The 57,671-nt window shown below is 66.7% G+C and carries 50 protein-coding genes and 1 tRNA gene (2 of these 51 only partly in view); 19 read left to right on the plus strand and 32 right to left on the minus strand.

Features of this window, described 5'->3' with window-relative positions; translation table 11 throughout:
• Window positions 1–918, minus strand: the start of a protein-coding gene (gene rne, locus AWR35_RS02220) for a ribonuclease E (RefSeq protein WP_066185028.1). It extends 1,833 nt beyond the left edge of the window; only the first 918 of its 2,751 coding nucleotides appear in the window; its start codon is at window positions 916–918; its stop codon lies beyond the left edge, outside the window.
• Window positions 919–1,520: 602 nt separating this feature from the next.
• Between rne and AWR35_RS02225 the strand changes: the two genes are divergently transcribed.
• The 5 genes from AWR35_RS02225 to clpA all read left to right on the plus strand — a co-directional run bounded on the left by AWR35_RS02225 (window position 1,521) and on the right by clpA (window position 7,512).
• The gene (locus AWR35_RS02225) at window positions 1,521–2,507 is read left to right on the plus strand and encodes an RluA family pseudouridine synthase (protein ID WP_058574331.1); all 987 of its coding nucleotides are present in this window, start codon (window positions 1,521–1,523) and stop codon (window positions 2,505–2,507) included.
• An 80-nt stretch (window positions 2,508–2,587) separates the two neighbouring features.
• Window positions 2,588–3,307, plus strand: a complete 720-nt coding sequence (locus tag AWR35_RS02230) for an HAD-IA family hydrolase (RefSeq protein ID WP_197408106.1) — start codon at window positions 2,588–2,590, stop codon at window positions 3,305–3,307.
• A gap of 70 nt (window positions 3,308–3,377) precedes the next feature.
• Window positions 3,378–4,436: a S49 family peptidase gene (locus tag AWR35_RS02235; RefSeq protein ID WP_058574332.1), complete on the plus strand. Its 1,059-nt coding sequence runs from the start codon at window positions 3,378–3,380 to the stop codon at window positions 4,434–4,436.
• A gap of 301 nt (window positions 4,437–4,737) precedes the next feature.
• A complete protein-coding gene (clpS, locus tag AWR35_RS02240) occupies window positions 4,738–5,106 on the plus strand; it encodes an ATP-dependent Clp protease adapter ClpS (protein WP_082663852.1) in 369 nt (122 codons plus the stop codon).
• Window positions 5,107–5,220: 114 nt separating this feature from the next.
• A complete protein-coding gene (gene clpA / locus AWR35_RS02245; protein ID WP_058574333.1) occupies window positions 5,221–7,512 on the plus strand; it encodes an ATP-dependent Clp protease ATP-binding subunit ClpA in 2,292 nt (763 codons plus the stop codon).
• 194 nt (window positions 7,513–7,706) lie between these two features.
• Here the strand turns inward: clpA and infA are convergent, their stop codons facing one another.
• On the minus strand, window positions 7,707–7,925 hold the full coding sequence (gene infA / locus AWR35_RS02250; RefSeq protein WP_058574334.1) for a translation initiation factor IF-1: 219 nt from the start codon (window positions 7,923–7,925) through the stop codon (window positions 7,707–7,709).
• Between the two features lie 157 nt (window positions 7,926–8,082).
• On the opposite strand from infA, the gene AWR35_RS02255 reads away from it, so the two are divergent.
• Window positions 8,083–8,664, plus strand: a complete 582-nt coding sequence (locus tag AWR35_RS02255; RefSeq protein WP_058574335.1) for a nitroreductase — start codon at window positions 8,083–8,085, stop codon at window positions 8,662–8,664.
• Between the two features lie 103 nt (window positions 8,665–8,767).
• The gene (locus AWR35_RS02260) at window positions 8,768–10,480 is read left to right on the plus strand and encodes a glutamine--tRNA ligase/YqeY domain fusion protein (protein ID WP_058574336.1); all 1,713 of its coding nucleotides are present in this window, start codon (window positions 8,768–8,770) and stop codon (window positions 10,478–10,480) included.
• A 103-nt stretch (window positions 10,481–10,583) separates the two neighbouring features.
• Here the strand turns inward: AWR35_RS02260 and AWR35_RS02265 are convergent, their stop codons facing one another.
• On the minus strand, window positions 10,584–10,928 hold the full coding sequence (locus tag AWR35_RS02265; RefSeq protein WP_058574337.1) for a high-potential iron-sulfur protein: 345 nt from the start codon (window positions 10,926–10,928) through the stop codon (window positions 10,584–10,586).
• 132 nt (window positions 10,929–11,060) lie between these two features.
• A complete protein-coding gene (locus tag AWR35_RS02270) occupies window positions 11,061–11,387 on the minus strand; it encodes a DUF2007 domain-containing protein (protein WP_066185029.1) in 327 nt (108 codons plus the stop codon).
• 113 nt (window positions 11,388–11,500) lie between these two features.
• Between AWR35_RS02270 and purM the strand changes: the two genes are divergently transcribed.
• Together purM and purN are read left to right on the plus strand one after the other, a co-directional pair.
• Complete coding sequence (gene purM / locus AWR35_RS02275) at window positions 11,501–12,538, plus strand: phosphoribosylformylglycinamidine cyclo-ligase (RefSeq protein WP_058574338.1); 1,038 nt, start codon at window positions 11,501–11,503, stop codon at window positions 12,536–12,538.
• Window positions 12,538–13,215, plus strand: coding sequence for a phosphoribosylglycinamide formyltransferase (gene purN / locus AWR35_RS02280; protein ID WP_058574339.1), 678 nt, complete (start codon window positions 12,538–12,540; stop codon window positions 13,213–13,215). Before purM ends, purN begins: the two co-directional genes overlap by 1 nt.
• Window positions 13,216–13,238: 23 nt before the next feature.
• Here the strand turns inward: purN and AWR35_RS02285 are convergent, their stop codons facing one another.
• The 11 genes from AWR35_RS02285 to AWR35_RS02335 all read right to left on the minus strand — a co-directional run bounded on the left by AWR35_RS02285 (window position 13,239) and on the right by AWR35_RS02335 (window position 27,694).
• The gene (locus AWR35_RS02285; RefSeq protein ID WP_058574340.1) at window positions 13,239–13,640 is read right to left on the minus strand and encodes a hypothetical protein; all 402 of its coding nucleotides are present in this window, start codon (window positions 13,638–13,640) and stop codon (window positions 13,239–13,241) included.
• 107 nt (window positions 13,641–13,747) lie between these two features.
• On the minus strand, window positions 13,748–13,984 hold the full coding sequence (locus AWR35_RS02290) for a DUF465 domain-containing protein (protein WP_058574341.1): 237 nt from the start codon (window positions 13,982–13,984) through the stop codon (window positions 13,748–13,750).
• A 126-nt stretch (window positions 13,985–14,110) separates the two neighbouring features.
• Window positions 14,111–15,457, minus strand: a complete 1,347-nt coding sequence (locus AWR35_RS02295) for an outer membrane protein transport protein (protein ID WP_058574342.1) — start codon at window positions 15,455–15,457, stop codon at window positions 14,111–14,113.
• A gap of 117 nt (window positions 15,458–15,574) precedes the next feature.
• On the minus strand, window positions 15,575–17,413 hold the full coding sequence (locus AWR35_RS02300; protein WP_058574343.1) for a long-chain fatty acid--CoA ligase: 1,839 nt from the start codon (window positions 17,411–17,413) through the stop codon (window positions 15,575–15,577).
• A 662-nt stretch (window positions 17,414–18,075) separates the two neighbouring features.
• Window positions 18,076–21,603 carry a DNA polymerase III subunit alpha gene (gene dnaE, locus AWR35_RS02305; RefSeq protein ID WP_058574344.1) on the minus strand — a complete coding sequence of 1,176 codons (3,528 nt, stop codon included), beginning with the start codon at window positions 21,601–21,603 and terminating at the stop codon, window positions 18,076–18,078.
• The gene (locus AWR35_RS02310) at window positions 21,600–22,436 is read right to left on the minus strand and encodes a ferritin-like domain-containing protein (RefSeq protein ID WP_066185030.1); all 837 of its coding nucleotides are present in this window, start codon (window positions 22,434–22,436) and stop codon (window positions 21,600–21,602) included. Before AWR35_RS02310 ends, dnaE begins: the two co-directional genes overlap by 4 nt.
• The gene (locus tag AWR35_RS02315; protein ID WP_058574345.1) at window positions 22,433–22,819 is read right to left on the minus strand and encodes a LysR family transcriptional regulator; all 387 of its coding nucleotides are present in this window, start codon (window positions 22,817–22,819) and stop codon (window positions 22,433–22,435) included. Before AWR35_RS02315 ends, AWR35_RS02310 begins: the two co-directional genes overlap by 4 nt.
• A gap of 150 nt (window positions 22,820–22,969) precedes the next feature.
• Window positions 22,970–24,043, minus strand: a complete 1,074-nt coding sequence (locus tag AWR35_RS02320; RefSeq protein WP_058574346.1) for an ABC transporter permease — start codon at window positions 24,041–24,043, stop codon at window positions 22,970–22,972.
• Window positions 24,044–24,053: 10 nt separating this feature from the next.
• On the minus strand, window positions 24,054–25,112 hold the full coding sequence (gene yejB / locus AWR35_RS02325; RefSeq protein ID WP_058574347.1) for a microcin C ABC transporter permease YejB: 1,059 nt from the start codon (window positions 25,110–25,112) through the stop codon (window positions 24,054–24,056).
• Window positions 25,113–25,739 carry a hypothetical protein gene (locus AWR35_RS02330; protein WP_058574348.1) on the minus strand — a complete coding sequence of 209 codons (627 nt, stop codon included), beginning with the start codon at window positions 25,737–25,739 and terminating at the stop codon, window positions 25,113–25,115.
• Window positions 25,736–27,694 carry an extracellular solute-binding protein gene (locus AWR35_RS02335; RefSeq protein ID WP_082663853.1) on the minus strand — a complete coding sequence of 653 codons (1,959 nt, stop codon included), beginning with the start codon at window positions 27,692–27,694 and terminating at the stop codon, window positions 25,736–25,738. The genes AWR35_RS02330 and AWR35_RS02335 overlap by 4 nt, the downstream gene beginning before the upstream one ends.
• A 110-nt stretch (window positions 27,695–27,804) precedes the next feature.
• Here AWR35_RS02335 and AWR35_RS02340 point away from each other — a divergent pair, with 110 nt between their 5' ends.
• Window positions 27,805–28,596: an enoyl-ACP reductase gene (locus tag AWR35_RS02340; protein ID WP_058574349.1), complete on the plus strand. Its 792-nt coding sequence runs from the start codon at window positions 27,805–27,807 to the stop codon at window positions 28,594–28,596.
• 196 nt (window positions 28,597–28,792) lie between these two features.
• A complete protein-coding gene (locus tag AWR35_RS02345; RefSeq protein ID WP_058574350.1) occupies window positions 28,793–29,479 on the plus strand; it encodes a DUF4395 domain-containing protein in 687 nt (228 codons plus the stop codon).
• A 75-nt stretch (window positions 29,480–29,554) separates the two neighbouring features.
• Here the strand turns inward: AWR35_RS02345 and AWR35_RS02350 are convergent, their stop codons facing one another.
• The 10 genes from AWR35_RS02350 to typA all read right to left on the minus strand — a co-directional run bounded on the left by AWR35_RS02350 (window position 29,555) and on the right by typA (window position 43,338).
• Entirely contained in the window at window positions 29,555–30,862 is a 1,308-nt protein-coding gene (locus tag AWR35_RS02350) for a dicarboxylate/amino acid:cation symporter (RefSeq protein ID WP_058574351.1), read from the minus strand.
• A gap of 52 nt (window positions 30,863–30,914) precedes the next feature.
• Complete coding sequence (locus AWR35_RS02355; protein ID WP_058574352.1) at window positions 30,915–32,843, minus strand: SurA N-terminal domain-containing protein; 1,929 nt, start codon at window positions 32,841–32,843, stop codon at window positions 30,915–30,917.
• A 238-nt stretch (window positions 32,844–33,081) separates the two neighbouring features.
• Window positions 33,082–33,354, minus strand: coding sequence for an HU family DNA-binding protein (locus tag AWR35_RS02360; RefSeq protein ID WP_058574353.1), 273 nt, complete (start codon window positions 33,352–33,354; stop codon window positions 33,082–33,084).
• Window positions 33,355–33,695: 341 nt separating this feature from the next.
• On the minus strand, window positions 33,696–36,131 hold the full coding sequence (lon, locus tag AWR35_RS02365) for an endopeptidase La (RefSeq protein ID WP_058574354.1): 2,436 nt from the start codon (window positions 36,129–36,131) through the stop codon (window positions 33,696–33,698).
• Window positions 36,132–36,361: 230 nt separating this feature from the next.
• Window positions 36,362–37,678, minus strand: a complete 1,317-nt coding sequence (gene clpX, locus AWR35_RS02370; protein WP_058574355.1) for an ATP-dependent Clp protease ATP-binding subunit ClpX — start codon at window positions 37,676–37,678, stop codon at window positions 36,362–36,364.
• Window positions 37,679–37,797: 119 nt separating this feature from the next.
• A complete protein-coding gene (clpP, locus tag AWR35_RS02375) occupies window positions 37,798–38,436 on the minus strand; it encodes an ATP-dependent Clp endopeptidase proteolytic subunit ClpP (protein ID WP_197408107.1) in 639 nt (212 codons plus the stop codon).
• 77 nt (window positions 38,437–38,513) lie between these two features.
• Complete coding sequence (gene tig / locus AWR35_RS02380) at window positions 38,514–39,806, minus strand: trigger factor (RefSeq protein WP_058574356.1); 1,293 nt, start codon at window positions 39,804–39,806, stop codon at window positions 38,514–38,516.
• 80 nt (window positions 39,807–39,886) lie between these two features.
• Window positions 39,887–39,971, minus strand: a tRNA-Leu gene (locus AWR35_RS02385).
• 121 nt (window positions 39,972–40,092) lie between these two features.
• Window positions 40,093–41,448, minus strand: a complete 1,356-nt coding sequence (gene ffh, locus AWR35_RS02390; protein WP_058574357.1) for a signal recognition particle protein — start codon at window positions 41,446–41,448, stop codon at window positions 40,093–40,095.
• 57 nt (window positions 41,449–41,505) lie between these two features.
• Complete coding sequence (gene typA, locus AWR35_RS02395; protein WP_058574358.1) at window positions 41,506–43,338, minus strand: translational GTPase TypA; 1,833 nt, start codon at window positions 43,336–43,338, stop codon at window positions 41,506–41,508.
• Between the two features lie 268 nt (window positions 43,339–43,606).
• Here typA and dapF point away from each other — a divergent pair, with 268 nt between their 5' ends.
• The 8 genes from dapF (at window position 43,607) to mltF (ending at window position 50,993) form a co-directional block, all read left to right on the plus strand.
• Entirely contained in the window at window positions 43,607–44,491 is an 885-nt protein-coding gene (dapF, locus tag AWR35_RS02400; RefSeq protein ID WP_058574359.1) for a diaminopimelate epimerase, read from the plus strand.
• 124 nt (window positions 44,492–44,615) lie between these two features.
• Window positions 44,616–45,317 carry a DUF484 family protein gene (locus tag AWR35_RS02405; protein WP_058574360.1) on the plus strand — a complete coding sequence of 234 codons (702 nt, stop codon included), beginning with the start codon at window positions 44,616–44,618 and terminating at the stop codon, window positions 45,315–45,317.
• A gap of 7 nt (window positions 45,318–45,324) precedes the next feature.
• Complete coding sequence (locus tag AWR35_RS02410) at window positions 45,325–46,308, plus strand: tyrosine recombinase XerC (RefSeq protein ID WP_058574361.1); 984 nt, start codon at window positions 45,325–45,327, stop codon at window positions 46,306–46,308.
• A 119-nt stretch (window positions 46,309–46,427) separates the two neighbouring features.
• Window positions 46,428–46,976 (plus strand): ATP-dependent protease subunit HslV, encoded by a 549-nt coding sequence (gene hslV / locus AWR35_RS02415; RefSeq protein WP_058574362.1) that lies wholly within the window; start codon window positions 46,428–46,430, stop codon window positions 46,974–46,976.
• Window positions 46,973–48,307: an ATP-dependent protease ATPase subunit HslU gene (gene hslU, locus AWR35_RS02420; RefSeq protein ID WP_282096947.1), complete on the plus strand. Its 1,335-nt coding sequence runs from the start codon at window positions 46,973–46,975 to the stop codon at window positions 48,305–48,307. The genes hslV and hslU overlap by 4 nt, the downstream gene beginning before the upstream one ends.
• A 13-nt stretch (window positions 48,308–48,320) precedes the next feature.
• Complete coding sequence (locus AWR35_RS02425) at window positions 48,321–48,749, plus strand: DUF971 domain-containing protein (RefSeq protein WP_058574364.1); 429 nt, start codon at window positions 48,321–48,323, stop codon at window positions 48,747–48,749.
• A gap of 34 nt (window positions 48,750–48,783) precedes the next feature.
• Complete coding sequence (gene ubiE / locus AWR35_RS02430) at window positions 48,784–49,527, plus strand: bifunctional demethylmenaquinone methyltransferase/2-methoxy-6-polyprenyl-1,4-benzoquinol methylase UbiE (protein ID WP_058574365.1); 744 nt, start codon at window positions 48,784–48,786, stop codon at window positions 49,525–49,527.
• Window positions 49,524–50,993, plus strand: coding sequence for a membrane-bound lytic murein transglycosylase MltF (gene mltF, locus AWR35_RS02435; protein ID WP_058574366.1), 1,470 nt, complete (start codon window positions 49,524–49,526; stop codon window positions 50,991–50,993). The genes ubiE and mltF overlap by 4 nt, the downstream gene beginning before the upstream one ends.
• A 98-nt stretch (window positions 50,994–51,091) precedes the next feature.
• Here mltF and pyrF read toward each other — a convergent pair whose 3' ends face one another.
• The 7 genes from pyrF to hisC form a co-directional block, all read right to left on the minus strand.
• On the minus strand, window positions 51,092–51,796 hold the full coding sequence (gene pyrF / locus AWR35_RS02440) for an orotidine-5'-phosphate decarboxylase (RefSeq protein WP_058574367.1): 705 nt from the start codon (window positions 51,794–51,796) through the stop codon (window positions 51,092–51,094).
• A gap of 1 nt (window position 51,797) precedes the next feature.
• Window positions 51,798–52,094: an integration host factor subunit beta gene (locus tag AWR35_RS02445; protein WP_058574368.1), complete on the minus strand. Its 297-nt coding sequence runs from the start codon at window positions 52,092–52,094 to the stop codon at window positions 51,798–51,800.
• A gap of 133 nt (window positions 52,095–52,227) precedes the next feature.
• On the minus strand, window positions 52,228–53,901 hold the full coding sequence (gene rpsA / locus AWR35_RS02450) for a 30S ribosomal protein S1 (protein WP_058574369.1): 1,674 nt from the start codon (window positions 53,899–53,901) through the stop codon (window positions 52,228–52,230).
• Window positions 53,902–54,063: 162 nt separating this feature from the next.
• On the minus strand, window positions 54,064–54,732 hold the full coding sequence (gene cmk / locus AWR35_RS02455; protein ID WP_058574370.1) for a (d)CMP kinase: 669 nt from the start codon (window positions 54,730–54,732) through the stop codon (window positions 54,064–54,066).
• Window positions 54,733–54,753: 21 nt separating this feature from the next.
• On the minus strand, window positions 54,754–56,109 hold the full coding sequence (aroA, locus tag AWR35_RS02460) for a 3-phosphoshikimate 1-carboxyvinyltransferase (protein ID WP_058574371.1): 1,356 nt from the start codon (window positions 56,107–56,109) through the stop codon (window positions 54,754–54,756).
• A 58-nt stretch (window positions 56,110–56,167) separates the two neighbouring features.
• A complete protein-coding gene (locus AWR35_RS02465; RefSeq protein WP_058574420.1) occupies window positions 56,168–57,064 on the minus strand; it encodes a prephenate dehydrogenase/arogenate dehydrogenase family protein in 897 nt (298 codons plus the stop codon).
• Window positions 57,064–57,671, minus strand: partial view of a histidinol-phosphate transaminase gene (hisC, locus tag AWR35_RS02470; RefSeq protein WP_058574372.1) — the 3' portion only. It continues 565 nt past the right edge of the window; the window shows 608 of its 1,173 coding nt (coding positions 566–1,173); its start codon lies off the right edge, out of view — the gene reads right to left on this strand; its stop codon occupies window positions 57,064–57,066. The genes AWR35_RS02465 and hisC overlap by 1 nt, the downstream gene beginning before the upstream one ends.

Consider the following 57,671-nt stretch of genomic DNA (forward strand, 5'->3'; position numbering starts at 1 on the left):
GGAGTTGATGTCGACCGCGGTCATCGCCTCGGCGACGTCGAACACCAGCTCGCCGCCCGAGGGCAGCGTCACGTTGCGCTGGTAGGCCGACTCGATCTGCGACTCGATCTGGTAGCGGGAGAACAGCGGGGTCGGGTCGTCGTAGAGCTTGATCTTGTCGGCGACCTTGGGCGTGACCATCTGGACGAAGTCCATGGCCTGCTGGTAGATGCCCGGCTCGTCGATCAGGATCTCGCCGATGTCGTTGCGCATGTAGTCGCGCAGCGCGCGGATAATGAGGTTGCTTTCCTGGTAGATCAGGAACGGCGCGGGACGGCTCTCGGCCGCCTCGCGGATGGCGGTCCAGACCTGCACCAGGTAGTCGAGGTCCCACTGCAGTTCCTCGACGTCACGACCGACCCCGGCAGTGCGCACGATCAGGCCCATCCCCGCCGGCACCTCGAGCTGTGCCAGCGCGGCCTTGATCTCGGCGCGGTCGTCGCCCTCGATACGGCGCGAGACGCCGCCGGCCTTGGGGTTGTTGGGCATGACCACCAGGTAGCGCCCGGCCAGGCTGACCAGCGTGGTCAGGGCCGCGCCCTTGTTGCCGCGCTCTTCCTTCTCGACCTGGACGATCAGCTCCTGACCTTCCTTGAGCGCGTCCTTGATGATCGGACGCCCCTTGTCGTCGACCGCCTTGGGGTCGAAGTACTCGGGCGAGATCTCCTTGAAGGGCAGGAACCCGTGGCGATTGGCGCCGTAGTTGACGAAGACGGCCTCGAGGCTGGGCTCGATGCGCGTGATGGTGGCCTTGTAGACGTTGGCCTTCTTCTGCTCCCGGGACGGGGTCTCTATGTCGATGTCATAGAGGCGTTGCCCGTCTACTAGCGCAACGCGGATCTCCTCGGAGTGCGTTGCGTTGATCAGCATTCGTTTCATGGAAAAATTCTCGACGTTTCTGCACCAATCGCGTCAGGCAACGGGCCGTGCGCGAGAGGTGACTTGACTTCAGGGAAACGTCCTGACGCGCACAGCCCGCCACCGCGCGCCGCGTGGTCGACGAGGACCGCGGACACGACAGCTCCTGCCCGGCCGCCAGCAGGCGGCACAGGACGGGAAGCGGCAGGGAAAGAAGCCAGGCTAGGCGCATGAATTCAGGACGTAATAACCAAATGATCGTTTCTTGCCACTGTGAGCAGGCGGCAGCCCGAGGCTGGTCTCGCCGATCGAGCCCCGGGCCGGGTTGGCCGGCCGGGTCGCTCGAGGGCAAACGGGAAGGTCTGGCGCGCGGCGCCGACGGTCGAAACACCCGGGCACTCGCTGGCTGCCGTGGGTAGCGGGCACGGGCCGCACTACCTGACTTTTGCCACAGTGCGCTGATACTATCACATCCCCACCGGCCCACCGCCGCCAATCGACCCGTCGCCGACCGGCGCCGTGCATCACCTCTCCGGCCCCGGACACCGTCGCCAGCTAGCCATCAGATGTCAGTCGAAAAACACCAAGCCGCTCCGCAACAATCGCCCGACGATCGACCCCGCGTGCGCCACGAGACGGTCGACGCCCGCAGCGACGGCCAGCGCCTGGACAACTTCCTGCTGCGCGAGCTCGGTGCCCAGCACGACAAGCAGCCACGGGCCCTGGTCTACCGGCTGATCCGCAAGGGCCAGGTGCGCGTCAACAAGAAGCGCGCCAAGCCCATGCAGCGCCTGCGTGACGGCGACATCGTGCGCATCCCGCCGGTGCGCGACCTTCGTGGCGACCCGAACACCAACCGGCGCGATGCGCAAATTCCCGCCGGCTGGCTGGCGCGGGCCGAGACGCTGATCCGCCACGAGGACGATGCCCTGCTGGTGGTCGACAAGCCCGCCAGGCTGGCCGCCCATGCCGGCAGCGGCTACGACTTCGGTCTGATCGAACTGCTGCGTGCCGCCCGCCCCGACGCGGCCATGCTGGAGCTGGTCCACCGTATCGACCGCGAGACCAGCGGCCTGATCGTCGTCGCCAAGTCGCGCGACACCTTGCTGGAATTGCAGGAGCAGTTCCGCCCGGAAGGGGCGGCAAAGAAACGTTACCTGGTGTTCTGTCACGGTCACTGGCGCGATGCGCACCAGACCATCAGCGCACCGCTGCGCAAGGACCAGGGCGACGGGCGCGCCCACCAGGTAGTGGTGGACCCGCAGCACGGCAAGAGCGCCCGCACGGACTTCGAACGCCTCGGCACCAGCCACCGTGGCCCGGCAGTAAGCCTGATGGCCGCCACCCTGCACACCGGCCGGACCCACCAGATCCGCGTGCACTGCCGCCATGCCGGCCATCCGATCGTCGGCGACACGAAGTACGGCGATCGCGGCCTCGACCGGCCGCTGGCCCGTCGTCGACCCGGCCTGATGCTGCACGCCTACCGGCTCACGCTCAGCCATCCGGCTCACGGTGGTCGACTGACGATCACCAGCCTGCCGCCGGAGGCGTGGCAACCGCTGCTCGACCGCGCCGGTTTGAGCGTCAAGGCCGCCGGCCAGGCCTGATCACCGGGCTTGAAAAAACGGGCTGCGACCCGATAACCGCCTGCATGAGCGCTTCCATGACCCCTTCAATGACACCCACGATGACCCAGTTAAACGACCTCCTCGTCCGCCCCGACCACCTGCGCACCATGCCGCGCCTGGTGGTGTTCGACTGGGACGGCACCCTGGCCGACTCCACCGGCCGTATCGTCACCGCCTTCCAGGAGGCGCTGACTTCGGTCGACCGCCCGCCACTGCCCGACGAGTCGATCCGCGGCATCATCGGCCTGTCGCTGGCGAACGCCATTGCCGAACTGTTCCCCGACGAGAAGGACGACTTCCGCGAGGCGCTGGCCCAGGCCTATCACCGCTGCTACTTCGCCAACGAGGAACCGGTCGCGCTCTACCCCGAAGCCGAGACCCTGCTCAAGACGCTCGGCGAGGCCGGCTGCCTCCTTGCCGTGGCCACCGGCAAGTCGCGCCGCGGGCTGGATCGCGCCCTTGCGCAGACCGGCACGGCGGACTACTTTCACCACACGCTGACCGCCGAGGAAACGCGTTCCAAGCCGCATCCGGACATGCTCGAGGGCATCCTCGACTACACCGGCAGCCTGCCGGGCGAGACCTGGATGGTGGGTGACACCGACTTCGATCTGCTGATGGGGCGGAACGCCGGCACGCACGCAATCGGCATCACCCACGGCGCCCATCCGCGCGAGCGGCTCGCCGCCGCCCGACCGGACTGGCTGATCGAGCGCCTGGCCCAGCTGCACGACGGCGAATGGCAGCCGGCGGAACCCAGCAAGCGTCCGGCCGTCTGACAGCCCGTCACCCGCACACGCCCGTGAAAGCGCCAGCGCGCCGGGCTCTCAATACCGGACCGAAATCATCATGAGCCAGACCACCCCGCCAGACGACGTCCGCATCGACCCGCCCCACGAACCGGGGCACACGCCGCGCGAACCGTCCGTCGACGAACGTCCGCCCCGCCGTGAAGCGGAACCGGACTGGGCCCGTGACGCGCTGCTGGACATGGCACGCCACGGTCTGATCGAGCAGCGCCGCGCCCGGCGCTGGAAGGTATTCTTCCGCCTGGTGACGGTCGCGCTGGTGGTCTGGTCCCTGACGCTGTTCACCCTGCTGTTCACCGCCGGCAACCGCAGCGCACCGGGGCTGGGCAAGCCCTCCGCCGCGGTGATCGACATCTCCGGTCTGATCGCGACCGGTGAGACCACCGAGGCCCGCCGGGTGATCCCGCAGCTGGAGAAGGCCTTCGAGCAGGAGAACATCAAGGGCATCGTGCTGCGCATGAACACCCCGGGCGGTAGTCCGGTGCAGTCGAGCGCGATCTTCAACGCCATCCGCGAGCTCAAGGCCGATCATCCGGACAAGCCCGTCTACGCCGTGGCCGAGGACATGGCGGCCTCGGGCGGCTACTACATTGCGGCCGCGGCCGACGAGATCTACGCCAACCCGTCCTCGATCGTCGGCTCGATCGGCGTGCGCATGGACAGCTTCGGCTTCGTCGGCGCGATGGAGAAGCTCGGCATCGAACGCCGACTGCTGACCGCCGGCGAGAACAAGGCGATCGCCGACCCGTTCAGCCCGGCCGACCCGGAAGAGACCGACTATCTCAAGGGCGTACTCGAGGAGATCCACGCCCAGTTCATCGAGGCGGTGAAGACCGGCCGCGGCGAGCGGCTCGCCGAGGACGAAGCGATCTTCTCCGGGCTGTTCTATACCGGCGAGACGGCGAAAGAGAAGGGCCTGATCGACGGCTTCGACAGCGTGCGCGGCGTGGTCCGCGACCGCATCGGTGTCGAGCAGCAGATCGACTTCACCCCGAGGCGCAACCGTCTTGAGGAGCTGCTGAGCACCACCGCCGACGAGTTCGGCAGCTCGCTCTCCGGCATGACCCGGGAGACGGCCACCCCGATGATGCTCCCCTGAGATACAGGAAGGTCTGCACGAATCCGATACCGCTCTGCGTGCCTTGGGCCGGGCAGATGCAAGGCGTTCGTCCGCCACGGAAGGATGATTCCCTTTCCAAGGACGACAACGCAGCAGATGCCCGGCTCAAGGCGCGCCCTGCGGGGCGTGGCGAGTCGCCCGTGCTCCGCGTTGCGATGTCTTGGCGTGGCCACCGGCACGCCGGCGACCTCACGCCTTGATCACGAACGACTCGCCAAGCCAGAGTGGCATCGGATTCGTGCAGACCTTCCTGCCCGCCGCCTCGGGTTAGACTGTGGCCATGACCGAAAGACACACCCCCGACCATCCCGTCTACCCGCAGGTCGTCGCCGGGCCGCAGATCACGCGTCGCCCGCTCGAGACCGAAGAAGTCTCCGAGCAGGCGGTCAGTGACGAGCCCCCGATGTACCGGGTGCTCTTGTTGAACGACGATTTCACCCCCATGGATTTCGTTGTACAGGTGCTGATGCAGCTGTTCGGCATGAGCTTCGACCAGGCCAACGCCGTGATGCTGGAAGTGCACCACCATGGGCGCGGCGTCTGTGGCGAATTCACCCGCGAGATCGCCGAGACACGCGTCAGCCAGGTCAATCAGATCGCCCGGGAACACGAGTACCCGCTGATGTGCGTGATGGAGCGCGCCGAATAGAAAATCCCTCACCCCGTTGGCAACGCCGGAATCCGGCGTATCATCGGGAGACAGGCAACGGCCCGGCGGCAAGCCGGGACCGGGCCAACGCAGACTGACCGGAGGAGAGGATCGGTGCTGAGCAAATCCCTCGAAACCACCCTGAGCCGCGTGTTCGACCGCGCCCGGCGCCAGAACTACGAATTCGTCACCCTCGAGAGCCTGTTGCACACGCTCCTCGAGGACCCCGACGCGCGCATGGTGCTGGAGGGCTGCAACGCGAACATCTCGCAGCTCGCCATGGACCTCGAGGCGCACATCCGCCGCACCACACCCCGCATCCCGGAGAACGACCCGCGCGAGACCCAGCCGACGCTGGGCTTCCAGCGGGTACTTCAGCGCGCCGTGATGCAGGTGCAGGCCGCCCAGCGCAGCGAGGTCTCCGGCGCGCACGTGCTCGCCGCGATCTTCGGCGAGCAGGACGCCCATGCCGTCCACCTGCTGCACAAGGCGGGCGTGACCCGACTCGACGTGATCAACTTCATCTCGCACGGGCCGGAGGCCGACGACGAGGACGGCATCGAGGACGATGAGCCGACCAGCCACGAGGCCGACATCGAGGCCGCCGAGGAACAGCCGGCCGACGAGAACGCCTTCGAGAACTTCGCCATCAACCTCAACAAGCACGCCGCCGAGGGCAAGATCGACCCCCTGATCGGCCGTGCCGCCGAGCTCGAGCGCGTCCAGCAGGTCCTCTCGCGCCGGCGCAAGAACAACCCGCTGCTGGTCGGCGAGGCCGGCGTGGGCAAGACCGCCATCGCCGAAGGCCTGGCGCGCAAGATCGTCGACGGCGAAGTGCCCGAGGCGCTGTCCGAGTCGACCATCTACGCGCTCGATCTCGGCGCGCTGGTCGCCGGCACCAAGTACCGCGGCGACTTCGAGAAGCGTCTCAAGATCGTGCTGAAGAAGGTCCGCTCGGTGCCCGACGCGATCCTGTTCATCGACGAGATCCACACCCTGATCGGCGCGGGCTCCGCCTCGGGCGGCTCGATGGACGCCTCGAACCTGATCAAGCCGGCGCTCGCCTCGGGCGAGCTGCGCTGCATCGGCTCGACCACGCACCAGGAGTACCGCAGCATCTTCGAGAAGGATGCCGCGCTGACCCGCCGCTTCCAGAAGATCGATGTCCCCGAACCCTCCGAGGAGGAGACGATCGACATCATTCGCGGCCTGCGCGAGGGCTACGAGAAGCACCACCAGGTGGTCTACACCGACGAGGCGATCGAGGCGGCGGTGAAGCTCTCCACGCGCCACATCAACGACCGCCACCTGCCGGACAAGGCCATCGACGTGATCGACGAGGTCGGTGCCCAGCACCGCCTGATGCACCCGCGCCCCGAGGACAACCGCATCACGGCGGGCGACATCGAGCGCGTGGTCGCACGGATGGCTCGCATCCCCGAGCGCAGCGTCTCCACCTCGGATCGCGAGGTGCTCCGCAACCTCGACCGCAACCTCAAGATGGTGGTCTTCGGCCAGGACGAGGCCATCCAGCAGATCACGACCGCCATCCGGCTGGCCCGTTCGGGCCTGCGCCCGGACAACAAGCCGATCGGCTCCTACCTGTTTGCCGGGCCGACCGGCGTGGGCAAGACCGAGGTCTCCAAGCAGCTTGCGCGCCTTTTGGGCATCGAGCTGGTGCGCTTCGACATGTCCGAGTACATGGAGCGCCACAGCGTTTCGCGGCTGATCGGTGCCCCGCCGGGCTACGTCGGCTTCGACGAGGGCGGTCTCTTGACCGAGAAGGTGCACAAGAACCCGCACTGCGTGCTGCTGCTCGACGAGATCGAGAAGGCACACCCGGACGTGTTCAACGTGCTGCTGCAGGTGATGGACAACGGCTCGCTGACCGACACCAACGGCCGGAACATCGACTTCCGCCACGTCATCCTGATCATGACCTCCAACATGGGGGCCGAGGAAATGGCGAAGAACAGCATGGGCTTCGTCGCCCAGGACATCGGTTCGTCCGGCATGGAGGCGATCAAGCGCGGCTTCACGCCGGAGTTCCGCAACCGCCTGGACGCCATCATCCAGTTCCAGTCGCTGGGCACGCGGCAGATCGCCAACGTGGTCGACAAGCTCCTGCTGGAACTCGAGCAGCAGCTCGAGGCGAACCACGTCACCCTGCAGGTGGACGACGAGGTCCGTCACTGGCTGGGCGAGAAAGGCTACGACGTGGTGCTGGGTGCGCGCCCGATGGCCCGCCTGATCCAGGACAAGCTCAAGCGGCCGCTGGCCGAGCAGATGCTGTTCGGCGATCTCGCCGACGGCGGCACGGCCCGTTTCTCCATGGAAGACGACGAGCCAGCCCTGTCCGCCACGCCGGCACCCGAGTCGGTGGCCGAGGAATCCTCGACTGCTTGACGCCTCGAGGGAAGGACCTCAACGCAAAACGGCGCCCTCTCGGGGCGCCGTTTTTCATTGCGGCAGGCGACGTGCCGGCAAGTGGGACATACCCACCGCGCACAACCGCGCCTGCCAGGCTCGCGCTGGGCGCGGCCGGGGGATCGTCCGACGGGATCGGCGGTGGGCGGCTCGGCAGAGCGGCCGCCTCGGGATCAGCGGGAGCGGAAGGAGATGCGACCCTTGGTCAGGTCGTAGGGGGTCAGCTGCACCGTGACCTTGTCGCCGGTCAGGATGCGGATGTAGTTCTTGCGCATGCGCCCGGAGATGTGGGCAGTCACCACGTGGCCGTTTTCCAGCTCGACCCGGAACATGGTGTTCGGCAGGGTGTCGATCACCACGCCCTGCATCTCGATGTAATCTTCTTTTGCCATAAATCCTCTAGCGGGTTGAAATGGTGCGTGATTATCGACGAAAACCGCGCCTGCGCCAAGAAAAGCGCTCGATTCCGTCCATCCGACGGACAAGGGTGCCTGCCATGGCGCGATATCGGCCGATAATCGATTGACCAAAACATATGAACGGAACGCAATGAATCAAGCCCCCGACCTGATCGACGCCCTGATCGACCGCCATTCCACCCCGGCGACCTGCCTGGTCGAACCGGCACCGGAGGACGCCACCCTGCAGCGCATCCTGCAGGCGGCCGAGAGCGCCCCGGACCATGGCGGACTGCATCCGTGGCGATTCCTGGTGATCGAGGGGGCGGCACTCGAACGGCTCGGCGACCTGTTCGTCGACGCGATGCAGAAGAAGGACCCGGCGGCGAGCGAGGCCACGCTGGAACGCGAGCGTGTGCGTGCTCATCGAGCGCCGATGATCATCGCCGCGATCGCCCGCGAGGAACCGGGACACCCCAAGATCCCCGAAATCGAGCAGCTGCTCGCCGCCGGCGCCGCGACGCAGCAGCTGCTGCTCGCCGCCCAGGCCGCCGGCTTCGGCGCGATCTGGCTGACCGGCCTGCGCGTCTACGACCGCAACGTCATGCGCGGGCTGGGGCTGGCCGACGACGAACGCCTGATCGGCATGATCAATGTCGGCAGCATCAAGGAGGGCGCCCCGACCCGCGGCAAGCCGCGCCGGGAGGCCGTGATCGACCGCTGGTCCGGCTGAACCGGGCCCATTCGCGCCGAGCCCGCGGCGTACGGCGCGATTTTTCGTACAATGCCCGCTTCGTCCCCATCCACCCGAGCCAGTCGAGGCCAATCGAGCAAGCATGTCCGAATCCAACGAGCCGATCAGCCACTTCATCCGCAACCGCATCGACGCCGACCAGGAGAAGGGCACCTACGGTGGCAAGGTGACCACCCGCTTCCCGCCGGAGCCCAACGGGTTCCTGCACTTCGGCCATGCCAAGAGCATCTTCCTCAACTTCGGCCTGGCGCAGGACTACGAGGGCATCTGCCACCTGCGCTTCGACGACACCAACCCGGTCAAGGAAGAGCAGGCCTACGTCGACGCGATCCGAGAGGACATCGAGTGGCTGGGCTTCCGTGACCCGGCGCACGAGCACTTCGCCTCCGACTACTTCGAGACCCTCTACCAGGGCGCGCTGGCGCTGGTGAAGGCCGGGCTGGCCTACGTCGACTCGCAGTCGGCCGAGGAAATGCGCGCCAACCGCGGCACCCTCAAGGAGCCGGGCACCGACAGCCCCTACCGCACGCGCAGCATCGAGGAGAACGTCGACCTGTTCACCCGCATGCGCAACGGCGAGTTCGGTGACGGCGAGCACATCCTGCGGGCGAAGATCGACATGGCCTCGCCGAACCTCAACATGCGCGACCCGGCCATCTACCGCATCCGCCACGCGCACCACCACCGCACCGGCGACGACTGGCCGATCTACCCGATGTACGACTACGCCCACTGCGTGTCGGATGCCATCGAGGGGGTCACCCACTCGCTGTGCACGCTCGAGTTCGAGGATCACCGCCCGCTGTACGACTGGTTCGTCGACAAGCTCGCGGATCTCGGCTTCTTCGAGCGCCCGCTGCCGCAACAGATCGAGTTCTCGCGGCTCAACCTCACCTACATGCCGCTGTCCAAGCGCAAACTGATCCAGCTGGTCGACGGCGGCCATGTCGACGGCTGGGACGATCCGCGCATGCCGACGCTCAAGGGCGCGCGCCGGCGCGGCTTCACCCCGGCGGGCTTCAAGCTGTTCACCGACCGCATCGGCGTCTCCAAGTCCGACAGCCTGATCGACTTCGGCGTGCTCGAGGACTGCATGCGCGAGACGCTCAACGAGTCGGCCGAGCGCCGCATCTGCGTGCTCGACCCGCTCAAGCTCGTGCTGGTCAACTTCCCCGAGGATCACGAGGAGATCTGCTACGCGCCCAACCATCCGCAGAAGCCGGACTGGGGCAAGCGCGAGGTGACGCTCACCCGCGAGCTGTGGATCGAGCGCGGCGACTTCGCCCTCGACCCGCCCAAGAAGTACTTCCGCCTCAAGCCGGATTCCGAGGTGCGCCTGCGTTACGGCTTCATCATCAAGCACGTCGGCCACGACGTGGACGAGGACGGCAACGTCACCTGCGTCTACGCCGAGTACGACCCGGACACCAAGTCCGGCACGCCGGGCGCCGACGCGCGCAAGGTCAAGGGCAACCTGCACTGGCTCTCGGCACGCGACGCGCTCGAGACCACCGTTCGCCAGTACGACCGGCTGTTCAAGGAACCCGCCCCCGGCGCGCGCCGCGAGGGCGACGATCCAGAGGTCGAGCGCGACTTCCTCGACGACCTCAACCCGGACTCGATCCACACCCTGACCGCCTACCTCGAGCCGGGGGCAGCGAATGCCGAGCCGGAATCGATCTACCAGTTCGAGCGCCACGGCTACTTCGTTGCTGACCAGAAGGACCACGCCCCGGGCCGGCCGGTGTTCAACCGCGCCGTGACCCTGCGCGACTCCTGGGGCAAAGCGAAGTAGACCGCCCCACCGATACGCGCGACACAAAAAAAGCCGGCCCGGTTCTCCCCGGGCCGGCTTTTTTCGTCGGGTCGGCCGGATCAGACGACCGGCCCCGCTGGACTCACCCCTTCACGTAGGAACTGCACCAGCCGGTGCCCTTGACGGCCTTGCCGCGGAAGATCGCGCACCCGCCCCAGCCGTCGCCGGCCTGGTCGGGCTTGTAGAGCGCGCAGTTGGCGCAGGTCTGCCCCGCCTGGTACGACGCGTGTTCGACGTCGCCGGCCTCGTGCTTGTAGTCGAGCGACTTGGCCATCGGATCGTCCTCCGAGAGCTCGACCAGGTCCTGGGCTCGGGCCGGCGCAATGGCCATCAGCGGAATGACCGCGGAGGCCAGCGCGCCGCCGACGAAGCGACGCCGGGAACGGTTGGTGAGTTGCTGGGTATCTCGGGATTGCTTGTCCGTCACGTTGTTTTCTCCCCTGCCTTGGTGGTTGCCACTCGACTGTAGCGCCCTTTTTCGGTGAAGGGAAACACGTTAGAAAACGCTAACTTGTTCATTTAGCAACGGTTATCATTCGCCAGATGGTTCGCGTTTTCCTCACAGGATCCCCCAGCTCAGCAGCATGAGCAGCAACGCTGCGACCAGCAGCCAGCCGGCGAGCCGGCCGGATGAGTTCTGCTCCCGATCCTCCTGCTCCGATCCCGGTTCGGGCTCGCGCGACTCATAGGCCGCGATCACGCGCTCGGCACGCTCCGTGTCGCGCTCGTCGACCAGCATCACCCGGGCGAAGTCCTGCGGGGCGAGTTCGCCCACCGCCCCCTGCTGATAGAAACCGGCGACCTCGGCCTCGATACCCTCGGCATTGAGCATGCCGGCGACGATGTGCGCCTCGAGGATGTCGGCCGCCCGGTAGATGATCTTCATGTCCGCTCCGTTCGATGAAATTGCCGCCGGCTCCGCGCCGCCCGGGGAGGCGCCAGACGCCGAGATTGATGTAGACTACGCGCCATTCCATTCCAAGCATTCAGCCTACCGCCATGACCCAGGAAAACACCCCCCTGACCTACCGCGACGCGGGCGTCGACATCGATGCCGGCAACAGCCTGGTCGACCGCATCAAGCCCGCGGTCAAGCGCACCCAGCGCCCCGAGGTCATGGGCGGCCTGGGCGGTTTCGGCGGCCTGTTCGCGCTCGACACATCGAAATTCAAGCAGCCGGTGCTGGTCTCGGGCACCGACGGCGTGGGCACCAAGCTGCGCCTGGCGATCGACCTGAACAGGCATGACCAGATCGGCATCGATCTGGTCGCCATGTGCGTCAACGACATCCTGGTCACCGGCGCCGAGCCGCTGTTCTTCCTCGACTACTACGCCACCGGCAAGCTCGAGGTCGACGTGGCCGCGCAGGTGGTCGAGGGTATTGCCGAGGGCTGCTCGCAGGCCGGCTGTGCACTGATCGGCGGCGAGACCGCCGAGATGCCGTCGATGTACGAGCACGGTGACTACGACCTGGCCGGCTTCGCCGTCGGCGCGGTCGAGAAGGACCAGCTGATCGACGGCTCGAAGGTGGCCGCCGGCGACAAGCTGGTCGCCCTGCCCGCCTCCGGCCCGCACGCCAACGGCTACTCGCTGATCCGCAAGATCATCGAGCGCGCCCAGCCGGACTGGAACACCGCCGAGGGTCAGCAGCTGCTCGACCAGCTGCTCGCCCCGACCCGCATCTACGCGCGTGCCGTGGCCGCACTGGCCGAGCAGGTCGACATCCACGCGATGAGCCACATCACCGGCGGCGGGCTGACCGAGAACCTGCCGCGCGTCTTCCCCGACGAGCTGGCCGCGAGCATCGACTGGTCGAGCTGGGAGCGTCCGGTGGTGTTCGACTGGCTCGCCGAGCAGGGCAATGTCCAGATTGCGGAGATGCGCCGCACCTTCAACAACGGCGTGGGCATGGTGGTGATCGTCGCCGCCGAGCAGGCCGACAAGGCCGTCTCGGCCATGCAGGCGGCCGGCGAGAAGGCCTGGGTGATCGGCGAGATCGTCGAGCGGGGTAACGGCGACGCCGTCACCTACCGCTAATGGCAGCCGCAGGCAAAGCCAGAGAGAAGGCCAGGCTGGCCGTCCTGGCCTCCGGCAACGGCTCGAATTTCCAGGCGATCATCGATGCCTGCGAGAGCGGCCGGCTGGACGCCGAGATCGTGCTGCTGGTCGTCAATCGCCCCGGCGCCTATGCGCTGGAGCGCGCCGCCGATCACGGCATCCCCACCCGGCTGATCGACCACAAGGCCTACGCCGACCGCGATAGCTTCGATGCGGCACTCGCCGAGGCACTCGACGAGGCAAGGCCCGACTGGATCATCATGGCCGGCTTCATGCGCATCCTCACCGATGCCTTCGTCGAGCGTTTTCTGGGCCGGCTGATCAATATCCATCCCTCGCTTCTGCCCAAGTACCCCGGCCTGGACACGCATGCCCGGGCGCTGGAGGCCGGCGACCGTCAGCACGGCGCGACGGTGCATTTCGTCACCCCGACCGTCGACGACGGCCCGCCGATCGTGCAGGGACGGCTCGAAATCTTCGACAACGACGATGTCGCCGCGCTCAAGCAGCGCATCCACGGCATCGAGCACCGCATCTACCCGCTCGCCATCGACTGGCTGGTCAAGGGCCAGATCGACTTCGACCGGGCCGCCGCCCAGACCAGCCCGGCGGTGGTCGACGCCTCCGGCGCCCTGATCGTCCCGCCCAGCCCCTGAGCAACAGCCTCTAAGCCACGCGGCTACCGCCGCCCGGCCCAGCGACCCAGCAACCACGGCATGGCCGCCATCAGCAGCAGGCTGATCGCGTAGGCCGCACCCGCAACGGGATCACGACCGGCCAGGTAGTCCGCCAGGCTCATCCCGCGCAGACCTAGCACCAGGGCGATCTCGGCCAACAGCAACCAGCCCACGGCAAACCCGCCCGCTCCCAGCCACACGGCGGGCGTTGGCGGCAGAGCAAACCGTCGTGTCGTCCAGCGCGCTGCCAGCACGACCACCAGCAGCATCACCGGCATCTCGGCAAGCTCCGCGGCCCGTGCCCCCAGCTGCGGGGCCAGCCACAGCTCGCGCACCACGCCGAGGACGAACCCCGTCGCGAACACCCACAGGAAATACGCCGTACCCGCCTTGAAGATCCTCATGGCCGCCCTCCCCCAACGCTGCAAGATCAAGATGGCCGTTGTATCGGCAAAAGAAAAGGGCCCGCCTGAACCAGGCGGGCCCTTCGAAGGGTCATCGATCCGGCCGATCAGCCCTTGAGCATCGCGTAGAGCTCGTCCTTCAGCGCCAGGCGCTGCTTCTTGAGCTCTTCCATGTGCTCGTCGGTGACCGGCTCGTCCTGCTTCTCGAGCACCTCGATTTCCTTGGTCAGCTCGTCGTAACGCTCGAACTGCTTGTGGAAGTGGGAATCCTCGGTCTTGAGCTCGTGAATGCGCTCCTTGAACTCCGGGAACTCGTGCGCCAGATCGTGATGGTCTACCTGCATCGGTCACCTCTGTTTGCGGATGAAAGACGGGCCGGGACATCCGGCCGATACCAGCCTAGATCATAGCGCCGACGCCGACAGGCGTCCCCCGAGCAAATCGCTCGGAAATCCGCCTGCCCGCCCGGATCAGAAGTGCGCGTTGAGCTGCACCCCGAGAATGTCGACCTTGCCCTCGTACTGGCCGGTCAGGTTGTTCGGGATCGCCGACTCGGTGGTGTTGTCGATGCGGCTGTCATCCATCCAGATGTGGGTGTAACCGACATCCACCGACCACTGCTTGCTGATCTCGTAGCCCAGACCCAGAGAGGCCCAGGTGCGATCGGCATCCGGCAGGCGTGCCGTGCGAAATTCCGGGCTCGGTACCGGCGTCGGGTCGTAGGCGGCACCGGCACGCAGCGTCCAGCGCGGCGCGAACTGCCACTCGCCACCCACGGCGACGCGCAGGGTGTCGTCCCAGTTCTCGGTGGTGACCGCTTCGCGACCGAAGCTCTGCTCGACACGCAGCTCGTCGAAGCTCGACCAGCCGGTCCACAACAGACCGAGCGAGCCGCTCAAGGTGTCGCTGAACTCGTGCGTCACACTGGCGGCGGCGGTCGCCGGCAGCTCGAGCTCTGCGCGGGCCCAGCCGTCGGCAAAGTTCGGAAAGGCGTTCAGCGGCGCCGGCATCGTGTAGTCGGCCTCGCCGGTCAGCTCGTGCTCGATGCCCGAGTGGTACGCGAGACCCACGCGGGTGGCCTCGGTCGGCTGCCACAACACACCGAGGGTGTAACCGACCGACCAGTCGTCACCCTCGATCTCGACCTGCTGCCCGTCACTGACCACCTGACCGGGCGCCAGACCCGAAGCCAAGCAGGTGCCGGCCGGCAGCGTGCCCTGCATCTCGGCCGCGTAGCAGACCGCCCCGCCGTCGATCGCGGACGTCAGCTCGGCCTCGGCCCGCTGGACGTTGAACGATGCACCCACGGTCCACTCAGGCGTGATATCGAGACTGAACGACGGGCTGATGTCGATCACCTCGATGTGGCTGTCGATGCCGTGGTAGCGGCCCAACCAGCCCTCGTCGTACTCGGTGGCCAGCCCGAAGGGCACGGTCAGGGCGACGCCGACGCGGGTCTTCTCGTCGAGCTGATGGACGATCGAGGCATTCGGAATGGCGGCCGGATCGCCGGCATCGCCCCCCAGCCCCCCGGCGACGCTGCCGAAGGCACTGCTCGAGGTCGCACCCGGCTGCAGTTCGAACGACGGCATGATGTAGTTCACGCCGCCGGAGGCGGCGGTGCCGTCGATCTGCGTCATCGCGGCCGGGTTGCCGACCAGGCCGCTGGACTCGCCGTTGCCGCTGGCGAGGTTGGCGAAGGCCTGGCCAAGGCCGGTGGCTTCCTTCTCCATCAGCGCGAAGCCGGCGGCCTGGGCCTGGCCGGCCATCAGGGCAGTCGACAGCGAGACGGCGGTCGCCAGGGTGGTTCTCTGCATGCGTTTCACGACTCTTACTCCTCTCGTTTTTCGTGTTCTTCTTCGGATTTATGCGCGCGTCGGCCGTCGCAGGCCCACGGGAGGCCCGCGATCGGTAGGTAGTCGGGGGAACGGGAGCTAGCGCGAGGCGAACAGCGCCTCGATGTCCTCGGCGTGCTGCTTCTCGATCAGCGGCCGCTTGAGCTTCTGCGTCGGGGTCATCAGGCCGTCCTCGATGGTCCACGGCTGGGTGAGGATCCTTATCCGACGGATCTGGGCGTAGCCGGGAAAGTCCGACAGGCGGGCGTTGATGCGCTTGAGGACCAGCTTCTCGACGAAGCGGTCGGTCAGCGTCTCGTCGTCCTCGGGGTCCATGTCGAACTCGTCGAGCAGGCCGGCGAACGTATCCGGCTCGACCACCACCAGGGCGGCGAGCTGGTGATGCCCTTCGCCGAGCACCAGCACCTGGTCGACCAGCGGGTCGAGGCCGATGGCCGACTCCATTGCCGCCGGCGGCACCTTCTCGCCGTTGGCCATGACGATGATGTCCTTGAGCCGGCCGGTGATGCGGATGTGGCCGTCCTCGTCGATCGCCGCCTGGTCGCCGGTATGCAGCCAGCCGTTCTCGTCGAGGGCCGCGGCGGTGGCCTCCTCGTTCTTCCAGTAGCCCTGCATCACCCCGGCGCTCTTGACCATCAGCTCGTTCTGTTCGCCGAGGCGCACCTGCACCCCTTCGAGCGGCGTGCCGATGGTCTCCGGGCGGTTGTCGCCCGGACGGTTGACCGATACCACCGGGCTCGCCTCGGTCAGACCGTAGCCCTGCAACACGGGCACGCCGATGCCGGTGAACACCCGTGCGAGCTCCGGCGACAGCGGCGCGCCGCCGCAAATGGCGTAGCGCAGCCGCCCGCCGAGCCGCTCGCGCAGCTTGCCCGCCACCATCCGGTCGACCAGCGGCCACAGCGACGCCTTGGCCCCGCTGCCGCCGCGCCCCTGCCGGCGCTCGAAGCGGGCGCTGCCCACCTCGACGGTCAGGCGGAACAGCTTCTGCGCGAAGGCGCCCTTCTTCTTCAGCGCCGAACCGATGCGGTCGTAGACCCGCTCGTAGACGCGCGGCACCGAGATCAGCAAGGTCGGCTTGATGATGCCGAGGTCCTCGCCCAGCTGCTGCGCCGAGCGGGCAAAGGCGACCGTCGAGCCGCAGATCATGGGCAGGTAGTAGCCGCCGGTGCGCTCGAGGGTATGCGACAGCGGCAGGAAGGAGAGAAACAGGTCGTCGCCGGTAATCGAGGCGACCTTCGAGCAGGCGAAGGCGTTTTCCAGCATGTTGCTGTGCGTGAGCATCACGCCCTTGGCCCGCCCGGCCGTGCCCGAGGTGTAGACGATCGAGGCGAGCGTCTGGCCGTCAGCCTCCAGGCGCACCGGCTCGCCGCGCGCACCGAAGGTCCAGTCGGCGAACGACTCCAGGTGCTTGTCCTTGGCGCCGTCCTCGGCATCGATCGGCGCGAGCGTGATGATGCGCTTGAGCGTCTCGAAGTGGTCGGCAACCGCCTCCAGCCCGCGCCACTGGCGCCGACCGTCGACCACCAGCAGCTTGGCCCCGGTCTCCTTGATGATGTTCGCCACGTTCTGCGGCCGGTCGTCCGTGTACAGCGGCACGGTCACCAGCCCAAGCCCCAGCGCGGCCTGATCGAACAGCACCCATTCGCGGGCGTTCTTCAGCATGATCGCGACGCGATCGCCGCTCTCCAACCCGTCGCGGACCATCGCCGCCTGGATGCGCCCGACCTCGTGGGCCATGTCGCCCCAGGTGGTGTCGATCCAGTCCTGGCAGCCGGGATCGTACTGGCGATAGGCAATCGCATCCGGCGTGCGCGCGACGCGCTCGAAAAAAAGCCCGCTCAGGTTGACGGCCTGCGCAGGCGTGACGCGGTGATCCGCCGAATTACTGGCGTGGGTCGGGTTGGGCGAGGACATCAATTTCCTCCGGCTAACATTCCTGTGACTCGCCGGAGTGTAGCAGCGGTGTTACGCGAGGTAACGGCATAGAGTTTTATGGGGCATCAAGGCGTAACAGCCTGTTGCAAGGCCATTTATCAGGCAACCGAAGACTCGGTAACCATGTAGTGATCTGGCGTGGAAGGAGGTTTCGCACGCCGTTTGCGTTATGTGGCACGAACCGTCTGCCGTGAGGCAAGCAGCAAGGGGATAAACCTTCGTTAATCGCCGTGCAGTAACGCGCCTCAAGCCATTTTTCCACTGGAGCGGACGGCATCCGGGAAGCCCGAACGCTTAAACCAATCGGTAGCGAAGGGGAGAGCCCCCATACGCCTTGCCTCGCGAGCGGGGAAACGCAGGGTCTGGCCGGCATGGACGCCGGCCAGAGGTTCGCCGCGACACGACGTCGCGTCGAACCGACCCGTCCGCGCTTCCCCGGTCGCGAGGCTGATCGCGGCAGCGATCAAGCCCGAAGGGCCAAAGGCGTCGGGGTGTCCTTCTTTTCGCCCCTTTTCTTGGACAAGCAAGAAAAGGGGCTCGCGCGCTTGGCATAGCGTTAGGAGAAGCCGGCATGAGTACCTAGCGTGCGAAACCGGCCACCGAATCATTAGGCGAAGCGCCGTCCATGGCGACTAAGTGGGTTAATGACCGTTTCGCCCAGGGTAATACGCCACCGCTCTGGTCACGGTATCCAATTCCTCCAACCGCTCCATCAACGTAGCCTCCGGCGCCACCCGCCACTCGTCGGAAAGCCGGAACGCCCCCCTTCCGAGCTCACTCTGCACCTCGACAATCACCGGCAACCCCTCCGCCTCGCGGAACGGCTCGACGATATCCAGCAACCGCTCGGTCGCCTCGATGCCGCAATCGGGGGTCAGCGCCACGGTGACGCATTGGGCAAAGCGCGCCCGCGCCTCGCCTAGGGTGTAGAGCCGCTTGTGCCGGATGCGCAGGTTGCCGTTGAAGGAATCGAAGGAGACATCGCCCTCGACGATCACCAGCTGGTCGCGGCCGACGCGGTCGGCCAGCACCTCGATGTCATCGCCCACCAGCCGCATCTCGCCGCGGCCGCGGCCGTCGTCGAGGGTGATGAACAGCTGCTTGTCGCCCGTCTGGGTGCGCATGGTGCGCTCGGCGACGCACAGACCGGCCACCACGGCGGGCGTGCCGCGGACGAAGCCGCCACCGGCGGCTGCCGCGGCGGACTCGGCCTTGTCGGTGAGCGTGTCCAGCCGCCCGGTGATGAAGCGCGTCAGCTCGTCGAGGTACTGGTTGATCGGGTGACCGGTGAGGTACAGACCGAGCATGTTCTTCTCGAGGCGCAGGCGCTCGTCGTCGGACCACTCGGGGATGGCCTTGATCGGGCTGGCCACCGCCGTCTCCGGCTCGTCCATGCCGCCGAACAGGTCGCTCATGCCGGCCTCGGCGGCGGTGGCGACCTGGCTGGCTGCCTTCATCGCCTCGGGGATGTGGGCGTGCAGCGCGGCACGTGACGGGCCGAGTTCGTCCAGCGCCCCGGCGCAGACCATCGCCTCGAGCACGCGCTTGTTGAGCGTGCCGGCGCCGACGCGCTGGCAGAAGTCGTTCATGTCGCGGAACGGTCCGTTCTCGGCGCGCTCCTCGACGATGCGCTGGATGACGCCCTCGCCCACCCCGCGGATCGCGCCGAGGCCGTAGACGATCTCGCGCTCGCCGCCGGCGGTGAAGCGGTAGGCGCAGCGCTGCACCGACGGCGGCACCACGTCGAGCTCCATGCGCCGGCATTCCTCGATCAGGCCGACCACCTTGTCGGTGTTGTCCATGTCCGCAGAGAGCACGGCGGCCATGAAGTACGCCGGGTAGTGGGCCTTGAGCCAGGCGGTCTGGTAGGCGACCAGCGCGTAGGCGGCCGAGTGCGACTTGTTGAAGCCGTAGCCGGCGAACTTCTCGACCAGATCGAAGATGTAGCCGGCCTCGTCGACGTCGACGCCCTTCTCCTTGGCGCCGTCGAGGAAGATCTGGCGCTGCTTGGCCATCTCCTCGACCTTCTTCTTGCCCATCGCCCGGCGCAGCAGATCCGCGCCGCCCAGGGTGTAGCCGGCCAGGATCTGCGCGATCTGCATGACCTGCTCCTGGTAGACGATCACCCCGTAGGTGGGCTTGAGCACGTCCTCGAGCCACGGGTGGAGGTACTCGACCTGCTGCTCGCCCTTCTTTCGCAGGATGAAGTCGTCGACCATGCCCGAATCGAGCGGGCCCGGACGGAACAGGGCCACCAGGGCGATGATTTCCTCGAAGTTGTCCGGCTGGAGCTTCTTGATCAGGCCCTTCATGCCCTTGGACTCGAGCTGGAATACCGCGGTGGTCTCGCAGCGCTTCAACAGCTCGAAGCTCTTGGGATCGTCCATCGGGATGGCCGAGATGTCGATCGGCTTTTCGCCCGCCTTCTCGCGGGTGGCGTTGATGGCCTTCAGCGCCCAGTCGATGATGGTGAGGTTGCGCAGGCCGAGGAAGTCGAACTTGACCAGGCCCACGGCCTCGACGTCGTCCTTGTCGAGCTGGGAGGCCGGCGAGGCGTGGTTGGCCTCGCAGAACATCGGCGTGAAATCGGTGAGCTTGGAGGGCGCGATCAGCACGCCACCGGCGTGCTTGCCCACCGAGCGCGGCAGGCCCTGCAGGGCGCGGCCCATGTCGATGATGGCCTGGACTTCCTCGTCGCGGTCGTAGAAGTCCTTGAGGTCGGCCGAATAGCGCTCCGGCTCCTTCTGGCTCTTCTCGGTGCGCCCGAGGGCATCGTCGAGCGAGACGTCCATGCCCGGCTTGAAGGGGATCAGCTTGGCGATGCGGTCGACGAAGCCGTAGGGGTAGCCCAGCACCCGGCCGACGTCGCGCACCACCGCCTTGGCGGCCATGGTGCCGTGGGTGGCGATCTGCGAGACCGCATCGCGGCCGTACTGCTCGGCGACGTAGTCGATCACCCGGTCGCGGCCTTCCATGCAGAAGTCGATATCGAAGTCGGGCATCGAGACCCGCTCGGGGTTGAGGAACCGCTCGAACAGCAGGTCGTAGGCCATCGGGTCGATGTCGGTGATCAAGAGCGCCCAGGCGACGATCGAGCCGGCGCCCGAGCCCCGCCCCGGCCCGACCGGGATGTCCTGGCGCTTGGCCCACTGGATGAAGTCCGCGACGATCAGGAAGTAGCCGGGGAAGCCCATCTGGATGATGACGTCCAGCTCGCGCTCCAGGCGCTCGCGGTAGGTCTGGTGGTCTTCTTCCGGCACCCGCTCGAGGCGCTGCTCCAACCCGCGCGCGGAGAGCTCGCGCAGGTAATCGGACTCGGTCTGCCCCTCCGGGGTCGGGAAGTTGGGCAGGAAGTTCTCGCCCAGCTTGAGGGTGACGTTGCAGCGCTCGGCGATGGCGAGGCTGTTGTCGATCGCCTCGGGGATGTCGGCAAACAGCTCGCGCATCTCGGTGGCGGTGCGCAGGTACTGCCGGTCTGAGTAGTCGCGCGGGCGACGCGGGTCCTCGAGGGTGCGGCCCTGGTTGATGCAGACGCGCACCTCGTGGGCATCGAAGTCGCTCTGGTCGAGGAAGCGCACGTCATTGCTGGCAACGACCGGCAGATCCTTCGCGATGGCGAGATCCACCGCCGACTCGATGAACGCGCCCTCGTTGACGCGGTTGGTGCGCGTGAGCTCGAGATACAGCCGGTCGGGGAAGCGCTGCGTCCAGAAGGCGAGCGCCTCGTCGACGACGTGGTCGAGCCCGTGAACCAGGCCGCGACCGAGATCGCTGTCCACCCCGATCAGCGCGATCAGGCCGTCGGTCTTCTCCGCGGTGAGCCAGTCGCGGTTCAGGCACGGCTTGTCGTCGTGCTGGCCCTCGCAGTAGGCCTGCGAGAGCAGTTCGGTGAGATGCAGGAAGCCGGTGTCGTTCTGGGCGAGCAGCACCACGCGCGACGGCGGGGTCTGGGCGTTCTCGTAGACGAGGCAGTCCGCACCGAAGATCGGCTTGATACCGGCGCCGAGTGCCGCCTTGTAGAACTTCACCATCGCGAACAGGTTGCCCTGGTCGGTCAGGGCGATGGCGGGCATGCCGCGTTCCTTCGCCTGCTTGACGGCGTCCTTGACGCGCAGGGTGCCGTCGATCAGCGAGTACTCGCTGTGCACGTGGAGGTGGACGAAGCTCATTTGCCCTCCAGCATGGCGAGCGTCTCGGCTTCCATGTCCTTCAGGTCCTGCATCTCGCCGTCGGTGAAACCGGCGGCCTTGCGACCGAACTCGTCGTAGGGACCGCGGATGCGCCCGGCCATGTACTGCTGCAACAGCTCGCGGAAGGTGGTGCGCGGGTCAACGCCACGCTGCTCGCAGGCATAGCGGAACCAGCGCGTGCCGATGTGGACGTGCTGGATCTCCTCGGTGTAGATGACATCCAGAATCTCGATCAGCGGCTGGTCGTCGTACTGGGCGAGCTTGCGCTGGATGCCGGGGGTGACATCCAGCCCGCGGGCCTCGAGCACGCGCGGGATCAGTGCCATGCGCACCAGCACGTCGTGCTCGGTGCCGTGGACGGTCTCCCACAGGCTCGCGTGCGCCGGGAACGAACCGTACTCGTAGCCGCGTTCGCGCAGGTAGGCATTCAGCAACTCGAAGTGCTTGGCCTCGTCACGCGCCACCGACAGCCAGTCGCGGTAGAAGTCCGCCGGCATGGCATCGAAGCGGTAGCAGGCATCCAGGCCGATGTTCATGGCGTTGAATTCGATGTGCGCGAAGGAATGCGCCATCGAGGCACGGCCCTCGGGGGTGGCCGGACCGCGCTTGGGGACGTCGCGCGGGGCGACCAGTTCCGGGCGCTCGGGGCGGCCCGGGTCGGGCACCGGCTCGATCGAGGTCGGCGGCAGCGGCACCTCGGCGTCCGGCATGACCATCGCCTCGTCATAGAGGGCGCGCACGGCGTCCGCCTTGGTCGCCGGGTCGTTGTCGCGCAGGGCTCGGCCGGCGCGCTCGCGGAGCGTCTCGGTCATGCCTGCCCTCCCCGCTTGGCGGCACGCTGGGCGAGGAAGTCGCGCAGGTCGTCCTCGAGCTCGCGGTAGCGGGCGATCGCCGCACGGCCGGCATCGGTGACCGTGGCATGACCGCCACCGGCACCGCCGACCTCTTTCGCCACGTAGGGCTCGTCCTCGAGCTGGTTGACCTCCTGGATCAGCGACCAGGCGCGCTTGTAGCTCATGCCCAGCGTGCGGGCGGCGTGGCTGATCGAACCGAGCTCGTCGATCGCCTCCATCAGCCGCACCTTGCCCACGCCCAGATAGTGCTCGCCGGCCTCGTCGATCAGCCACAGCCGGGCGTGAATCCCCGGTGCGTAGGCCTGGCCGGGAAGTCGATTCTGGCGGGATTTCTTGGGCATGCGCGATCGATCCGTGACGGGGCGTATGGAAGGCGTTCTCTGCGCGACATGATACCCGAGCGGGTCGGCCGGGTGGCAAGGAAGACGGCAGGGATTTCGCCGATTCCGATGACGAATCCGGGACGACCACTCTCGCCGCCGCGGGCCCGATCAGCCGCGCCGGGTATCAAGCGCGTCGCGGGTGGCCTCGCCGACGAAGATCAGCAGCACCAGCGTGCCGACCAGGACGAAGAAGGTGGAGACCGACAGCCACCAGGCATCGATGTTCGCCTTGCCCTGCGACAGCAGCTCGCCCAGCGATGGCGTGCTCGGCGGCACGCCCAGGCCGAGGAAGTCGAGACTGGTCAGCGCCAGCACGGCGCCCGAGATGCGAAACGGCAGGAAGGTGATCACCGGCGTCATCGCGTTGGGCATCAGGTGGCGGAACATCAGACGCGGACCGGAGACGCCCAGCGCGCGGGCAGCCCGAACGTAGTCGAGGTTGCGCCCCTTGAGGAACTCGGCGCGGACGTAGTCGGACAGCCCCATCCAGCCGAACAGGGCCAGCAGGGCGAGCAGCAGGCCGATCGACGGCTCGAAGATCGAGGCGAAGATGATCAGCAGGTACAGCTCCGGCAGCGCCGACCAGACCTCGATGAACCGCTGGAAGACGAGATCGGTCTTGCCGCCTAGATAGCCCTGCACGGCACCGGCGAGCACGCCGATGGCCGTGCCGATCACCGTCAGGGCGAGCGCGAACAGCACCGAGATGCGAAAGCCGTAGATCAGGCGGGCGGCGACGTCGCGGCCGCGATCGTCGGTGCCCAGCAGGTGCCGGCTGTTGGGCGCGGCCGGATTGGGCTCCTCGTTGTAGTAGTCGATCGTGTCGAAGGAGAACGGGATCGGCGCGCGCAGCGCCCAGCCGTTCTGCTTGATCAGCTCGATCACGTGCGGGTCGGTGTAGTCCGCCGAGGTGGCGAAGTCGCCGCCGAAACGGGTCTCGGGGTAGTCGTTCCACAGCGGGAACAGCAGCTCGCCCTGATACTGGACCAGCAGCGGCCGGTCGTTGGCGATCAGCTCCGCGCCGAGACTGAGGATAAACAGCGCGAGAAACACCCACAGGCTGATCCAGCCACGGCGGTGGCGACGGAAGCGCTTCCAGGCCCGCGCCGCCGTCGAGATCTGGCTCTCGGCGCCGCTGCCCTTGGCGACGGCGGATTCGGCGCCGGCATCCACGATCGACATCAACAGACTCCTATCGCACGGCTTCGAAGTGGATACGCGGATCGACCCAGACATAGACCAGGTCGGAAAGCAGCTTGCCGAACAGGCCGATCAGGCTGAAGACGTACAGCGTGCCGAGCACCACCGGGTAGTCACGCTGCAGCACCGCGTTGTAGGACAACAGTCCCAGCCCGTCGAGCGAGAAGATGGTCTCGATCAGCAGACTGCCGGTGAAGAACGCGCCGATGAACGCCGCGGGGAAGCCGGTGACGATCGGGATCAGCGCGTTGCGGAAGACGTGGCGGTAGAGCACCGTGCGCTCGGCCAGCCCCTTGGCCCGGGCGGTCAGGACGTACTGCTTGCGGATCTCCTCGAGGAAGCTGTTCTTGGTCAGCATGGTCATCACGGCGAAGTTGCCCACCACCATCGCGGTGATCGGCAGCACCAGGTGCCAGAGGTAGTCGAGGATCTTTCCCATCAAGGAGAGCTGCTCGAAGTTGTCCGAGGTCAGCCCGCGCAGCGGGAACCACTGCACGAAGCTGCCGCCGCCGAACAGCACCAGCAGCACCAGGCCCAGCACGAAGCCGGGGATGGCGTAACCGACCAGTATCACCGTCGAGGTGATCGAGTCGAACTTGGTGCCGTCGCGCACCGCCTTGGCCACCCCCAGCGGGATGGACACCAGATAGGTGAGCAGGAAGGTCCACACCCCGAGGCTGATCGAGACCGGCAGCTTCTCGACGATCAGCTCGCCCACCGATCGCTGGTAGAAGTACGACTCGCCCAGATCGAAGGTGAGATAGTTGCCGAGCATGTCGCCGAAACGCTGCCAGGCCGGCTGGTCGAAGCCGTAGAACTCGCGGAACTGCTCGATCTGCTCCTCGCCCAAGCCCTGCTCGCCACGGTAGAGCCCGCCGGTGAACTGACCGCCGGACTCGGCCGCTGCGCCCTGGGTGCCGCCTTTCAGCTGCATCATCAGCTGCTCGACCGGCCCGCCGGGCACGAACTGGATCACGGCAAACGAGATCAGCAGGATGCCGAACAGCGTCGGAATCATCAGCGCCAGGCGCTTGGCGATATACGCCCCCATCTAGTCGCCTCCCTGCGTGCTTGCCGGCCTGGCCGGGATACGCGAGACCGGGGCCTCGCCCTCGCAGTTCTCGATGCAGACCACCCGGCGATCGACCTGGCCGCCGCAACCGACGTAGCACTGGTCGAAGGCGGGCTGACAGCCGCACTCGAAACTGCATTCCTGGTCGATCACCTGCTCGCGAATCGCGGCGCGACTGGGCGCTTCCGGCGGCACCGGCGGGTCGTCGAAGTAGCGGTCGGTGTACCAGAACGGATCCGGGTAGCCGTAATAGAACGGATGGCGATAGAAGCCGAAGCTCAGGGTGCGGTCGAGCTGGTAGTACTGGCGCTCGCGCATGTAGACACGGCGCTCGGCCTCGCACTGACGCAGGGCCTGGTCGAAGGCGGCATCGACCCTGGGCTCGATATTGGCGATGCAGGACTGGCGGCGCGACTGGCAGTCGGCCTGGCAGGCCTGCATGTCCGTGTGACAGCCCTTGAGACAGGCCTGCCCCGCCTCGGTGGCCGGCGGGACATAGCGCACTTCGGTCGCATAGCGAGGGCCGGCACAACCGGCCAGAAGGAGGGCCAGTCCGGCCAGGAGGGCCGGACCGGTGACCGGGAGCCCGTTGAAGATGCGCATCATGCCTTTCCTCCGTCGAGGTGACTGACATCGTTGACCACCGGGCCGGGCTGCGCCTCGGCGTGGGTCTCCCACCAGCTGCTCATCACCCACTCGGCGGCGCTGAAATAGCGCGGCAGCGGGTCGTCGTGATAACCGAAACGGTTCCACCACGCCATGCGGTGGGCGCCGATGTACCAGTTGGGAATCAGGTACTCGTTCCACATCAGCACGCGGTCGAGTGCCCGGCAGGCAGTCACCAGCGCCTCGCGGTCCTCGGCGTAGATCACCTCGTCGATCATCGCGTCGACGGCCGGGTGCTCGATGCCGCAGTAGTTGCGCGAGCCCTCGCGGCCGGCCGAGGCGCTGCCGAAGAATTCGCGCAGTTCGTTGCCGGGCGACTGCGACTGACCGTAGGAAATCACGGTCATGTCGAAGTCGAAGGCGTTCATGCGCCGCTGGTAGAGCGCCACGTCGATGGTGCGGTAGGACACGTCGATGCCCAGCCGGCGCAGATTGTAGGCGAACGGGGCGACGATGCGCTCGAAACCGCGCTGGGCGAGCATGATCTCGAAGCGGAACGGCTCGCCGCGCGCATCGCGCAGCCAGCCGTCGACCACGTCCCAGCCAGCCTCGGCCAGCAACTGCTGCGCCTCGACCAGGTTGGCGCGCTGGGCCTCGGGGTCGGGGGCGAACGGTACCACGTGCGGCTCGCGGAACAGCGCCGGCGGCAGCTGGTCGCGGAACGGCTCGAGCAGTTCGCGCTCGCGCCCCTGCGGCACGCCGGTGGCCGCCATCTCGCTGTTGGAGAAGTAGCTGTCGCAACGGCTGTACTGGCCGTAGAACAGGTGCACGTTCGACCAGTGGAAGTCGAAGGCGAGGTTGAGCGCGCGGCGCACGCGGCGGTCGGCGAACAGCGGCCGGCGGGTGTTGATGGCGAAGCCCTGCATGCCGGCGTTGTTGTGATGCGGAATCTCGCGGCGGCGAATCCGCCCCTCGGCGAACGGCTTGCCCTCATAGGCCCGCGCCCAGCGCTTGGAATTGGTCTCGTGGAAAACGTCGAACTCGCCGGCCTTGAACGCCTCGAGCGCGACGGTCTCGTCCTTGTAGTATTTGAAGCCGAGCGTGCGGAAGTTGTGCACGCCCTGGGCCACACCGAGATCCCGTGCCCAGTAGTCGTCACGGCGACGATAGCGGATGTCGCGACCGAAATTGATCGCCTCGATCTCGTAGGGGCCACTGCCCGGCAGCGGGGTGCGCGAGTACTCGGCGAAATCCACCTCGGCGAGCTGATCGCGGGAGAACACCGGCAGCTCGCCGATGATCATGTGCAGCTCGGGGTTCACCCGGCGGAAGTCGAAGCGTACGTGGCGGGCATCGACTGCCTCGGCACCGGCAACATCCGCCCAGTAGTAGCGATAGCGCGGGTGGGCCGACTCCCCTACCAGGGTCTCGAAGCTGAAGACCACGTCGTGCGCGGTCACCGGCCGGCCGTTGGCGAAGCGGGCGTCGGCATTGACGCGGAAGGTGGCCGACAGGCCGTCCTCGGCCAGCTCCAGCCGGTCGGCCAGCAGACCGTAGACCGAGAACGGCTCGTCCCAGGCCCGCACCACCAGGGTGTCGAACAGCAGGCTGTTGGTGCCGGTCGCCGCCAGCCCCTTGAGGACGAAGGGATTGAGCGAATCGAAGGTGCCGAACACCGACAGGGTCAGCGAGCCCTCGCGCGGCGCGCGCGGATTGACGTACTCGAAGTGCGACAGGTCCGCCGGGTAGCCGGGGTCGTAACCCAGTGCCTCGGCAAAGCCCGCCGCCCGCGACAGCCCCGGCCAGGCACCCAGCGCGGCGATGCCGCCGAGACCGGCCAGGCGGCGCAGGAACAGGCGCCGGTCGGGCGAGAGCAGGTTCACGCCCCGCGGCGGGTCGGCCGTCTCGTCGGTGACCGAGGGGCAATGCGGCGTTGTGGGATGCTTGTTGGTCATCAGGCGAATACAATACGGTGAAAATCGAACGCAGACCAAGCATCGTCCGGCGGTTTTCGCCGTCGGCCCGGTGCGGCCGTCGCCACCCTTTCGAACACAAGGAGAGACCCATGGGATTCCTATCCGGCAAGCGTGCCCTGATCACCGGCATCGCCAACAACCGCTCGATCGCCTACGGCATTGCCGAGGCCATGCACCGCGAAGGCGCCGAACTGGCCTTCACCTACCTCAACGAGCGCTTCAAGCCGAAGGTCGAGAAGGCCACCAAGGACCTGGGTTCCTCCATCTACCTGCCGCTGGACGCCACCGATGACGAGCAGGTCGACAACCTGTTCCCGGCACTGGCCGAGCACTGGCCGGAAGGCGTCGACATCGTCATCCACGCGATGGCCTTCGCCCCGCGCGAGGCCCTCGACGGCGACTTCCTCGACGGCATGTCCCGCGAGGCCTTCGCCCAGGCGCACGACGTCTCCGCCTACTCGCTCGCCGCGCTGGCCAAGGCCGGCGAGAAGTACATGCGCGACGAGGGCGCGCTGCTGACTTTGAGCTACCTCGGCGCCGAGCGCGTGATGAAGAACTACAACGTCATGGGCGTGGCCAAGGCCTCGCTGGAGGCCACCGTACGCTACCTGGCCGGCTCGCGCCTCGGCGAGCGCGGCATTCGCGTCAACGCCATCTCCGCCGGCCCGATCAAGACGCTGGCCGCCTCGGGCATCGGCGACTTCAAGGGCTTCCTCGACTACGTCGCCACCAACGCGCCGCTGCGTCGCAACGTCACCATCGAGCAGGTCGGCAACACGGCCGCCTTCCTCTGCTCGGACCTGGCCTCGGGCGTGACCGGCGAGAATGTGCACGTCGATTCGGGCTACTTCATCACCGGCATGGGCCGCTGCGAAGACTGATGCTTGTCGCCGCAAGCGGAACAGGGGCGCCCTCGGGCGCCCTTTTTCGTTTCCGGGGACGCAAAACGCGTGCGCTTGCGATAAAAACCGGGGTCCCAGGCGAGAAAACTTTGATTGGAAAAGGCCTCGGGCCGCCCCCAACATTCCTGACAGGGAATATCAGATATTCATTAAGTACTGGAGGAAACAGGACGTTATGGACACCGGTATCCGCAAGATCTTTCACTTCGGCGAGGTGGTCGGCGATTACCCGGTTCGGGTGATCAACGAGCGCGAGGCACGGGCGGCGGCCGGGCTGCTGGCCCTGTTCGCCGGCTTCGCCTTCGCCCAGGGCTTTCTCGCGGGCAACTTCATGTGGGAGCGCCTGCTGATTCTCGCCTTCGCGGTGGAGTTCGGGATTCGCGTGCTGGTCAATCCGCAATTCGCCCCGTTCATGATCATGGCGCGCCTGATCACGCGCAATCAGGAGGTCGAGTACGTGGGCGCACCGCAGAAGCGGGTCGCCTGGGGCATCGGCCTGGTGATCGCCGCCTTCATGATCTGGGTGGTATTCATCGAGGCGAACACGGGCCTGATGAACCTGATCGGCTGTTCGGCCTGCCTGTTCTTCCTCGCCTTCGAGGCGGCCTTCGGCATCTGCCTCGGCTGCGTGACCTACAACCTGCTCACCGGCCAGAAGGCGCAGCTCTGCCCGGGCGGGGCCTGCCGGATCAAGCAGATCGAGCCGATCCAGCGGGTGAAATGGTGGCAGGTGCTGCTGGTCGTGGGCTTTCTCGCCCTGCTGTGGGCCATCCCCGAGTACAACCTCTGGAACATCCAGAACAACATCGAGGTGACCGACCAGAACTTCGAGGACATCGATCTGGACAGCCTCTCCTACTGACGAGGCCCCGGAAAGCAGAAAGCCCGCCGAATGGCGGGCTTTTTTCGTGGTGACCGGCCTGTCGGCCGGCGTCTATCAGCGCCGCTCGTCGACCGCGACCGGCTCGCCCGCCTCGATCTCGTCCGGACGGGTATCCATCAGTACGCGCTCCTCGCCGCGCAGGCGGGCGACCACCACCGCGCCGGTGGCATCGCTGTAGACGTTGACCGAGGTACGCAGCATGTCGAGCAGCCGGTCGACCACCAGCAAGAGCCCCATCGCCTCGAGCGGCAGGCCGAGCACCCCGAGGATCAGGGCGATGGCCACGAGACTCGCCGAGGGGACGGCGGCCACGCCGATCGAGGTCACCAGTGCAAGCACCACGATCAGCACCTGCATCGACAGCGACAGGTCCACGCCGTAGGCCTGCGCAATGAACAGCACCGCCGCGCATTCGTACAGTGCCGTGCCGTCCATGTTGATGGTCGCCCCCAGCGGCAGGACGAACGAGGAGGTCTCCCGGGAGACCTTGGCCCGTTGCGTGAGCGCATTGAGCGTGACCGGCAGCGTGCCCGCCGAGGAACTGGTGGAGAAGGCCACCAGCAAGGCCGGCCAGATCGCCTGGACGAAGCGGATCGGCGAGCGGCGCGCCACCAGCCAGATCACCAGTGGCAGGACCACCACCGCGTGGATCGCCAGACCGATCACCACCGCCATGAAGAAGTCCAGCATCGGCAGCAGGACCGACAGGCCGCTCTCGGCGATCACGCCGGCGACCAGCGCGAACACCCCGATCGGCGCGACCTTCATTACCCAGTGGGTGATCTGGATCATCACGTCCTGCACGCCGGCCCAGAAGTCCTTGACCACCTGCTGCTTGGGCGAGGTCACGCGGGTCAACGCGATGCCGAACAGGATCGCGAAGAAGATCAGGCCGAGCATCTGCGCCTCGGCACCGGCGGCAACGATGTTCGCCGGCACCATGTCGCGCAGGATATTGAAGAACTCCGAGAGCTCCTTGCCCTCCAGCCGACCGCTGACCTCGTCACCGATCGGCGGTAGGGCAACCGTCTCGGCGAGCGGCTGACCGTCGGCCATGCCCGGCAGAAGCGTATTCATCACCAGCAGCGCCGTGGTCACGGCGAGCGTGGTGGAGAACAGGTAGTAGATCGCCGTACGTCCGGCCAGTGCGCCCACCCCGCCGGCACTGCCGATGCTGGCCACCCCTGAAATGATCGAGGCCACGATCAGCGGCACGATCAGCATCTTGAGCGCATCGAGGAACAGGCCGCCGACGAAGGCGTAGATGCTGCCCAGGGGAATGCCGGCCGCCTCGGTGCCGAACAGCGCCCCCATGACGAAGGCGGCGATCAGGGCGGTCACGATCTGCCAGTGCAAGGCCATGGCTCAACTCCGTCTGGTCCGCCACACCGGTGGCGGGTCAACTCGGCGGTACTCAGTCGAGATTGTCCTCGCGGACCTCGACCTCGGACTCGGCGCGCAGCGAGCGTATGAACGCCTCGATCAGACGGTTGGCCTGATTGTTCTGCAGCTGGATCGCCATGCGCGACCGGGTCTCGGCATCGAGCTGTCCCGGCTTGCCGGCCTTGACCGCCCGCAGGGTCACCACGGCCTTGTCACCGCCCTCGAGGGTGGTCGTCGCGGTGGCCACGTCTCCCTCGCCCGGCGGGGTCAGGGCGAAACCGGCGGACAGGGCTGCGGCCGGCATGGCCTCGTCGGCGTCGCGACGCTCGTACCAGGCCGGTGCCAGCCAGGTGGCTGCCGCATCGGCCTCGGCCAGTTCGGCCGGCTCGGACCCCTTGGCCAGGGCATCCTCGAGTGCATCGGCACGCTCGGCCAGGGTCGTCTCCAGCGTCTCGGCACGCCATTGCGCGGCGACCTCGTCGCGGACGGCCTCGAACGGACGTGCCTCGGCCTCGCGGTGGGCCTCGACACGCACCACCACGGCATGACTGTTGTCCAGCTCGATCAGCTCGCTGTTGAAGCGTTCGCCGAGCACGGCCTCGTCGAAGGCCGCGGCCCGGACCGCCGGGTGCTGGCCGATGCCCTCGCCCGCGTTGCGGCTGATCCAGTCGCTGTCCTGCACCGACAGGTTGAGGGCCTCGGCAGCCGGCACCAGGCTGTCGGGCTGCTCGTAACTGGTGCTCGCCAGCGTTTCGGCGGCGTCGTAGTAGGCGCTTTCGGCCTGATCGCGGCGCAGATCGGCGAGCAGTTCGTCGCGAACGGCGTCCAGCGACGGCACCTCGGCCTCGCTGACCTCGTACACCTGGATCAGGTGCCAGCCGAAGCGGGTACGCACCGGCTCGCTGACTGAACCCTCGTCGAGCTCGGCGACCGCTTGGTAGAACGACTCGGCGATATCGCCCTCCTCGATACGACCCAGATCGCCACCGTCGTCACGGCTGCTGGCATCGTCGGAAAGCTCGGCGGCCTTCTCCGCGAAGGTCGCTTCCTCGTCGAGGATCGCCTGACGCGCGGCCTCGAGCTGCTCGCGGGCCGCCTCGACAGCCTCGGCATCCGCATCACTGGGCACCTGGATCAGGATGTGGCGGGCCTTGCGTGCGGTCTCGCCTGCCTGACGGGCGGAATAGTCCTCGTAGGCCGACTGCAGGGCCGCCTCGCTGATCTCCTGGTCGGCCGCCAGCGCCTCGGGGGTGATCTCGACGTAGGCAAGGCGCACCTGCTCCGGACGTTGGAAGTCCGCCTTGCGCTCGTCGTAGTAGGCGCGCAGGGTCGCCTCGTCGGCCGGCTCGATGCCTTCGGCGACCGTGTCGCGGTCGAGACGCATCAGACCCAGCTGGCGCGACTGGTCACGCAAGGCGACCAGCTGCTGCACCTCGGGGTCGGTGACGAACGCACTGCCGACCAGGGCGTTGTCGAGGGTGTTGAACAGAAGATCGCGGCGGATGTCGTTCTCGAACTGCTCCACCGACATGCCCTGCTGGGCCAGGCGGCGCTGGTAGATCTCGCGATCGAACTGGCCGTCGGTCTGGAACGCCGAGATGTCGCGGATAGTGGCGGCCACCAGCTCGTCGGGAACCACGTAGCCCTGCTCGCGGATGAAGGTGACCAGCAGGCGCTCGTTGATCATCTGGTCGAGCACCTGACGCTTGAGGCCCATCTGCTCGATCATCTCGGCGGTGATCTGGCGATTGCTCTGCGCGATCAGCTGCTGGCGACGGTCGCTGAAGGCCTGGTCCAGCTCGCGCGCGGTGATCTCGGTGCCGTCGACCACGGCGACCGGCTGCTCCTTGCCGCCACCGAGGTACTCGCCCACGCCCCACAGCGCAAACGGAATGCTGATCAAACCAACGATTACATAAGCCAGCCAGCCGCGAATCTTCTCGCGGATATCCATCAACATGTCTACGTCACTCCCGTCTCGGGTCTGTCTGTGTGGGGCGTTGCCGCGTCGCCGCGCTCAGTCGGGCCGCGCGGACCGTGGGCATGATAGCAGGCGGGGCGCAACCGGCACACGGGCTTGATCCAGACCATGCCCCGGCCCCGCTTCAGGCAAAAAGAAAGGGGCGTCTCCGCCCCTTCTCGTTGGATGCGTGGCCGGCGATCCGGCCCGCACCCGCAATTTCTCTGTTCCCGGTCGATTAGTTGACCGCGTCCTTGAGACCCTTGCCTGCCTTGAACGACGGCAGCTTGGAGGCCTTGATGTTGATCGTTTCACCGGTACGCGGGTTACGGCCAGTGCGGGCTTCGCGCTCGCGAACCAGGAACGTGCCGAAGCCAACCAGCGTGACCTGGTCGTTCTTCTTCAGCGCACCACCAACAGCATCGATGAAACCGTCCAGGGCACTCGCGGCCGCCGACTTGGAAATACCAGCGTTCTCGGCCATCGCATCGATCAGTTCAGATTTGTTCATACCTTGTCATCCCTTGGTGAAAAAAGTGTCTGTTCGGGTCCCGGCTCAACGCGCGTCCCCGTCGGGGCGCCGCGCAGCTGGCCACCGCACGGAAACAGCGAAAACAGTTATACAAGTGCGACCTTCGGCGTGTCAACACGCAAATTGCCCGCTCAAGGCGCATTCTGACGCGACAGGTAGTCAGGCAAACCGCTGAATTCAACTACCAGCCCGGCAACCGGCGCGGACCTCTCCAAACGACACCGCCCCTCCGAATCAGAGGGGCGGTGTGGTTTTCTTGCACGTGGGCGGGCCGTAACCGGAGGCACACGGTCCGCCGGCGTACGCTACGGCGTGCCGGCTCAGTGCGCCAGGTTCTTGCCCTTGCCGCCGCGCTTTTTCTTCTCGATCAGGCCGACATCGCCTGACGGCGTGGTCTCGTTGGGCATCGGCATGCGGATCAGCGCCGCTTCGAGCACCTGGTCGATCCAGCGCACCGGACGGATATCGAGCTTCTTCTTGATCTGGTCGGGAATCTCGGCCAGATCCTTGCGGTTCTGCTCGGGGATCAACACCGTCTCGATGCCGCCACGCTGGGCTGCCAGCAGTTTTTCCTTGAGCCCGCCGATGGGCAGCACCTCGCCGCGCAGGGTGATCTCGCCGGTCATGCCGACGGTTGCCTTGACCGGGATGCCGGTCAGCGCCGAGACGATCGCCGTGCACATCGCCCCGCCCGCGGACGGGCCGTCCTTGGGCGTCGCGCCTTCCGGTACGTGCACGTGGATGTCGGTCTTCTGGTTGAAGTCCGGATCGATGCCCAGGGCATCGGCACGCGCCCGCACCACCGTCAGGGCCGCCTGGATGGACTCCTGCATCACCTCACCGAGCTTACCGGTGTACTTGAGGTTGCCCTTGCCCGGCACGGTCGTCGCCTCGATGGTCAAGAGATCGCCACCGACCTCGGTCCACGCAAGCCCCGTGACCTGGCCGACCTGGTCGGTCTCCTCGGCACGACCGAAGTCGAAGCGCTGCACGCCCAGGTACTTGTCGAGGTTCTTCGGCGTGACCGAGACGCCCGACTTGTCCTTGGCCGTGATCAGCTCGCGCACCACCTTGCGGCAGATCTTCGCCAGCTCGCGCTCGAGATTGCGCACGCCCGCCTCACGGGTGTAGTGGCGGATGATGTCGCGGATGGCGTTGTCGCTGACCTTGAGCTCGCCGTCCTTCAGCCCGTTGGCCTTGATCTGCTTGGGCAGCAGGTAGCGCTTGGCGATCTCGGTCTTCTCGTCCTCGGTGTAGCCGGCGATGCGGATGGTCTCCATCCGGTCGAGCAGCGGGCCGGGAATGTTGTAGCTGTTCGCCGTGCAGACGAACATCACCTCGGACAGGTCGATGTCGACGTCCATGTAGTGGTCGGCGAAGGCCTTGTTCTGCTCGGGGTCGAGCACCTCGAGCATCGCCGCGGCCGGATCACCGCGGAAGTCCGAGGCCATCTTGTCGACCTCGTCGAGCAGGATCAGCGGGTTCTTGGTGCCGACCTTGGAGAGCGCCTGCACGATCCGGCCCGGCAAGGCACCGACATACGTCCGGCGGTGACCGCGGATCTCGGCATCGTCGCGCACGCCGCCCAGGGCGATGCGGCCGAACTTGCGATTGGTCGCCTTGGCGATCGACTTGCCCAGCGAGGTCTTGCCCACACCCGGCGGGCCGACCAGGCAGAGGATCGGACCGGCCATCTTGCGCACGCGGGTCTGGACCGCGAGGTACTCGATGATCCGCTCCTTGACCTTCTCCAAACCGAAGTGATCGGCCTCGAGCACCGCCTCGGCGGCCTCGAGATCGTGCTTGATGCGGGTGCGCTTCTTCCACGGCACCGACACCATCCAGTCGAGGTAGCTGCGCACCACCGAGGCCTCGGCGGACATGGGCGACATCATCTTGAGCTTGTTGAGCTCGGAGCGCGCCTTCTCGCGCGCCTCCTTGGTCATGCCGGCCTTCTCGATCTTGTTCTCGAGATCGTCCAGCTCGTTGCCACCATCCTCGAGCTCGCCCAGCTCCTTCTGAATGGCCTTCATCTGCTCGTTGAGGTAGTACTCGCGCTGGCTCTTCTCCATCTGCTGCTTGACCCGTCCGCGGATGCGGCGCTCGACCTGCAGCGTGTCGATCTCGGACTCGATCAGCATCATCAGCCGCTCGATCCGCTGATGCAGGTCGATGGTCTCGAGGATCGCCTGCTTCTCTTCCAGCCCCAGGGCCATGTGCGCGGCGATGGTATCGGCCAGACGCGAGACGTCGTCGATACCCGACAGCGAGGTCAGCACCTCCGGCGGGGTCTTCTTGTTGAGCTTGACGTAGCTCTCGAACTGGTTGAGCAGCGCACGGGCCTCGAGCTCTACTTCGCGCTCGTCGACGCCGCTGGTCGACTCGATCGAGTGCACCTCGGCGGTCAGATGGCCGTCGAACTCGTGCACGCGGTCGAGTTCGACGCGCTCGATGCCCTCGACCAGCACCTTGATGGTGCCGTCGGGAAGCTTGTGCAGCTGCAGGATCGAGGCAAGCGTGCCCACGCCGTGCAGATCCTCGATGCTCGGGTCATCCTTCTCCGCATCCTTCTGCGCGACCAGGAGCAGCTGCTTGCTGCCCTTGACCGCCTCGTCGAGCGCAGCGACCGATTTCGGCCGGCCGACAAACAGCGGGATCACCATGTGCGGATAGACCACCACATCGCGCAGCGGCAACACGTCGACCTGGCGCGGCGAACCCGGGATGACTTCGGAGGATTGTTCGTTGTGACTCATGTGTCGGTATACCTGTAGCGCCTTCTCGGCGGTGTATGCGAGGTGTCCGCGGCCACCGGGACGTGGTGGCCGGAAGATCGGGGGTTTCCCCTGACGTATGTCCTGAGAATAGCTTTTCAACCACCCGCTGTCAGGCTGACGGCAGGGATTCACCTGATTGCCGGGCCGGCAAAAAAACACCCCGGCCGGGGCCGGGGTGTCGGAGTGTCACGGGTGGAGCGTCCCGGCGATCAGTGATCGGAGGACGCCTTGTCGCGCGTCGTGTCCGTCTCCTCGCTCGTCGTCTCGTCGCGGCCGTTGCCGTAGACGATGTACGGCTCGGACTCGTCACGAACCACCGCGCCGTCGACGACGACCTTGTCGACGTTGTTCAGCGACGGCACCTCGTACATGGTGTCGAGCAGGATGTGCTCCATGATCGTGCGCAGGCCGCGTGCGCCGGTGCGGCGACGGATTGCCTTCTTGGCGATCTCGCGCAGCGCATCCTCGCGGAACTCGATCTCGACGTCTTCCATCTCGAACAGGCGCTCGTACTGCTTGGTGAGCGCGTTCTTCGGCTCGGTGAGGATGCGGATCAGGGCGTCCTCGTCGAGCTCGGTCAGCGTGGCGATGACCGGCAGACGACCGATAAACTCGGGGATCAGACCGAAGCGGGTCAGGTCCTCGGACTCGATCTGCGCCATCAGCTCGTCGGTGGCCTTCTGGTCGAGCTCGGACTTCACCTCGGCGGCAAAACCGATACCGCCCTTCTCGACCCGCTGCCGGATGATCTGCTCCAGGCCGGCGAACGCGCCGCCGCAGATGAACAGCATGTTGCTGGTGTCGATCTGGACGAACTCCTGCTGCGGGTGCTTGCGCCCGCCCTGCGGCGGCACCGAGGCGGTCGTCCCCTCGATCATCTTCAGCAGCGCCTGCTGCACGCCCTCGCCGGAGACGTCACGCGTGATCGACGGGTTCTCCGACTTGCGGGTGATCTTGTCGATCTCGTCGATGTAGATGATGCCGTGCTGGGCCTTCTCGACGTCGTAGTCGCAGCGCTGCAGCAGCTTCTGCAGGATGTTCTCGACGTCCTCGCCGACGTAGCCCGCCTCGGTGAGCGTGGTGGCGTCGGCGATCGTGAACGGCACGTCCAGCACGCGGGCGAGCGTCTGGGCCAGCAGAGTCTTGCCCGAGCCGGTCGGGCCGATCAGCAGGATGTTGGACTTCGACAGCTCGACGTCGTCGCCCTCGGCCTCGCGACGGCGCTCGCCGAACAGGTTGAGGCGCTTGTAGTGGTTGTAGACGGCCACCGCCAGCGCGCGCTTGGCGGGCAGCTGGCCGATGACGTACTCGTCGAGCGCCTGGACCAGCTCCTGCGGCGTGGGCAGGCGTTCCGGGCCGCCCTCGGCCTCGCTCTCCACCTCTTCACGCAGGATGTCGTTGCAAAGCTCGACGCACTCGTCGCAGATATAGATGTTCGGACCGGCGATCAGCTTCTTCACCTCGTCCTGGCTCTTGCCACAGAACGAGCAGATCAGATCCTGCGTGTCTTTCGTGTTCTCAGCCATGGCTGTGTTTCGTCGAACCTCTTGGGTCGGGCCTCGCCGGGGTTGCCGGCAGGGCCGTTCGGCCGTGTGGTCACCGGCCGCCGTAGCGCGGCCGGGTGATGCGGACGATCAGTCCGTCCTTAACCGGCCGTCGGGCGGCTGGTGAGCACCTTGTCGACCAGATTGTAGTCACAAGCCTCGTCAGCCGTCATGAAGTTGTCACGATCGGTGTCGCGCTCGAGCTGCTCGAGGCTCTTGCCGGTGTGATGCGACAGGATGCTGTTCAGCCGCTCGCGCAGCTTGATGATTTCCTCGGCGTGGATCTTGATGTCCGAGGCCTGACCCTGGAAGCCGCCGAGCGGCTGGTGGATCATGATGCGCGAGTTCGGCAGCGCGTAGCGCTTGCCTTCCGCCCCGCCGGCCAGCAGGAACGAGCCCATGCTGGCCGCCTGGCCGATGCAGAGCGTCGAGACGTCCGGCTTGATGAACTGCATGGTGTCGTAGATCGCCATGCCGGCGGTGACCACGCCACCCGGCGAGTTGATGTAGAGGTGGATGTCCTTGTCCGGATTCTCCGACTCGAGGAACAGCATCTGGGCGACGATCAGGTTCGCCATGTGATCCTCGATCGGACCGATGACGAAGATCACCCGCTCCTTGAGCAGACGCGAATAGATGTCGTAGGCACGCTCGCCGCGAGAGCTCTGCTCGACGACCATCGGCACCAGCGCGTTCATTTCCGCCTGGCCGCCCCTGTGGCTTTCAAACGCCTCTTTCATTCGTCACCTCGGTATATACGGTTCGGCCGCCTCGAGGGCGGCCAAGATTCCAGTCAGCGATCAGATTACCCGGGATTTCAGCCCTGCGGGTTCATCAGCTCCTTGAAGGGAACCTTCTTCTCGCTGACCTTGGCCTTGCCAAGGATATGCTCGACCGCCTGTTCTTCAAGGACCACGGTGCGGGCGTTGCTCATCATCTGCTGGTCGCCCTTGTAGTGGGCAACGACCTGCTCCGGCTCGTCGTAGGCCGAGGCGATCTCGTTGATGAAGGCTTCGACGCGGTCGTCTTCCGGCTTGAGGTCGGCCTCCTTGACCACCTCCATGATCACCAGACCCATGCGAACACGCTTCTCGGCCTGCTCGTTGAACAGCGACGGGTCGAGCTTGCTGGCGTCGGCCTGCGGCATCTGATTGCGGACGAACTGGTCGCGCATCGACTTGGCCTCTTCCTCGACCAGCGAGGACGGCACGTCGAACTCCAGCGACTCGGTCAGGGCCTCGATGGTGCGATCCTTGTTGCGACGACGCTCGGTCTGCTTGAGCTCGCGCTCCATGTTCTCGCGCACGTCTTCGCGCAGCTTCTCGGCCGAATCGGCACCGAACTTCTTGGCGAATTCCTCGTCGACCTCGGGCAGCACCTGCTCCTCGACCTTGGTCGCCTCGATCTCGAACTCGGCGGTCTTGCCGGCGAGATGCTCGGCCTGGTAGTCCTCCGGGAAGGTCACCTCGATGTTGGCCGGCTTGCCCGGCTTGATGCCCTTCAGGCCCTTCTCGAACTCCGGCAGCATCTGGCCTTCGCCGAGGACCACCTCGACGTCCTCGGCCGAACCGCCCTCGAAGGCCTCGCCGTCGATCTTGCCGACGAAGTTGATGGTGACCTTCTCGCCCTTGCGAGCCATGTGGCGCACGGTCTTCCAGGTGGCGTGCTGCTTGCGCAGGGTGTCGATCATCTCGTCGACGTCCTCGTCACCCACTTCGCTGGTCAGGGTCTCGACCTTGAGCTTGGACATGTCGCCCAGCTCGATCTCCGGGTAGACCTCGACCGCGGCGGTGAACTTGAGATCCTCGCCCTGCTTGTTGTTCTCGATCGCCTCGATGCTCGGCTGACCGGCGACACGCAGATCGTTCTCCTCGACCGCCTTCTGGAAGCTCTGGCCCATGATGTCGCCGATGACGTCGTCACGAACGCGCGCGGCGTACTGCATCCGGATGACCGACAGCGGTGCCTTGCCCGGGCGGAAACCGTCGATGCGCACGCGACCGCGCATGTCCTTCAGGCGCTTCTCGACCTGCTCGTCGATCTCGTTGGCGGGAACTTCGATCGCCAGGCGGCGGGTCAGGCCTTCGGCCGGTTGCAATTCAACCTGCATGGATGCGATACCTCAAAAAAAACGAATGTCTGGATGTTGCTTGTCCCGCCGGCATGCCAGCGGGACACCTAATCGGGATCTGGTGCGAGAGGAGAGACTCGAACTCTCACGCCGTCAGGCGCTGGCACCTAAAGCCAGTGCGTCTACCAATTCCGCCACTCTCGCTAGCTCGGGAACCTCGGCTCCGGCCGAGGGCTCCCTGACAATCAAAGCGCGCCAGTATACCGGAGCCGAGGGCGCGCCCAAAGCTGACCGCCGAATCGCGGCCCACCGGGGACCGGTTCCCTCAGAACGGCATGCCGGGCATGCGGCCCTTCATGGCGCGCATCATCTTCTTCATGCCACCGCCGGAAAGCTTCTTCATCATGTCGCGCATGTCGCGGTACTGCTTGAGCAGCCGGTTGACGTCCTGCACCTGCATGCCCGAGCCGTTCGCGATCCGGCGCTTGCGCGAGCCCTTGATGATGTCGGGGCGCTGACGCTCGCCCGGGGTCATCGAATCGATGATGGCGATCATGCGCTTGATGTCCTTGTCGTCGATGTGCTTCTGCGCATCGGCGCCGAGCTTGCCCATGCCGGGCAGCTTGTCCATCAGACCGCCCATGCCGCCCATCTTGAGCATCTGGTTGAACTGGTCGCGCATGTCCTCGAGCGTGAAGCCCTTGCCGGAACGGACCTTGTCGGCCAGCGCCTTTGCCTTGTCGGCATCGACCGTCTCCTGGGCCTGCTCGACCAGCGAGACCACGTCACCCATGCCGAGGATGCGCGAGGCGATCCGGTCGGGGTGGAACGGCTCAAGGGCGTCCAGTTTCTCGCCCACACCGAGGAACTTGATCGGCTTGCCGGTGACCTGACGGACCGACAGCGCCGCACCGCCGCGGGCATCACCGTCGGCCTTGGTCAGGATCACGCCGGTCAGCGGCAGCTGCTCGTGGAAGGCCTGGGCGGTGTTGGCCGCATCCTGACCGGTCATCGAGTCGACGACGAACAGCGTCTCGACCGGGTCGACCGCGCCGTGGATGCGGGCTACCTCGCCCATCATCTCCTCGTCGACGTGCAGGCGACCCGCGGTATCGACGATCAGGACGTCGTAGAACTTGAGCTCCGCCTCGGCGCGCGCCGCCTTGGCGATCTCGACCGGGTCCTGGTCGCTGGAGGACGGGAAGAAGTCGACGCCGACCTGCTTGGCCACCGTCTCGAGCTGGTCGATCGCCGCCGGACGATAGACGTCCGAGGAGACCACCAGCACCTTCTTTTTCTGGTTCTTCTTCAGCCAGCGGCCGAGCTTGCCCGCCGTGGTGGTCTTGCCCGCACCCTGCAGGCCGGCCATCAGGATGACCGCCGGCGGACGCGCGGCCAGATCGAGCTCGGCGTTCTCCGAGCCCATCAGGCGGGTCAGTTCGTCGTTGACGATCTTGACGAACACCTGGCCCGGCTGGAGGCTCTTGGCCACCTCGGCGCCGACCGCCCGCTCGCGCACGTCCTTGATGAACTCGCGCACCACCGGCAGGGCCACGTCGGCCTCCAGCAGTGCCATGCGCACCTCGCGCAGGGCGTCCTTGATGTTGTCCTCGGTCAGCCGCCCCTGGCCCTTGAGGCCATCGAGCAATCCGCCGAGTCGCTTGGAAAGATTGTCAAACATCGCTTGCCACTCTCGTGCCGTCGCAGCGCCCTTGCGAGCGACCGCCCCTCACGTGCATCAGGAAGCGGCGCGGCTGGCGCGCTTGCGCTCGTTCTCGGTCAGGTGCTTCTTGCGGATCCGGATCGATTCCGGGGTCACCTCGACCAGCTCGTCATCATCGATGAACTCCAGCGCCTGCTCAAGCGTGTAGCGCTCCGGCGGGGTCAGGGTCAGCGCCTCGTCGGTGCCGGCGGCACGGACGTTGGTCAGCTTCTTGCCCTTGAGCACGTTGACGGTCAGGTCGTTGTCGCGGGCGTGGATGCCCACGACCTGGCCCTCGTAGACCTCGTCGCCGTGACCGATCATCAGGCGGCCGCGATCCTGCAGGTTGAACAGGGCGTAGGCCAGAGCCTTGCCGGTGTCCGAGGCGATCAGCACGCCATTGTTGCGCTGGCCGACCATGCCCGGCTGGTACGGACCGTAGTGATCGAACACCGAGAACAGCAGGCCGCTGCCCTGGGTGGCGGTCAGGAACTCGGTACGGAAGCCGATCAGGCCGCGCGACGGGATGATGAACTCGAGGCGGACCCGGCCCTGGCCGTCCGGCTCCATGTTGCGCATCTCGCCACGGCGTTCGCCGATCTTCTCCATCACGCCGCCCTGGTGCTGCTCCTCGATGTCGACGACCAGCTGCTCGTAGGGTTCCTGCTTCTCGCCGTCGACCTCGCGGACGATGACCTCCGGACGCGAGACGCCCAGCTCGTAGCCCTCGCGACGCATGTTCTCGATCAGCACCGACAGGTGCAGCTCGCCGCGACCGGAGACACGGAACTTGTCCGGGTCCTCGAGCTGCTCGACGCGCAGGGCGACGTTGTGGACCAGCTCGCGCTCGAGGCGCTCGCGGATCTGGCGACTGGTGAGGAACTTGCCCTCACGGCCGGCGAACGGCGAGGTGTTGACCTGGAAGGTCATGGAAACGGTCGGCTCGTCGACGGTCAGTGCCGGCAGGGCCTCGACGTTTTCCGGGTCGCAGAGGGTGTCGGAGATGTAGAGCGGATCGATGCCGGAGAAGGCGATGATGTCGCCGGCCTGGGCGGAGTCGACCTCGATGCGATCCAGGCCGTGGAAGCCCATGACCTGCAGGACGCGGCCGTTGCGGACCTCGCCCTCGCGACCAACCACCTTCACCTGCGTGTTGGTCGAAACCTTGCCGCGCTTGACCCGGCCGACGCCGATGACGCCGACGTACGGGTTGTAGTCGAGGCTGGAGACCTGCATCTGGAACGGGCCGTCCGGATCGACATCCGGTGCCGGGACGCGCTCGGCAATCGCCTCGAACAGCGGGGTCATGTCGCCCTCGCGGACGTTCTCGTCGAGGCTGGCGTAACCGTTGAGCGCCGAGGCGTAGACGATCGGGAAGTCGAGCTGGTCGTCGGTCGCACCCAGGCGGTCGAACAGGTCGAACACCTCGTTGATCACCCAGTCCGGACGCGAACCCGGGCGGTCGATCTTGTTGATGACGACGATCGGCTTGAGGCCGTGCTCGAAGGCCTTCTGGGTGACGAAGCGCGTCTGCGGCATCGGGCCGTCGACGGCGTCGACCAGCAGCAGCACCGAGTCGACCATCGACATGACCCGCTCGACCTCGCCGCCGAAGTCGGCGTGCCCAGGGGTGTCGACGATGTTGATGCGCCAGTCCTTGCCCTCGGGCGAGTGCCACTTGATCGCCGTATTCTTGGCCAGGATCGTGATGCCCCGCTCCTTCTCGATCTGGTTCGAGTCCATGACCCGGTCGCCGTGGTCGGCGCGGGCATCGAGGGTGCCGGATTGCTGCAGGAGGCGGTCGACCAGCGTGGTCTTGCCGTGGTCAACGTGGGCGATAATGGCGATATTACGAAGATTGGCGATCACAAAAAACGGTCCAAGGGATTGAAATAAGGGCGCGCAGTATAAACACAATTGCCCTCCGGACCGAGGCAAATCTCGAAATCGACCCTCTAAAGGGCACCTTCCCCGACACCCACCTCTCGACTTGCTCGCCGCCAGCCGGAGATGGACCGAATGACCCGCAGCGTCGACGCCGGAAACCGCCCGCCGGATCAAGGCGCGGCCCCGGCGAGCCCGACCGGCGGGTGGTAGAATCACATCCACATCCACGCAACGAATACGAGGCGCTTCGATGGCCGACCGGCTGGCTTTCACCAAGATGCAGGGACTGGGCAACGACTTCATGGTCGTCGACGCCGTGAGTCGCACGATCCCGGTGGCCGACTGGCTTACGCCCGAGCGCATCCGGTCCTGGGCAGATCGCCATTTCGGCATCGGTTTCGACCAGCTGCTGCTGATCGAGCCGCCGACCGGGCGCCATTCGGACTTCCGCTACCGCATCTTCAACGGCGACGGCAGCGAGGTGGAACAGTGCGGCAACGGTGCGCGCTGCTTTGCCCGGTTCGTCGCCGAACGCGGCCTGACCGACCGGCGCGAAATCCGCGTGCAGACCGCCGGCGGCCCGATCGTGCTGCACCTGACCGACGACGGTCAGGTGCGCGTCGACATGGGCCGGCCGCGCTTCGTCCCGGAAGAGATCCCCTTCAAGCCTCCAGTGACCGCGACCGGCTCGCCGTACACGCTGATGCTCAGCGGCCGGCCCGGCGGGCTGGACCAGGTCACGCTCGAGGCCGTCTCGATGGGCAATCCGCATGCCGTGATCCAGGTCGACGACGTCGACGCCTTCCCGGTCGAGTCGGTCGGCCCGGTGGTCGAGTCCTACCCGGCCTTCCCGCGACGGGTCAACGTCGGCTTCGTCGAACAGCGGGCGCCGGATCACATCCGCCTGCGGGTGTTCGAGCGCGGCGCCGGCGAGACACTGGCCTGCGGCACCGGTGCCTGCGCGGCCGTGGCCGCCGGCATCCGTGCCGGCCGCCTGAAGGCACCCTGCCGGGTTGACCTGCAAGGCGGCACGCTGAGCGTCGACTGGACGGGCAATGAAGCCGATGCCCTGTTCATGACCGGCCCGGCCGAATTCGTCTTCGATGGCGAGATCGGCATCGACCCGGCCGAGTAACTCCGGCCGAGGATTGCCGCCACCGCGGGTCCGGAGTAAGGTGGAGCAAACGCCCGGAGAGGCGCTTGCTAACCGGAATCCACAACCCGGAACCAACCCCACGGAAACCGCCAAGGGAAATCGCATGAACGAGAACGCGGCCCTCGAACTTGCCGACACGGATGCCAACACCGACTCGGAGGGGGAAAAACTCTCCGCCGACGCGGTACTCGACTACCTCCGGAACCATCCGGAACTGTTCCTCGATCACCCGGATATCCTCGATGCCGTCGAGCTGCCGGGACCGCCACAGCCGATCGTCTCGCTGCACCACTGGCAGCTGCGCCGCTGGCGCCATCGCGCCCTGCGTCAGCAGAGCGCACTCGACCAGCTCCACCAGGTGGCCGCCGACAATGCCGAGGCCGACCGCCTACTGCACCGCTTCTGCCAGACACTGCTGGGCGCAGCCGACCGCTCCAGCGCCACCCTGGAACGACTGATCAATCAAACCTTCGAGGTCGATGCCTGCCGCGTCGTGCCGGTGAACGAACTGGACGGCGAAACCCGCGGTCTGCTCGCGGGCTGGCTGGACAACCCGCTGCCGCACTGCGGCCGCATTCACGACACGGTCCGCGAAACCCTGTTCGGCGACCGCCTGCCCCAGACCGGTTCGGCCGCCCTGATCGCGGTCCCTGCCGCCCCGGCGTCTGCCGACCGGCATGTCGTCGCCCTCGGCCGGCGCCTGCCCGACGGCTTCAACCCGGCCCAGGGCACGCACTTTCTCGAGCAGATCGGCGAGCTGGCCGGCGCCTTCCTCGGCCTGTCGACCGCCCGCGACGACAGCTGACCCGCCCATGGGCACCGCCCCGCTGACCACGGCCTTCGACCGGGCCGGCGAGGCGCTCGCCGCAGACCACCGGCTAAACCCGCTCACCCGCAAGGCCTATCAGGCCTCGTGGGCACGGTTTCGCCGTTACCTCGACGAAAGCGACGTGGTCACGACCGAGGCGATCGACGATCGCTGCCTGCGCCGTTTCCTCGCTCAACTCTCCCGCGACGACCAGTCGCCCCGTTCCATCGCCCGCCACGTCAGTGCGCTCAAGCGCCTGCTGCGCTTCTGGCAACGGCTCGAGATCCCGTTTGCCGCCGACCCGCTGCTGCTCAAGGCGCCGCGCGCGCCGCGACGCCTGCCCGATGCCCCGGATATCGAAACGGTGACGCGTCTGCTCGAGGACACCCCGGCCACCCGGGCGGACAGCCAGGCCTCGCCGGCAACCCGGGAGAAGGACGCGATCCGCGCGGCGCGCGACCACTGCCTGTTCGAGTGGCTATACGGCAGCGGCCTGCGCCTGGCCGAGCTGGTCGCGCTGGACATCACCGACATCGATCTCGCCGCCGGCCAGGCACGCGTGACCGGCAAGCGCGACAAGACCCGCATCGTGCCGGTGGGACGCGAGGCCGCCCGGGCCATGCGCGACTGGCTGTCCCACCGTCGGGCATGGGACCGTCACGGGACGCCGGCGGTCTTCATCAGCGACCGCGGCCGGCGTCTGTCCGCCCGCTCGGTGCAGCTGCGCCTCAACCGCGCCAGCCGCCGGGCCGGCCTGGATGCCCCGCTGCACCCGCACCAGCTCAGGCATGCCTTCGCCACGCACGTGCTCGAATCCTCGGGCGACCTGCGCGCCGTCCAGGAGATGCTCGGCCACGAGAGCCTGACGACCACGCAGATCTACACCCATCTCGACTTCCAGCACCTGATGAGCGTCTACGAACGCGCCCATCCGCGCGCCGCCCGACGTGACGATCACGCCGAGCCGCCCGCCGACGATCAGGGTTGAAAACCCGGCCGGTCGCCTACACTGTCCTCCTTCCGGGCACCCCGGCCGCCCCCGGCATCGGGCCGGCACGGCGCCCGTGACCGACTCGCCCCACAACCAATCGGACCGACCCATATTCCATGGCTCATCACGACGAAACCCTCTACGGCACCACCATCCTCTGCCTGCGCAAGAACGGCCAGACCGTCATCGGCGGCGACGGCCAGGTCACGCTCGGCCACACCGTGGTCAAGGGCAACGCGCGCAAGGTACGCACGCTCTACAACGGCCAGGTGCTCGCCGGTTTCGCCGGCGCGACCGCGGACGCCTTCACCCTGTTCGAGCGCTTCGAGGCCAAGCTGGAGAAGTACAGCGGCAACCTGCTGCGTTCGGCAGTGGAACTGGCCAAGGACTGGCGCACCGACCGCATGATGCGTCGACTCGAGGCGATGCTGGTGGTTGCCGACCGTGACGCCATGCTCACCATCAGCGGCAACGGCGACGTGATCGAGCCGGAGGATTCGCTGATCGCGATCGGCTCGGGCGGCGCCTACGCCCAGTCGGCGGCCACGGCCCTGATGCGCCACTCCGAGCTCCCCGCCCGGGAGACGGTGGAAACCGCGCTGCACATCGCCGGCGACATCTGCATCTACACCAATCACAAGCTCACCATCGAAGAACTCGACTGATGAACCTGACACCCGCACAGATCGTCTCGGAACTCGACAAGCACATCGTCGGCCAGCATGCCGCCAAGAAGGCGGTGGCCATCGCGCTCAGAAACCGCTGGCGTCGTCAGCAGGTCGACGAACCGCTCAAGAGCGAGATCACACCGAAGAACATCCTGATGATCGGCCCGACCGGCGTGGGCAAGACCGAGATCGCCCGCCGACTGGCCAAGCTCGCCAACGCCCCGTTCCTCAAGATCGAGGCGACCAAGTTCACCGAGGTGGGTTACGTCGGCCGCGACGTGGAATCGATGATCCGCGATCTCGCCGAGTACGCACTGAAGATGGTGCGCCAGGAGGCCATGGCCGAGGTCAAGGACCGCGCCCGTGTCGCCGCCGAGGACCGCGTGCTCGATGCCCTGCTTCCCGCCCCGCGCGATCCGTGGCAGAGCGACGACAGCCACGGCCAGGAGGCCTACCGCAGCACGCGCGAGAAATTCCGCGACAAGATTCGCCGCGGCGAGCTCGACGAGCGCGAGGTGGAAATCGAGTTGCGCCAGGCACCGGCCGGCATCGACGTGATGACCCCGCCGGGCATGGAGGAAATGGCCAGCCAGCTGCGCTCGGTATTCCAGAACATGGGCCAGGACAAGACCCAGAGCCGCCGCATGACGGTGGCCGAGGCCCTGTCCGCCCTGACCGAGGAAGAGGCGGCGAACCTCGTCAATGAGGAGGAGATCCGCACCGAGGCCGCCGAACGCGTCGAGCAGAACGGCATCGTCTTCATCGACGAGATTGACAAGGTTGCCAAGCGCGCCGAGCACGGCGGCGGCGAGGTCTCCCGCGAGGGCGTCCAGCGCGACATGCTGCCGCTGATCGAGGGCTCGACCGTCAACACCAAGGTGGGCATGGTGCGCACCGACCACATCCTGTTCATCGCCTCGGGCGCCTTCCACGTCGCCAGCCCCTCGGACCTGATCCCGGAGCTGCAGGGTCGCCTGCCGATCCGCGTCGAGCTCGAGGCACTGACCAGCGGCGACTTCGTCCGCATCCTGACCGAACCGGATGCCGCCCTGACACGCCAGCACATCGCCCTGCTGTCCGCCGACGGCCTGTCGATCGATTTCACCGACGATGCCATCCGCCGGATCGCCGAGATCGCCTACGAGGTGAACCACCGCACCGAGAACATCGGCGCGCGGCGCCTGCATACGGTCATGGAGCACCTGCTCGAGGAGCTGAGCTTCGAGGCCGACGGCGATTCCAAGACTCTGACACTGGACGCCGACTTCGTCGAGGAGCGCCTGGGCGAGCTGGCGCGCGACGAGGACCTGAGCCGTTACATCCTGTAAGCCGAGGTACGACATGGCAGCCAATCACCCCGCCCCGCGGCAGATCCGTCTGGGCAAGGATCGCCGCTCGCTGAGCGTCGTCTTCCCGGACGGAGCCGCCTTCGATCTCGCCGCCGAGTACCTGCGCGTCTTCAGCCCCTCGGCCGAGGTGCGCGGTCACGGCGGCGGCGAGATGATGCTGGTGCTCGGCAAGGAGAAGGTCAAGCTCACCGACGTGCAACCCGTCGGCCGTTACGCGGTCAAACTCGTCTTCGATGACGGCCACGATTCCGGCCTGTACGACTGGGGGCTGCTGCGCGAGCTGGGCGAGCAGCGCGAGGCGAACTGGACGTATTATCTCGAGCGGCTGGCGTCCGCCGGTATCGAACGCGACCCGGACCGCGAGGAACCGGCCGCGCCGTACGATGTATTATCGTCATCGGATCCGGCCAAGCCGGAGTGATTTACGTCCCCGTTTTCCGAGAAGAGAGCCGACCATGACCGAGAAGACGCACTTTGGCTACCGGGAAGTCCCCCGCGAGGAAAAGTCCCGGCTGGTGGGGTCGGTCTTCGATTCGGTGGCGGGTCGCTACGACCTGATGAACGACGCGATGTCGTTCGGCATCCATCGCTTGTGGAAGCGAATCGCGCTGGAATACACCGGCCTCAAGCGCGGCGGGCAGGCGCTCGATCTCGCCTCGGGCACCGGCGATCTGGCCGCGCGGATGGCGCGCATCGTCGGCGATACCGGCCTGGTGGTGCTCTCGGACATCAACGCCAGCATGCTCTCGATCGGCCGCGAGAAGCTCGACGAGCAGGGCATCTTCAACAATGTCGAGTACGGCCTGGCCAACGCCGAGGCCCTGCCCTTCGAAAGCAACCGCTTCGACTGCGTGACCATCGGCTTCGGCCTGCGCAACGTCACCGACAAGGCGCGTGCGCTCGCCGAGATGGCCCGCGTGGTCAAGCCCGGCGGCCGGGTGGTCATCCTCGAGTTCTCCAAGCCGACCAGCCCGCTGGTCGAGCGCGTCTACGACGCCTATTCGTTCTCCGCGTTGCCGGTGATGGGCAAGCTCTTGGCCAATGATGCCGACAGCTATCGCTACCTGGCCGAGTCGATCCGCATGCACCCGGATCAGGAGACGCTCGAGCAGATGATGCTCGACAACGGCTTCGATCACGTCGACGTCCACAATCTCACCTTCGGGGTGGTGGCCATCCACGTGGGCTTAAAGTTTTGACGACCCCGTCGGGAAAGCGCGGGATCGGCCGCTGGCTGATCCCGCTCCTCGGCGTGAGCGCATTGTTCGCCGCGCCGCTTGGCTGGTGGATCCAGACCTGGACGCCGGGGGAGCCTCCGGCGCGCCTGGCTGCCATCGACGTGGCCGAGAGCTTCAAGCGCACCCCGCAGCTCACCCAGGTGAGCGACCGGGGCGTATTGCGCGTCGCCACCCTGATCGAGCCCACCCTCTATATCCCGGACAGCTATCGGCCGCAGGGGCTGGAGTACGACCTTACCGGGCGTTTCGCCGAGCGTCTCGGGGTCGAGGTGGAATACGTGGTCGTGCCCAGCATCGATGCGGCGTACGAAGCGGTGGCGGAGAACCGGGTCGACCTGGCGGCGGCCGGCCTGGCGATCGATCCGGTACGCCAGGAGCGCTTCGTCTTCAGCCCGCCCTACCTCACCGTTAGCCGCAAGCTCATTCACGCGGCAGACCTGCCCACCCCGGCCGATCTCGCCGACATCGCCGGGCTGACGGTCGCGGTACCGGCCGGGTCGGCAAGCCAGGCCTGGCTCGAGCGCATCGGCAAGCAGGCAGACGCCGTGCCGGTCACCATCGAGGAACGTCAGGACAAGCTCGCCATCCTCGAGGGCATCCGCCGTGGCGACATCGACTACGCCCTGACGCTCTCGCACACCGCCCTGCTCGCCCACAAGCTCACGGATGAGGTCGTGGTCGGCCCGATCGTCGGCCCGCCCGTGTCGCTCGCCTGGGCCTTCTCCCGCGAAGCCGACGATTCGCTCCTCAGGGCCGCCCGACGCTTCTTCGCCGAGGTTCGCAGCGACCAGCGGCTGCGGGCCCTGGTCGACCGGCACTACGCCCAGTTCGAACGGCTCGACGAGTCGCTCTCGCGTCGCTTCCTGAGGGATCTCGAGACACGTGCCCGACCCTACCTGCGCACCTTCCGACGTGCCGGCGAGCGCTACGAGATCGACTGGCGTCTGCTCGCCTCGGTGGGCTACCAGGAATCCAAGTGGCGACCGGATGCGGTTTCCCACCAGGGCGCCTATGGCCTGATGCAGATCGTCCTGCCAACGGCGCGCGACTTGGGACTGAGCAACCCGTCCAACCCGACCGCCAACATCATGGCGGGCGCCAAGTACATCGACCAGCTGCGTGACCTGGTGCCGGTCGAAGCGACCGAGCCCGATCGCACCTATCTGGCACTGGCCGCCTACAACGTCGGCATCGGCCACCTCAACGATGCCCTCGAACTCACGAAGCGTCAGGGTGCCGATCCCACCCAGTGGGCCCACGTTCGTGAACGGCTACCGCAACTCTCCGACCCTGCCATCTACCGCGAGATGCGCTACGGCTATGCCCGCGGCAGCGAGACGGTCAACTACGTGGAAAACATTCGCGCCTTCCATGACCTGATGATCTGGGTGGCGACCCGGGAGGACCTGCTTGCCGCACGGCAGTGACCGGAAACAAGCCCCCGGAACGTGAAAAAGGCCCGTGACCGCTCGGCGGCACGGGCCTTTCTTGATCGGGTCTTTGCTGACCGCTTCCTCAGGCCGGCTCAGAGTCCGGCGACGATCGTCTCCAGCGCCTTGCCCGGCGCCTCGGCTGCGGTGATCGGCCGACCGATCACCAGGCTGGTCGCCCCGGCGCTCAATGCCTCGGCCGGCGTCACCACGCGCCGCTGGTCGTCGCGGGCACTGCCGGCCGGGCGGACCCCGGGCGTGACGACGAGACCGTCCTCGCCCGGGAACACCGCCCGCATCGTTGCCGCTTCATGCGCCGAGCAGACCACGCCGTCCAGACCGGTGTCGGCCGTCAGGCGTGCCAGGAGCTCGACCTGAGCCGCGGCCCCGCCGTCCACACCGATCTCGGCGAGATCGGTGTCCTCCATCGAGGTCAGCACCGTCACGGCGATCAGCCCCGGTGCATCCGTCGAGGCGGGGATCGCCTCACGGGCGGCCTCGAGCATGCGTCGACCGCCGCTGGCGTGAACGTTCACCAAGGCGACGTCCAGTTCCGCGGCCGCACGGCAGGCCTGGGCCACTGTGTTGGGGATGTCGTGGAACTTGAGGTCGAGGAAGACCGGGAATCCTCGTTCGCGGGCCCACTCGACCACTCTGGGACCGAGGGCCGTGAACGCCTCCTTGCCGATTTTGATCCCGCACAGCGAGGGATTCAGTTCGGCAAGCAGGGAGCGGATGCGCACCTCGTCGGCGGCGTCCAGCGCCACGTAGATACGCGGCTGGGAGCGGTGCCGGGCCATCTCAGTCGCTCAGCTTCACGGCCGCGTTGACCCGCTCGCGCAATTCCTTGCCCGGCTTGAAGTGCGGCACGTACTTGGCCCCCAGCGAGACGGTCTCGCCGGTCTTGGGGTTGCGCCCCAGACGCGGACGGCGGTAGTTGAGCGAGAAGCTGCCGAAGCCGCGGATCTCGATCCGCTCGCCGGCGCTCAACGCGTCCATCATCTCGTCGAGCATCAGCCGTACCGAGGTCTCGATGTCGCGCACGGGCAGGTACTGCTGGCGATCTGCCAGCCGTTCGATCAGTTCCGACTTGGTCATCGGTCAAAACCCCCAATCGGCGTGTCCCGGCCGGGACACGCATCTGAATTCGGTCGGGTGCTCGGACTGACCGAGCCACCCACAAAAAACGCCATCACGTTGGATGGCGTTTTCCAGGCTCAAACGAACCGGATTACTCGGACTTGCCGAGCTGTTCCTTGAGCAGGTCACCCAGAGTCGGCGAGGAGGTGGACGGCTGCTTGCTCAGCTCTTCCATTGCCTCGGCTTCCTCGGCGTGATCCTTGGCGCGGATCGACAGGCTGATCATGCGGTTCTTGCGATCGATACCCATGAACTTGGCCTCGACTTCCTCGCCTTCCTTCAGGACGGTGCGGGCGTCGTCGATGCGCTCGCGAGCGATGTCGGAAGCACGGATGTAGCCTTCGATGCCTTCGGCCAGCTCGACTACGCCACCGCGTGCGTCAACCTCACGCAGCGTGCCCTTGACGATGCTGCCCTTCGGGTTCTCGGCCGCCCAGTTGGACAGCGGATCGTCCTCGAGCTGCTTGAGGCCCAGGGAGATACGCTCGCGCTCCGGATCGATGGCGATGACGACCGCCTCGAGCTCCTCGCCCTTCTTGAACTGGCGAACGGCTTCTTCGCCCGGCTCGCTCCAGGACAGGTCGGAGAGGTGAACCAGACCGTCGATGCCGCCTTCCAGGCCGATGAAGATGCCGAAGTCGGTGATCGACTTGATCTGACCGACGACCTTGTCGCCCTTGGTGTGCGACGCGGCGAAGGCGTCCCACGGGTTCGGCTGGCACTGCTTCATGCCCAGCGAGATGCGGCGGCGATCCTCGTCGATGTCCAGGATCATCACCTCGACCTCGTCGCCGACGTTGACCAGCTTGCCCGGGTTGACGTTCTTGTTGGTCCAGTCCATCTCGGAGACGTGTACCAGACCCTCGACGCCATCCTCGATCTCGACGAAGCAGCCGTAATCGGTGATGTTGGTGACCTTGCCGAACAGACGGGTGGAGGTCGGGTAACGACGGGAGATGTCGTTCCACGGATCCTCGCCCAGCTGCTTGAGGCCCAGCGAAACGCGGTTGCGCTCGCGGTCGAACTTCAGCACCTTGACGTCGATCTCGTCGCCGATGTTGACCATCTCGGACGGATGCTTGACGCGCTTCCACGCCATGTCGGTGATGTGCAGCAGGCCGTCGATGCCGCCGAGGTCCAGGAACGCACCGTAGTCGGTGAGGTTCTTGACGATACCTCGGAGGACCATGCCTTCCTGCAGCTGCTCGAGCAGCGCTTCGCGCTCGGCGCTGTACTCTTCCTCGACAACCGCGCGGCGGGAAACGACCACGTTGTTGCGGCGCTGGTCGAGCTTGATGATCTTGAACTCGATGTCCTTGCCTTCGAGATACGTGGTATCCCGGATCGGGCGGACGTCGACCAGCGAGCCCGGCAGGAACGCGCGGACGTCGCCAAGCTCGACGGTAAAGCCGCCCTTGACCTTGCCGGAAATGCGGCCGGTGACGATCTCGTCTGCCTCGAAAGCCTTCTCCAGCTTCTTCCAGGCGCGGGCACGCAGGGCCTTCTCGCGCGACAGGCGGGTCTCGCCGAAGCCGTCTTCGACCGCGTCGAGCGCGACCTCGACCTCGTCACCGATACCGATGTTGACTTCGCCGTTCTCGTCACGGAACTGGTCGGTCGGGATGATCCCTTCCGATTTCAGGCCGGCATCGACGGTGACGTAGTCGTCGTTGATGTCCACGACCTTGCCGTAGACGATCGAGCCCGCCTGCATGACGGCATTCTGGAGGCTTTCTTCAAAAAGCTGGGCAAAACTTTCAGACATTAATCCGCATTTCCAAAGGGTTGACGACTGGACGTTCCAAAAGCTGTCCGTCGTGGTAAAAAAACACTGGCGTATCCGGTCCCTGGGTTTGCCAGACTTACGGGTTGATGACCGGGCGACATTGCCCGCACAAAAACACGAGTCAACGGCCCCGCCGGGTCGCTACGCGTCCTGATCGGCGAGCCGATCCTGGATGTAGCGCCACAGCGTGGCCTCCACCTCGTCGATGGAAAGATCGCTGGAATCAACGACTAACGCATCCTCGGCCGGGCGCAGCGGCGCGACCGATCGATTGCGATCCCGCTCATCCCGTTGGCGGATCTCCTCGACGAGGGCGGTAAAACTAGCATCGAATCCATTCTCGATCAACTGCTTATAACGCCGATCAGCCCGAACCTCGGCGCTGGCATCGAGAAAGATCTTCGCCGGCGCGTCCGGGAACACCACCGTGCCCATGTCGCGGCCGTCCGCGACCAGCCCGGGCGCCTTGGCAAAGTCGCGCTGGCGTTGCAGCAGCGCCTCGCGGACCTCGGGGCGGGCAGCGATCTGCGAGGCGATCGCGCCGGTGGTCTCGGTGCGCAGTTCGCGACTGACGTTCTCGTCATTGAGAAAGACATTGCCCTCCTCGTCGAAGCGGCAGGCGAGGTGGCGGGCGATGTCGACGATCTCGGCGGCCTGCGGCGCCAGACCAGCCTGCTGACTGGCCAGCGCGGTCAGTCGATACAGCGCGCCGGAATCGAGCATGCCGAAGCCCAGGCGCACGGCCAACCGACGCGCGACGGTGCCCTTGCCGGAACCGCTGGGACCATCGATGGTGATGACGGGGACCATGGAACCTCCTAAAGCGAAAAGTCAGTGACGCGACAGCTCGAGGCAGCCGCCCAGGCGGTTGAACAGCTCCGCAAAGCCGGGGAACGAGGTCTCGACGAACTGGCAGTCGTGGATGGTGATCTCGCCGCGCGCCTTCAACCCAGCGACCGCGAAGGCCATCGCGATGCGGTGGTCGCCCTGGGCGTAGATGGTGGCCGAACCGAACGGCTGCGGCTCGCCGCGCCCCTCGATGACCATGCCGTCTTCCGTCGGGGTGGCATCGACGCCCAGCTTCTGCAGGCCGTCGGCCATCACGGCGATGCGGTCGGACTCCTTGACGCGCAGTTCCTCGGCACCGGTGAGCACGGTCCGCCCCTTGGCGCAGGCCGCGGCGACGAAAATCACCGGGAATTCGTCGATCGCCAGCGGCACCAGCGCCTCGTCGATCTCGATGCCGTGGAGCTCGGCGCTCTTGACCCTCAGGTCGCCGACCGGCTCGCCGCCGACCTCGCGGCGATTCTCGATGCGGATGTCCGCGCCCATTGCCTTGAGGATGTCGATCACCCCGATACGGGTGGGGTTGAGACCGACGTGGGTCAGCACGACCTCGGAGCCCGGCAGGATGCTCGCTGCGACCAGGAAGAAGGCCGCGGAGGAGATATCCGCCGGGACTTCCAACTCGCGACCGACCAGACGACGCTCGGCCGGGTCGGCCTGCTCGATGCAGACCTGGCCGCCCTCGCGCACGACGTCCACACCGAGGCCGGAGAGCATGCGCTCGGTATGGTCGCGCGTCGGCGCCGGCTCGGTCACGCAGGTACGCCCTTCGGCATACAGGCCGGCGAGCAGCACGCAGGACTTCACCTGCGCGCTGGCCATCGGCATCGCGTAGTCGATCGCCTTCAGCGCCTGACCGCCATGGATCTTGAGCGGCGAACGGCCTTCCGGGCCCGACTCGATCCGCGCACCCATGACGGTCAGCGGGTCGATCACGCGTTTCATCGGCCGGCGCGACAGCGAGGCATCGCCCTCGAGCACTGTGTCGAAGGCCTGACCGGCGAGAATGCCGGACATCAAGCGCATCGAGGTGCCGGAGTTGCCCACGTACAGCGGCTTTTCGGGTGCCTTGAGCCCGTGCAGCCCCACGCCCTCGATGGTCACCCGACCTTCGACGGGATCGCTGATCGACACGCCCATCGCGCGGAAGCAGCGCAGCGTGTTGAGGCTGTCCTCGCCCTCGAGAAAACCGCTCACCTCGGTGGTGCCCTCGGCAAGCGAACCGAACATGATCGAGCGGTGCGAGATCGACTTGTCGCCCGGCACACGCGCCTCGCCCTCGAGGGACTGGGCGGCGGTGCTGCGGAACGTCAGGGGAGCGGTGTCATGAGCTGCGGTCATGGCGCGGTTATCCGGAAGTTGGGGAAAATGGGTTGCTCGGCGCGGGACGCCCGCGACATCAGTCGGCCTTCTTGCCGGCCTCGTCGAGCGCGGCCGCCGGGTAAAGCGCATCGCGCACGGCCTTGGCCTCGGAAAAATAGCCTTCGATCGCCTCGCCATCACCCGTGGCGAGCATGTCGTGCAGTCCGTCCAGCTCGGCGCGGTAGTGGTCGAGCATCAGCAGGATCTCGTCGCGGTTGTCGAGACAGATGTCGCGCCACATCACCGGGTCGGAACTGGCGATGCGGGTGAAGTCGCGAAAACCGCCGGCGGCGTAGCGGAACACCTCGTAGCGCTCGGCCAGCCGGGCGAGCGAGGAAACCATGGCGAAGGCAGCGGCATGCGGCAGGTGCGAGGTCGCGGCGAGGACGTGATCGTGGTGCGCAACGTCGAGCTGTTCGACCCGCGCCCCGGTTGCCGTCCACATCGCCTCGATGCGCGCGACGTCCTCGGCACGGTTTTCCTCGATCGGCGTCAGGATCACACGGTGGCCACGGTAGAGGTCCGCCGTCGCCGCCTCGGGGCCACTGCGCTCGCGCCCGGCGATCGGGTGGCCCGGCACGAAGCGCGCCAGCTGATCGGCCGACAGCTGCGCCCGCGCCCGCTCGACCACGGCACCCTTGACGCTGCCGCCGTCGGTGATCAGGGCGTCGTCCGGCAGGACACCGCCCAGCTCGCCGAGCACCGCGTCCATCGCCTTGACCGGCGTGGCAAGAAAGACGAGATCCGCGCCCTCGACCGCCTCGGCAATCGAGTCGGCCGGCCGGTCGATCAGGCCGCGGCGTTCGGCGGCCAGCCGGGTCTCGAGGCGCCGGGCATAGCCGACCACCTCGCCCACCTCGCCGCGCTCGCGCAGGGCAAGCGCCAGCGAGCCACCGATCAGGCCGGTGCCGATCAGTGCCAGGCGACGGAACATCATGGTGAGGCATCCTCGTCGGAAAGGCGTTCGAGCACCCGCTCGAGCGCCTCGATGGCCCGCGCGTTCTGCGCCTCGGTGCCGATGGTGATGCGCAGCGCCTGTGACAGACCCCCGCAGGCCTGCATGCCACCGAGCGGGCGCACGATCACGCCCTCGCGCAGCAGCGCCTCGAAGACGCGGGCCGCGGCGAACGGCGTGATCACGGTGATGAAGTTCGCCCGGCTGGGCACGGTCTGCCAGCCGCGCGCCTCGGCTGCCCTTTGCCACTGCGCCAGCCCGGTACGGTTCACCGCACGACTCTCGGCAATGAACTTGCCGTCATCGAGGGCCGCCTCGGCGGCGCGCAGGGCGAGCGCGTTGACGTTGAACGGGTGGCGGACGCGGTCGAGCAGGCTTGCGATCGCCGGATCGCTCACCGCGAAGCCCACTCGCAGGGCCGCCAGACCGAAGATCTTGGAGAAGGTCCGCGTCACCACGAGATTCGGGTAGTGCGCCAGCAGCTCGAGGCCGTCGGGGAAGGCCGGGTCGTCGACGTATTCCGTGTAGGCCTCGTCGAGCACCACGATCACCTCCGCGGGCACCGCGTCGAGCATGGCGCGCAGCT

The organism is Guyparkeria sp. WRN-7 (assembly GCF_001641825.1).
Lineage (GTDB): Bacteria > Pseudomonadota > Gammaproteobacteria > Halothiobacillales > Halothiobacillaceae > Guyparkeria.

Excerpts from the sequence above, each read along its gene's own strand:
- AWR35_RS02340 (WP_058574349.1), top strand. The coding sequence starts at position 27,805 with ATGGGATTCCTATCCGGCAAGCGTGCCCTGATCACCGGCATCGCCAAC.
- aroA (WP_058574371.1), bottom strand. The coding sequence starts at position 56,109 with ATGACCGCAGCTCATGACACCGCTCCCCTGACGTTCCGCAGCACCGCC.
- clpX (WP_058574355.1), bottom strand. The coding sequence starts at position 37,678 with ATGGCTGAGAACACGAAAGACACGCAGGATCTGATCTGCTCGTTCTGT.
- AWR35_RS02315 (WP_058574345.1), bottom strand. The coding sequence starts at position 22,819 with ATGCCCAAGAAATCCCGCCAGAATCGACTTCCCGGCCAGGCCTACGCA.
- ffh (WP_058574357.1), bottom strand. The coding sequence starts at position 41,448 with ATGTTTGACAATCTTTCCAAGCGACTCGGCGGATTGCTCGATGGCCTC.
- clpP (WP_197408107.1), bottom strand. The coding sequence starts at position 38,436 with ATGAAAGAGGCGTTTGAAAGCCACAGGGGCGGCCAGGCGGAAATGAAC.
- tig (WP_058574356.1), bottom strand. The coding sequence starts at position 39,806 with ATGCAGGTTGAATTGCAACCGGCCGAAGGCCTGACCCGCCGCCTGGCG.
- AWR35_RS02290 (WP_058574341.1), bottom strand. The coding sequence starts at position 13,984 with ATGCAGGTAGACCATCACGATCTGGCGCACGAGTTCCCGGAGTTCAAG.
- AWR35_RS02360 (WP_058574353.1), bottom strand. The coding sequence starts at position 33,354 with ATGAACAAATCTGAACTGATCGATGCGATGGCCGAGAACGCTGGTATT.
- AWR35_RS02320 (WP_058574346.1), bottom strand. The coding sequence starts at position 24,043 with ATGTCGATCGTGGATGCCGGCGCCGAATCCGCCGTCGCCAAGGGCAGC.
- hslV (WP_058574362.1), top strand. The coding sequence starts at position 46,428 with ATGGCTCATCACGACGAAACCCTCTACGGCACCACCATCCTCTGCCTG.
- AWR35_RS02260 (WP_058574336.1), top strand. The coding sequence starts at position 8,768 with ATGTCCGAATCCAACGAGCCGATCAGCCACTTCATCCGCAACCGCATC.
- lon (WP_058574354.1), bottom strand. The coding sequence starts at position 36,131 with ATGAGTCACAACGAACAATCCTCCGAAGTCATCCCGGGTTCGCCGCGC.
- AWR35_RS02270 (WP_066185029.1), bottom strand. The coding sequence starts at position 11,387 with ATGAAGATCATCTACCGGGCGGCCGACATCCTCGAGGCGCACATCGTC.
- dapF (WP_058574359.1), top strand. The coding sequence starts at position 43,607 with ATGGCCGACCGGCTGGCTTTCACCAAGATGCAGGGACTGGGCAACGAC.
- clpS (WP_082663852.1), top strand. The coding sequence starts at position 4,738 with ATGACCGAAAGACACACCCCCGACCATCCCGTCTACCCGCAGGTCGTC.
- AWR35_RS02410 (WP_058574361.1), top strand. The coding sequence starts at position 45,325 with ATGGGCACCGCCCCGCTGACCACGGCCTTCGACCGGGCCGGCGAGGCG.
- AWR35_RS02445 (WP_058574368.1), bottom strand. The coding sequence starts at position 52,094 with ATGACCAAGTCGGAACTGATCGAACGGCTGGCAGATCGCCAGCAGTAC.
- dnaE (WP_058574344.1), bottom strand. The coding sequence starts at position 21,603 with ATGAGCTTCGTCCACCTCCACGTGCACAGCGAGTACTCGCTGATCGAC.
- AWR35_RS02345 (WP_058574350.1), top strand. The coding sequence starts at position 28,793 with ATGGACACCGGTATCCGCAAGATCTTTCACTTCGGCGAGGTGGTCGGC.
- ubiE (WP_058574365.1), top strand. The coding sequence starts at position 48,784 with ATGACCGAGAAGACGCACTTTGGCTACCGGGAAGTCCCCCGCGAGGAA.
- AWR35_RS02355 (WP_058574352.1), bottom strand. The coding sequence starts at position 32,843 with ATGTTGATGGATATCCGCGAGAAGATTCGCGGCTGGCTGGCTTATGTA.
- AWR35_RS02350 (WP_058574351.1), bottom strand. The coding sequence starts at position 30,862 with ATGGCCTTGCACTGGCAGATCGTGACCGCCCTGATCGCCGCCTTCGTC.
- AWR35_RS02235 (WP_058574332.1), top strand. The coding sequence starts at position 3,378 with ATGAGCCAGACCACCCCGCCAGACGACGTCCGCATCGACCCGCCCCAC.
- AWR35_RS02330 (WP_058574348.1), bottom strand. The coding sequence starts at position 25,739 with ATGATGCGCATCTTCAACGGGCTCCCGGTCACCGGTCCGGCCCTCCTG.
- purM (WP_058574338.1), top strand. The coding sequence starts at position 11,501 with ATGACCCAGGAAAACACCCCCCTGACCTACCGCGACGCGGGCGTCGAC.
- cmk (WP_058574370.1), bottom strand. The coding sequence starts at position 54,732 with ATGGTCCCCGTCATCACCATCGATGGTCCCAGCGGTTCCGGCAAGGGC.
- AWR35_RS02285 (WP_058574340.1), bottom strand. The coding sequence starts at position 13,640 with ATGAGGATCTTCAAGGCGGGTACGGCGTATTTCCTGTGGGTGTTCGCG.
- rpsA (WP_058574369.1), bottom strand. The coding sequence starts at position 53,901 with ATGTCTGAAAGTTTTGCCCAGCTTTTTGAAGAAAGCCTCCAGAATGCC.
- AWR35_RS02335 (WP_082663853.1), bottom strand. The coding sequence starts at position 27,694 with ATGACCAACAAGCATCCCACAACGCCGCATTGCCCCTCGGTCACCGAC.
- AWR35_RS02295 (WP_058574342.1), bottom strand. The coding sequence starts at position 15,457 with ATGCAGAGAACCACCCTGGCGACCGCCGTCTCGCTGTCGACTGCCCTG.
- AWR35_RS02425 (WP_058574364.1), top strand. The coding sequence starts at position 48,321 with ATGGCAGCCAATCACCCCGCCCCGCGGCAGATCCGTCTGGGCAAGGAT.
- AWR35_RS02310 (WP_066185030.1), bottom strand. The coding sequence starts at position 22,436 with ATGACCGAGACGCTCCGCGAGCGCGCCGGCCGAGCCCTGCGCGACAAC.
- yejB (WP_058574347.1), bottom strand. The coding sequence starts at position 25,112 with ATGGGGGCGTATATCGCCAAGCGCCTGGCGCTGATGATTCCGACGCTG.
- purN (WP_058574339.1), top strand. The coding sequence starts at position 12,538 with ATGGCAGCCGCAGGCAAAGCCAGAGAGAAGGCCAGGCTGGCCGTCCTG.
- AWR35_RS02255 (WP_058574335.1), top strand. The coding sequence starts at position 8,083 with ATGAATCAAGCCCCCGACCTGATCGACGCCCTGATCGACCGCCATTCC.
- pyrF (WP_058574367.1), bottom strand. The coding sequence starts at position 51,796 with ATGGCCCGGCACCGCTCCCAGCCGCGTATCTACGTGGCGCTGGACGCC.
- AWR35_RS02465 (WP_058574420.1), bottom strand. The coding sequence starts at position 57,064 with ATGTTCCGTCGCCTGGCACTGATCGGCACCGGCCTGATCGGTGGCTCG.
- AWR35_RS02405 (WP_058574360.1), top strand. The coding sequence starts at position 44,616 with ATGAACGAGAACGCGGCCCTCGAACTTGCCGACACGGATGCCAACACC.
- AWR35_RS02230 (WP_197408106.1), top strand. The coding sequence starts at position 2,588 with ATGACCCAGTTAAACGACCTCCTCGTCCGCCCCGACCACCTGCGCACC.
- infA (WP_058574334.1), bottom strand. The coding sequence starts at position 7,925 with ATGGCAAAAGAAGATTACATCGAGATGCAGGGCGTGGTGATCGACACC.
- AWR35_RS02300 (WP_058574343.1), bottom strand. The coding sequence starts at position 17,413 with ATGTCCTCGCCCAACCCGACCCACGCCAGTAATTCGGCGGATCACCGC.